The sequence below is a fragment of the Stenotrophomonas sp. YJH_SMC_54 genome, from assembly GCF_059368435.1.
In genome coordinates, this window is record NZ_JCAFRS010000002.1 from 1 (window position 1) to 53,916 (window position 53,916).

Consider the following 53,916-nt stretch of genomic DNA (forward strand, 5'->3'; position numbering starts at 1 on the left):
AACCAACTGTTCGGGCGGTTCAGGGAGAATCCGGCGTGGGGACCCAAGCTACTTCTCGGTCGCAAGACCTGGATCCACACGGTCGCCCACGCCGGGCTCTCGGCACCCAAGGTGCCAGATTGGCAAGAGATAAGATCCACGTCACGCGTGGATGCTTTTGCCGTTGAACTTGACTTCCAGTCCGCCTTGAGCGAGCCGAGCATCGCAGGGGAATCAGGGGCGGAGAGGCGCCGGTGTTTGAGCGCAGCGAGTTCGGCGCCGCCCCCTGATTCACCGAGAAGCGCAGGGTACCGGCGCGTAGCGACGGCTCGCGACCGGCGGAGCGTTTCTTTGGTTACTTTCTTTGCGCGCAAAGAAAGTGACACCCCTCCGCGGTCGCGGAAATGATCCTAGGCATCGCCTGGCGCCACCAATGCGTGCGCGCGCAAAACAAAAACGCCCGGCGCGAGGCCAGGCGTTCCTGCACTGCTTTACAAGTGAAAGCTCACGCCACCGTAGACGCCCGCAGCGCGGCGATGCGCTCTTCCAGCGGCGGATGGCTCATGAACAGCTTCTTCGCCGTCGAACCAGCAATACCGAAAGCGGCAATCTGGGTCGGCAGCGTGCTCTGGCCGTGGTTCAGCTGCAGCCGCTCCAACGCGGCGATCATCTTCTGGCGGCCGGCCAGCGAGGCACCGCCGGCGTCGGCGCGGAACTCGCGGTGGCGCGAGAACCACATCGAGATCATGGTGGCGAACAGGCCGAACACCATCTCCAGCACGAACACGATGATGTAATAGGCGAAGCCACGGCCGCCGCCTTCGCGGTTGCCCGACAGCGCGCTGTCGATGATGCCGCCGACCACGCGGGCCAGCACGATCACGAAGGTGTTCAGCACGCCCTGCAGCAGCGCCATGGTGATCATGTCACCGTTGGCGACGTGGGCGATCTCGTGGCCCAGCACCGCTTCGGCCTCGTCTTCGCTCATGTTGTGCAGCAGGCCGGTGGACACCGCCACCAGCGCGTTGTTGCGGTTGGCACCAGTGGCGAAGGCGTTGATCTCCGGGCCTTCGTACACCGCTACTTCGGGCATGCCGATACCGGCCGCCTTGGCCTGGCGCTCGACGGTGGCCAGCAGCCAGCGCTCGGTCTGGTTGCGCGGCTCGGTGATCACCACCGCACCGGTGGAGCGCTTGGCCATCCACTTGGAGAGCAGCAGCGAGATGAAGGAGCCACCGAAGCCGAAGATCGCGGCCATGACCAGCAGGCCGCTCATCTGGCTTGGATTGACCCCGAGCAACGACATCACGATGCTGGCGAGAATCAGGACCGCGAAGTTGGTCGCCAGGAACAGGGCAATGCGGGTAAACATGGGAAAATCCGGCTCGGAAGGGGTCGATACCGGTCAATTTGCGGTGTGGTCAGCTTGAATTCAAGCGCCAACCTGACCGACGATTCAGCCAGCATGACCTCCCCCATTCCCTGCGGTCGTTTCGCGCCCTCGCCGACCGGCCTGCTCCATCCCGGATCCCTGCTCGCCGCCTTCGGCAGCTGGCTGCTCGCGCGACATAACGGCGGCTTGTGGCGGCTGCGCATCGAAGACGTCGATCCACCACGCACCGTGCCCGGCGCCGCCGAGTCACAGCTGCGGGCGCTGGCCGCGTTCGGCCTGGTCCACGATGGCCCGATCCTCTGGCAGAGCACCCGCGGCGAGGCCTACCAGGCCGCGCTGGACGTGCTGCTGGCCAGCGACCAGGCCTTTGTCTGCCACTGCAGCCGCAGCGACCTGGCCGCCAACGGCGGCATCCACCCTCGTTGCGTCGCCCGGCAACCTCGACCGGACCCTGCCGTCCGCTTCCGCGTGCCACCGGGCAGCATCGTGCACTTCGACGATGGCCTGCGCGGCCCGCAGCAGCAGGACGTGCACGCCGAAGTCGGCGACTTCGTGCTGCGCCGCGCCGATGGCTGCTGGGCCTACCAGTTGGCCGTGGTGGTCGATGACGCCGCACAAGGAGTGACCGAAGTGGTGCGCGGCGCCGACCTGCTCGACTCCACCGCGCGGCAGATCCTGCTGCAGCAGGCATTGGGGCTGGCGGTGCCGCGCTACTGGCACCTGCCGCTGCTGCTGGATGCGCCGGGCCACAAACTGTCCAAGTCGCTGGCGGCGCTGCCGGTGGACAGTTCGCACCCGCTGCCCGTGCTGCGCCAGCTCTGGAAGCTGCTCGGCCAGGCACCCGGGGCGCTGGAACCTGCGCACGACCTGGATACGCTGCTGGCCACCGCTCGGCAGGCCTTCGACCCGGCACGACTGCCGCGGACCGACATCCTATTGCCAGCCGGCGCACTTTCCGCGCCGATGTTGCAGAATCCCCCTTCCCCCACCCGACACCCGGACAACACTCCATGACATCTCGCGTCGCACTGGTCACCGGCGGAACCGGCGGCATCGGCACCGCCATCTGCCAACGCCTGGCCGACCAGGGCCACCGGGTCGCCACCAACTACCGCGACGAGGCCAAGGCCCGCGCCTGGCAGCAGGCAATGACCGAACGCGGCTACAGCGTGTCGATCTTCCCGGGCGATGTCTCCGATCCAGGCAGCGCCGAAGCGCTGGTGCGCGCCGTCGAGGCCGAGCTGGGCCCGGTCGAGATCCTGGTCAACAACGCGGGCATCACCCGCGACACCACGTTCCATCGCATGCGCGCGGACCAGTGGCACGATGTGATCAACACCAACCTCAATTCGGTGTTCAACGTCACCCGCCCGGTCATCGAGGGCATGCGCCGCCGCGGCTGGGGCCGGGTCATCCAGATCAGTTCGATCAACGGCCTGAAGGGCCAGTACGGCCAGGCCAACTACGCGGCGGCCAAGGCCGGCATGCACGGCTTCACCATCTCGCTGGCACGCGAGAACGCCGGCTTCGGCATTACCGTCAACACCATTTCGCCCGGCTACGTCGCGACCGACATGGTGATGGCGGTGCCGGAAGAAGTGCGCGCCAAGATCGTCGCCGACATTCCCACCGGGCGCCTCGGCAAGCCGGAGGAAATCGCTTACGGGGTGTCCTTCCTGGTGGCGGAGGAAGCCTCGTGGATCACCGGAAGCAACCTGGACATCAATGGCGGCCACCATATGGGTTGGTAAGCCGCGCCGGCCTCGGCGGCGCACACCCGCCGCCCCTGCCGATGGTCATGCTGCGCAGCACGCAAACCCTTGTTGCGCAACATGATCCCCTGTGAAAGCCAAGCCTGGCGGGGGCTGAGGCGGTTGCAACGGCTGCTGCACTGCGCCATGCTTCGCATCTACTGTGACGAGTGACCGCTTCAATGGCTGCGACCCGCATCATCAAGAAGTATCCGAACCGCCGTCTCTACGACACCGAGATCTCCAGCTACATCACCATCGAGGACGTGCGCCAGCTGATCCTGGACGGTGAAGACTTCGAAGTCCGTGACGCCAAGAGCGGCGACGACCTCACCCGTTCGGTCCTGCTGCAGATCATCGCCGACCAGGAACAGGACGGCGAACCGATGCTGTCCACCCAGCTGCTGAGCCAGCTGATCCGCTTCTACGGCGATTCCCTGCAGGGCTTCATGGGCAACTACCTGGAGCGCAGCATGCAGGTCTTCCTCGACCAGCAGCAGCAGTTCCGCCAGCAGATGGGCAACCTGCTGGGCCAGACCCCGTGGGCGATGATGAACCAGTTGACCGAGCGCAACCTGGAGCTGTGGCAGGAATTCCAGCGAAGCATGGGCACCGGTTTCGGTGGTCCGCGACCGGGTGGCACGGGTACCGGCACCGGTACCGGCAACAAGCCCAACGAACCCGGTACCGGCACCGGCGGCAAGACCCGCCGCTGAGCCGATGTATCGGCAGATACGAAAACGGCGCGCCCAATGGCGCGCCGCTTTGTTTTGTGCCCCGGGGGAGCATCAACGTTTCGATTTGCACCCCGTGCATACGCGTTCGACCTTGTAGCCCTTCGCCTTCAGCTTCTCGACCACGCCGTCACCGCCCAGAAGGTGCAGCGTACCGACCACCACCAGCGTGCCACCCTGCCCGGCCTGCAGGTACGGCAGCAGCTTCGGTACCCACGCATCGTTGCGCCCGGTGTTGATGCGCTGGTAAAGCTGCGGGTACTGCTGGCGCATTTCCGCGGCCATCTTCGTCCACAACACGCGCTCATCGCCTCGCCGCCAGGCATCATGCAGCTGGCGCGCCTGCTCATCGCCCTTGCCCGCCTGATCCAGCGCCTCGGACAGCATCTGTCGCTGCTCCTGCACGGTCATGCCGTCGAGCATGCCGATCTGGGTATCGATGTCTTCCAACCCAGCGGTCCTGCGGCCGGTCTTCTGCGCGCGCTCCATGAAATGACGGTCCAGGCCCAGCGCCGGGTCCAGGCCCATCTTCTGCATCTGCCCGACCGAAATGCTCAGGCCGACGAACCAGGGCTTCATGCCCTGCATCTGTGCCAACGGAAGCTTGTTCTCGGATGCGAACGCCTGCAGCTTCTGCCAGGTGGCCGCGTCGAGATCGCGCTTGAGCTCGCTGCCATCGGTGCGCACTGCAGCCTGCACCATGCGGCTGGCCAGCTGCGGCGACTGCATGTCCTCCGGCGACAGTTCGAACACGACCCGCTGCGAGGCCTCGAAGGCCTGCTCGACATCGGGCGACAGCGGGTAGTCCTGCGGTTTCAACAGGTGGAATGATCCAAGCAGGTATACGCGTGAATCACCCGGGCCGGTCACCTTCCACAGCAGCGGCACCGGCGGCTTGGCCGCCGCCGTGGCCGCGGCGTCGGTGGCCGGTGCATTGCGCGCCGGTGCCAGCGGTGCGATTGCAAACGCTGCCATCAGCAGCGTTGCACGGAACAGTCCCTTCAACGGCATCTCAGCCCTCTCCTTCAGACAGGTGGTAGGCCTTCTCGCCCGCTTCCATGCGCAGGTCCAGCCGGTTTTCCGGCGGCGCCAGCGGGCACGTGGCATAGGCGGTGAATGCACACGGCGGGTTGTAGGCATGATTGAAATCGATGCGTAGCGTGCCGTCGGCTGCCGGCGCATCGGTATCCAGGTAGCGCCCGGCCGGATAACTGCCGCGGCCACTGGTGCGGTCGGCAAAGATCAGGAACAGCGGCTGCCCGGTGGCTCCGATCGCCTCCAGCCGCCATGTGCGGCCGTCGCGTTCGAATTCGACCGCACCCGCATTGGGCATCTCGGTGGTCAGGCCGGTGATGTCGACAATGGGCAGGGTCTTGCCCGCCGGATGCGGGATGAAGCGTGCCTGCACCTGCCAGTCCGGGCCACCCGGCCAGTACTCCAGCCCGGCGAAATCACGGCGCGCCGGCGCATCGGCATGCTTGACCCGCAGCGCATCGCGCGGCCCGCGCCGGATGATGCTGAGCTGGCCCTTGCCACCGTCGAAGGCCAACAGGGTTGGCTGCGGATCCTTGTCGGTGTCGATGCGGATACGGCCGCGCACCGGCTGGCCATCATGGCTGACATCCACACCGGCTTCGGGCGTGAACCACCACTGGCTGCCCTCGCGACGCAGCAGGCCCAGCTTGTCCGGGCCAACCGTCAGGCGGATGCCGTTGGTGGCACCACTGCCGACGAAGTGTGATTTGTTCTGCAGCCAGTGCAGGCCGACCAGGGCCGTCCAGCCATCGGGCCGGGTCAGGTCCTGGTAGCGGGCCACCCGCCATTGCTGCTGCGCGGCCGCATAGGCCGGATCTTCGGTAACCTTCGGCGCCGGCGGTGTTGCCGGACTGCACGCGGCCAACAGCAAGGCGGCCAGCAGGCCGCCCATTCCCCGATAACGCATCGATGCTCCCCTCAACGTCCGCGCAGGAACCAGCGGTCGATCTCCGCCAGCGAAAAACGGGCCCAGGTCGGCCGGCCGTGGTTGCACTGGCCAGACCGTTCGGTGATTTCCATGTCGCGCAGCAGCGCGTTCATTTCCGGCACGGTCAGGCGCCGGTTGGCACGCACCGCACCGTGACAGGCCATTGTCGACAGCAGTTCGTCACGTGCGCTGGCCACGCGGCGGCTCTGGCCGTGCTCGCGCAGGTCGGTCAGCACATCGCGCAGCAGCCCCTCCGGTTCGGCATGCGCCAACAGCGCTGGAATACTGCGCACGTGCAGCGATCCGGGACCGGCACGGGTCACCTCGAAGCCGAGCGCCGCCAACGTTTCGGCTTCACTTTCGGCGGTGTCGGCTTCGCGCTCGCCCACGGCGAGTGTGATCGGCACCAGCAGCGGCTGCGACTGCAGGCCGATACCATCGTGCGCGTTCTTCAGGCGCTCGTAGCCGATGCGCTCGTGCGCGGCATGCATGTCGACCACGATCAGGCCTTCTGCGTTCTCGGCCAGGATGTAGATGCCGTGCAGCTGCGCGATCGCGTAGCCCAGCGGCGGTACGCCGGCGTCGGCACTGGTCACCGGCAGTCCGTTCTCGGCCGGCATCGGCGGCAGCGCAGCACCGCGTTCGGCACCGGCCGGTGCGGCATACAGCGCGGCATAGGCCGCCGGTGCATCGGCCACCTGCAGTCCAAGGGGCTGCTGCGGGCGCCAGCCGGAAAAACCACCACCACCGCCACCCGAGCCGGCACCGGGCGCAGGTCCACGCGCCAGCCCGAAACCCGATGCGCCCGCGCTCGATGTCATCGGTGCAGCAGCGGCGTCCACCGGATGCACCGGACCCGCACCGATCTCCTGCGCCGACATGCCGGCGCGGGTATCAGCCAGCGCGTCCTTCAGCGTGCGGTAGACGAAATCGTGCACCAGCCGCGAATCACGGAAGCGAACCTCGTGCTTGGCCGGGTGCACGTTGACGTCAACGCGGGTCGGGTCGAGCTCGAGGAACAGCACATAGGCTGGCTGGCGGCCGTGGTACAGCACATCGCCGTAAGCCATCTTCACCGCATGGGCGACGCTGCGGTCGCGCACCGAACGGCCGTTGACGTACAGGTACTGCTGGTCGGCGCTGGCGCGCGAATAATGCGGCTGCGCGATCCAGCCGTGCAGGCGCAGGCCGGCACCACTGTGGTCGACGCGCACGGCCTGGTTGGCGAAATCCTCGCCCAGCGTTTCGGCCAGGCGCGCATCGGAATACAGATCGCCCGGCTTGTAGCGGCGCGAGGCCTTGCCGTTGTGCGACACCCGCAGCTCGACATCCGGCCGCGCCAGCGCCAGCGAACGCAACCATTCTTCGATATGGCCCAGCTCGGTGCGCTCGGCGCGCAGGAACTTGCGCCGCGCCGGTACGTTGTAGAACAGCTCGCGCACTTCCACCGTAGTGCCCGGCGCGTGCGCGCGCGGCGTCACTTCGCCGATCTTGCCGCCTTCGATCTGCAGCGCCGAACCGTGTTCGTCATGTGCGCGACGCGAGGACAGGGTGAAACGGCTGACCGAGGCGATCGACGGTAATGCTTCGCCACGGAAACCGAGCGTAGCCACCGATTCAAGATCGTCCAGATCGGCGATCTTGCTGGTGGCATGGCGCGAGACCGCCAGCGGCAGCTGTTCCGGCGCGATGCCACTGCCGTTGTCGCGGATGCGGATGAGGCGGACACCGCCCTCTTCAAGATCGATATCAACGCGGCTGGCACCGGCATCGATCGCGTTCTCGACCAGCTCCTTGACCACTGACGCAGGACGTTCGACCACTTCGCCGGCGGCGATCTGGTTGATCAGGATTTCCGGCAACGGCCGGATCGGGCGCGGTCCGGGCGCGCTCATGGGAGAGGATGGGCAGCAGACTTCATGGGTTGATGATAGCGGAGCCGCCCCGTGTAGAGTCGACTGTCAGTCGACTGCCCTCCGCCGGGCGGCGAAAACCCCGCGCTGCGCGCGTAGTCGACTGACAGTCGACGCTACAGAAAGCAGCAACCTGCCTTCGGCGGGTTACTTGCTGCCGCCGGCCATGGTCCCGGCAGCGTCGATCTCGGCCTGGGCACGGGCTGCGTACAGCGTGCCCGGCGGTGGCTGGCGGCTGAAGAAGGTGTGCACGCCATCGAGCACGGCGCCGGCGATCTTGCGCTGGTAGGCCGGGTCGATCAGGCGGCGCTCTTCGTCCGGGTTGGAGATGAACGCGGTTTCCACCAGCATCGCCGGCATGTCCGAGGTGCGCAGCACGGCGAAGTTCGCACGTTCGATGTTCGGCTTGTGGTTGTTGCCGATCCGCTTCAGGCCGCCCAGCACGTGGCCGGCGGCATCTTCAGACGCCTTCATGTAACCGCTCTGGGCAAGGTCCAGCAGCACGTTGGCAAGCGTGCCTTCGGTCTGCTGCAGGCGCACGCCACCCACCAGGTCGGCCGCGTTTTCCTTGTCCGCCAGCCAGCGGGCGCGCTGCGAAGAGGCGCCCTTGGTCGACAGCACGTATACCGACGAACCAGTGGCCGAACGGTTTTCGGCCGCGTCGGCATGGATCGAAATGAAGATGTCGGCCTTGTTTGCACGTGCCTTCTGCGCACGCATCGGCAGCGGGATGAACACGTCGCTGTCGCGGGTCAGATAGGCCTTCAGGCCCGGCGTCGCATTGACCTGGCGGGCCAGCTCACGCGCCACCGCCAGGGTGACATCCTTTTCGCGCTTGCCGGTCGGGCCGATCGCGCCGGGATCCTGGCCACCATGGCCGGGATCGATGGCGACCACCAGATGACGCATGCCGGCCTGCATGCGGATGCGCGAGGCATCGCTGGGCATGGCCGGGCGCGGCGGTTCCACCGGCGTCGGCGCCGGTGCAGGCACGGTAGCCGGCGGCGTGGTCACCACGGCGGCGGTGCGCTGGCCGGCCAGGATCGCGGCCGGCGAGGAAGAAGGTGAGCTGCTGGCCACGGTACCGGCCGCCGCAACCTGGGCCGGCGCGGTGGACGGCGCCGGGGTCGGCGTGGCCGGTGCGGCGGCAGTGGCACTGGCCTGCTGCCGCACCTGCGCGGTCAGCAGTGCGGTCGCACGTGCGGCATCGGAACGCGACTGTGCGCTTTCAGCCGGGGTCGGCCCGGGCGTCGCCACCGGTGCCTGCGGCTGCACCGCCGGTGTCGCTGCCGGACGGCTGGCGGCCACGGCCGGGCCATCGCCCGGCCATTCGATCACCAGCTTGGATTCATTGCCCTCCCGCTGCATCTGCGGGCGGAACGGCGCCACCGATTCAGCGAGGTCGAAAACGACACGGAAGGTCCCCGGCACCGGCTGTCCGGTACGCACCGCCGTGACCACGCCCTGCGCAGCCGGCATCTTCAGGTTGCGTATGGCGCTGGAGTCAGGGAAGTCGACGACCAGACGGTTCGGACCGGCCAGAGAAAGCGTCTTGTAGCCGCCACTGCCGACCAGCGAGATCTCGGCACGGGTGCCGGTGGCGCCGGTATTCAGCAGGACCTGGCGGACTTCACCGGCCCACGCGCTGACGCTCGCCAGACCCAGTCCGACGGCGGCACAGATAGCGATGAGACGGTTCCCCGGGCGCATGGCTCAGGATTCAATCACCGCGCTGAACGGAATGCAACACCTTTTTCCTTAATAATCCGTAACCTGCCGGTCTTTGTTCTCGTCAGCCGACAGAAATGGCCTGCAAGTCGCCCCCTTGCGGAAGCCGCTTCAGCCACTCATGTCCGACGTCGCTGGCTCCGGTGAGACGGGCGCGACGCCCCTGCCCCTCGATCTCCAACGCCACCACCAGGTCGGTCGGCGGCAGCGCGCCAGCGCCGCGTTCCGGCCATTCCACCAGCCACAACACCGCGCTGCCCTCGTCCAGGCCCAGGAAATCGAGTTCGCCGGCCTGGCCGATCCGGTACAGGTCCAGGTGCCAGGCCTCGCCACCGCTGGCCAGCGGATAGCGCTCGACCAGGGTGTAAGTGGGGCTGCGGATCGCGCCCTGCACGCCCAGCGCGCGCAGCAGTGCGCGTGCGGTGGTGGATTTGCCGGCGCCCAGGTCGCCGCGCAGTTCGATCAGCGCCTGCGGCGGTCGGGTCGCCGCCAGCCATTGCCCGAGCAGTTCGGTGGCATCGCTGTCGGCAAGGAAGAATTCAGTCATGAAGAGCGTTCCGGGTTGGCCAGTTGCCGCAGCGGCACCAGCAGATCAGTGGGAAGCATGCCGCGCGCGCCGTCGGCGGCCGCAGCGTCGCCGGCGAGCGCGTGCAGCAGTGCGCCAGCGGCGGCAGCGTCGAAGGCGGCCAGGCCCTGCGCGCGCAGGCTGGCAATGATGCCGGTGAGCAGGTCGCCCATGCCCCCCACGGCCATGCCGGGGTTGCCTGCAGCAATCAGCCGTGGCACCTGCCCGGGCGCCGTCACGACGCTGCCCGCGCCCTTCAGCACCACCACGGCGTGGAAGCGCTCGGCCAACGCCTGCGCACAGCGGTAGCGATCGGCCTGGATGTCAGTGGTACTGCAGTCGAGCAGACGCGCGGCCTCGCCCGGATGTGGCGTAAGGATCGCCTCCGGCAGCGCGCGCGGATCCTGCGCCAGCAGATTCAGTGCATCGGCATCAACCACCAGCGGTTTGTCGCTGTCCAGCACCTGCGCAAACATTGCGCGTGCCCATTCGTCCTGGCCCAGGCCGGGGCCGATCGCCACCACCCTGGCCTTGTCCAGCAACGCCGGCAGCACATCGCCATCTTCAAGCGCATGGGTCATCGCCTCGGGAAGCCGAGCCAGCAACGGGCCGACGTGATCGCGCCGGGTGGCCAGGCTCAACAGTCCCGCGCCGGCACGCAGTGCCGCTTCGGCCGCCATCGCGATGGCCCCGCCGCTGCCATGGTTGCCGCCGACGCACAGCACATGCCCGGATTCGCCCTTGTGGGTATTAGCACGACGCGGCGGCAGCAGTGCCGGCAAGCGAGCCTGGGTCCAGTGCTCTGCGGCGGGTGACACGCCCTGCCATGCGGCCGTGGGTAGCTGCAGCGGCGCCAACGCCTTCCGCCCGCAATGATCCAGCGCATCGCCGGTATACAGCCCGCGATGCGGCACGATGAACTGCAGGGTCAAAGCAGCCTTCACCGCCTCGCCCGGTACGGCGCCCTGGTCGGCATCGACGCCACTGGGGACGTCCAGCGCCAGAACCGGTGCCGTCTGCGCGTTGAGGGCGGCGATCAGCGCCTGCGCCGCGCCTTCCGGCGCGCGATCGAAGCCCAGACCGAACAGGGCATCAACCCAGATATCGGCCTCGGGCAGCGCGCCGTCGAAATCAGTGATGGTGCCGCCGTCGGACGTGAATTCCGATGCTGCACGCTGTGCCAGCGACGTCGCCGGTGGCTTGCCCGGCAAGGCGATCACCGTCACCGCGCGCCCGGCCTTCCGTGCATGGCGGGCCAGCACCAGGCCGTCGCCACCGTTGTTGCCTGCTCCGACCACCACGCCGATCCGCTGCGCCTGCGGCCAATGCTGCAGCAGGCACTGCCAGGCGGCCTGGCCGGCCTGCGCCATCAGACCCCAACCACCCTCGGCGGCCAGCGCCGAGGCCTGCGCATCAAGCGCACGCGCGGCAGCGGAATCGAAAAGATCGGCAAGGTTGGCCATGCGGGGATTTTATACTGGTGCACATGTCCCCCGCCCCCGTCCCTGTCGATCCGGCCCAGGCCGTGCAGCGCATCCGCGAACTGGCGCGTGCGCATGGCTTCCAGCGCTGCGGTATCGCCGGCATCGAGCTGGGCGAGGATGAGGCGCACCTGGCCGACTGGCTGGGCCAGGGCCTGTACGGCACGATGGACTGGATGGCGCGCCACGGCACCCTGCGCGCGCGCCCGGCCGAGCTGCTGCCCGGCACCGTACGGGTGATCTCGGTGGGCATGGACTACAGCCACAAGGACGACACCGAAGCCTGGGCAACCCTGGCCGACCCGGGCCGCGCCTACGTGGCCCGTTACGCCTTGGGCCGCGACTACCACAAGCTGATGCGCAACCGCCTGCAGAAGCTGGCCACGCAGATCAACAATGAAGTGGCACCGCTGGGCTACCGCGTGTTCGTCGATTCGGCGCCCGTGCTGGAACGCGCACTGGCGCGCAATGCCGGCCTGGGCTGGATCGGCAAGCACACCTGCCTGATCGACCGCCATGGCGGCTCCTGGTTCTTCATCGGCGAGATCTACATCGATATCCCGCTGCCGATCGATGCACCGGCCACGGCACACTGCGGCACCTGCACGCGCTGCATCGATGTCTGCCCGACCCAGGCCATCACCGGCCCGCAGCGGCTGGACGCGCGGCGCTGTATTTCCTACCTGACCATCGAGCACGACGGTGCCATCCCCGAAGACATGCGGCCGTTGATCGGCAACCGCATCTACGGCTGTGACGACTGCCAGCTGGTCTGCCCCTGGAACAAGTTCGCCAAGCGTACCGACGAAGCCGATTTCCGCGCGCGCAACAACCTCGACACTGCCCGTCTGGACCAGCTGTTTGCCTGGGACGAAGCTGAATTCCTGCGGCGTACCGAAGGCAGCCCGATCCGGCGCAGCGGCCATGAACGCTGGCTGCGCAACATCGCCGTGGCACTGGGCAATGCACCGTCCTCGGCCGAAGCGTTGGCCGCGTTGCATACCCGCGTCGATGATCCCTCGCCGCTGGTGTGTGAACACGTGCAGTGGGCGCTGGGCCAGCACACGGTGCGCTGACGTGCGATCCTGAGCCCCCGTTCCGCCCGCAGCACGCCGTTCCCATGCAGCCACGCAACAACGACATCCTCACCCCCAGCCAGCTCAACACCCTGGCCCGCGACCTGCTGGAAGGCAGCTTCCCGGCGATCTGGGTCGAGGCCGAACTGGGCAGCGTGGCGCGTCCCGCCTCCGGGCATCTGTATTTCACCCTGAAGGATGCGCGTGCGCAGCTGCGCGCGGCAATGTTCCGGATGAAGGCGCAGTACCTGAAGTTCGTGCCGCGCGAAGGCATGCGCGTGCTGGTGCGCGGCAAGGTGACCCTGTACGACGCCCGTGGCGAGTACCAGATGGTGCTGGACCACATGGAGGAAGCCGGCGAAGGCGCGCTGCGCCGCGCGTTCGAAGAGCTGAAGGCACGCCTGGAGGCCGAAGGCCTGTTCGACCCGGCACGCAAACGGCCGCTGCCGACGCACGTGCAGCGCCTGGCGGTGATCACCTCGCCCACCGGCGCCGCCGTGCGCGACGTGCTGAGCGTGCTCGGCCGCCGCTTCCCGCTGCTGGAAGTGGACCTGCTGCCGACCCTGGTGCAGGGCAGCAGCGCCGCTGCACAGATCACCCGCCTGCTGCAGGCCGCCGATGCCAGTGGCCGCTACGACGTGATCCTGCTGACCCGTGGCGGCGGTTCACTGGAAGACCTGTGGGCCTTCAACGATGAAGCACTGGCCCGCGCGATCGCCGCCAGCCGCACCCCGGTAGTGTCGGCGGTGGGCCATGAAACCGACTTCAGCCTCAGCGATTTTGCCGCCGACCTGCGCGCACCAACGCCGTCGGTGGCAGCCGAGCTGCTGGTACCGGACCAGCGCGAACTGGCCCTGCGCCTGCGCCGTACGGCCGCGCGCATGGTGCAGCTGCAACGGCATGCGATGCAGCAGGCGATGCAGCGTGCCGACCGCGCCCTGCTGCGCCTGAACGCACAGAGCCCGCAGGCGCGGCTGGACCTGTTGCGCCGCCGTCAGCTCGATCTGGGCCGGCGCCTGCATGCGGTCTTCAACCAGCAGCAGGAGCGCCGTGCCGCACGCCTGCGCCATGCGGCCGCGGTACTGCGCGGGCGCCATCCGCAACGCCAGCTCGACGCGATGCAGCGCCGCCTGGCTGCCCTGCGCGGGCGGCCGCAGGCAGCGATGCAGCGTCTGCTGGAGCGCGATGCACTGCGACTGCGCGGACTGGCGCGTTCACTGGAAGCGGTGAGCCCGTTGGCCACCGTGGCCCGTGGCTACAGCATCCTGACCCGCACTGACGATGGCACGCTGGTACGAAAGGTCGACCAGGTGCAGCCCGGTGACGCGCTGCAGGCCCGCGTTGGCGACGGCGTGATCGACGTGCAGGTCAAGTAGAGGGGTGTTCGGCAGGGCTGCGCCCTGCACCTGCAGAGGCTTCAAGCAACGGCCGAAGCAACAGCCAAAGCGGCTCTGGATTGCTGATGGTTTGGCGGGGCGGTGTGGCTGTGCAGGACACGCCGTAAACCCCGCTCCGCGGTCCGGCCCAGCCGCTGGCGGCTGTGCGTTCGGGCGCTTGCGAAGCAGTGCTTCGCAAACGAAGCGCCCTCACCCCTGGGGGCTCGATGGCGCCATCCATGGCGCCAACGGTCCTGCACAGCCACACCGCCCCACCCTCGACAGTTTCCCGATGACGGTCGGTAGATCCACGCCATGCGTGGATGAATCTCTGTCAGATATCGAATCAATTCGGGGTCAGATCCGTTTTCCGTAGGAAAACGGATCTGACCCCACGCCATTCCGACAGATCGCGAGAATCTGTCGAAGGAGGGGTGGGTCCGGTTGCGGGGGTGTCCGCGGGATGGGGGGCGCGGCCAAGTCTACACGGACGAACATGCGGCGCCTCCCGCAACCGGACCCACCCCGCCATCCCACGGAATGCACGCTGTTGCTGTTGCTGCTGCCGGCCAGCGGCCGGCACTACCGCGGGTGCAGGGCTGCAAGCCCTGCCGCCCCCCTTACTTTGCCTGCTCGCAGAATTTCTGCCGGTACTCGAGCGCCTTCGGCATCAGCGCCTGCAGGTTCTGGATGCGGGTGCCCGGGTTCGGGTGGGTGGAGGCAAACTCCGGTGGCGACTGGCCGCCGCTGGCCTGGCCCATGCGCTGCCACAGCGGCACCGCCTCGCGGGGATCGAAGCACGCCGCTGCGGCCAGCATCAGCCCCACTTCATCCGCCTGTGTCTCGTGGCTGCGCGCATACGGCAGCAGGTAGCCATAGCCCATCGCCGACATCATCATCTGTTGCTGCTGCGCATCCATGCCGCTGGCGGCGCCGGCCACCTGCCCGATCTGAGTCAGCTTCTGCTGGGCCATGCGCTGTGCACCATGGCGCAGCAGCGCATGGGCGATCTCATGCCCCATCACCACCGCCATCGCATCGCGGGTGCGTGCTACCGGCACCAGCCCGGTATAGACCGCCATCTTGCCGCCCGGCAGGCAGAACGCATTGGCCTGGTCGGACGGGATCACATTCACTTCCCACTGGAAATCCCGCGCGAAATGCGCCGGCTGCACGCCGTGCTCCTGGGCCAGCGCGGTCTCCACCACATCGACCTTGGCAATCAGGCGCTGGGCGATGTCACGCACATCGCGCGCGATCGGTGCATTGGGGTCCATCGGCCGTTCCTGCGACAGGATCTGCTGGTAGGCCTGCAGCCCCAGCGCGGTTTCCTGGCGCGCGTCCAGGCTGCTGTCGATCATCACCTTCTCGCCGGTGTACGGATCGACCGTGCGGTTGGAGAACCAGTAGAACAGCGCATAGGCGGCGGCCAGCAGCAGCACCCACCAGCGGATGTTGCCGAACAGGCCACGCCGCTGTGGGCCTTGCGACGAGCGGGAGAAGGGATCGTTGCGCATCGGGGGACTTCCTGCTGGCCCCGCCGGCTGGCGGGCACGGCGCAATCTTAGTGCGCCTCTGCCCGCAGCGGGTGAAGCCGGGTGCCGCTCAGATGCCGCGCACCAGGCGGAAGCCGATGCGGGCGTTGGTGGTATCCGAATCCTGGGATTGCCGCCAGGCCGCGCGGGTCTGCTCGGGGGCATTGGCCCAGTTGCCACCGCGGATCACCCGCGACCGGCAGCCCGGATTGAACCAGGCGACGCCATCGGACGGTGCGCGGCGGTAGCTGGCATGCCAGCAGTCGGCCACCCATTCGCTGAGGTTGCCGCCCATATCGTGCAGACCGAAGGCATTGGCCTGGAAGCTGGCCACCGGCGCCGGCCCCCACCAGCCATCGCCGTACCCGATAAACGCGTTGTGCCAGTGCCGTCCCGAAGGCGAAACGTCCTTGCTGCCGGTGAAGTTGCCGCTGCCTGGCGGCGGCACGCCGGCATCGCCCCACGGATAGCGGCCACTGCTGCCAGCGCGCAGCGCGTACTCGAACTCGGCTTCGCTGGGCAGCCGGTAGCTGCGGCCAGTCTGCTCGGACAGCCACGCCGCATAATTCTCGGCATCACGCACACTGACGTGCATCACCGGCGAGTTGCCCAGCGCGCGACCGCCGTCGTAGTCGGAACGCCAGTCCACGCCGCTGCGGCGGATGAAATTGCCGCTGCGTTCGTCGTAGACCACCGAATGGCCACGCCGGGTCGCGCGCGGGCGCGCATTGGAGGCTTTCACGTAGCGCTCGAAATCGCTGACGGTGATCTCGGTGATCGCCATGGCAAAGCCGCGATCGAAGCGCACGTAGTGCGACGGACGCTCGGCATCACTCGAGCCCGGCTCGGCATCGCCTGCACCCATCTGGAAGCCACCGTGGGGCACCACCACCATCTGCGGTCCGCGCCCCCCATCGCGCATCGCATCACTGAACACCTGTCCCGGCCGGAAGCTCCCGTAATGGGTGGCCAGGTCGATGCGCTCGCGAAGCTGGCCCACCACTGCATCACCCGGCAGAGCGATGCGAAGCGCCTCGGCCAGCTTCTCGCGCGCCGGCTTCAGGCCTTGTGGCGTGGCAAGGTCACGCAGTCCGTCATCACGCAGCTGCAGCAGCGTGGCGGCGCGGATCTGCTCGATGCGTTCGAAGGCGTCGGCGATCGTCGGTGACGAATCGCGCACTTTGCTGGCTTCGGCCAGCCAGGTGCCGGCGCTCGCGAAATCGCGCGTGCGTGCAGCGTCCTCGGCACGGCGGATCAGCCCGCTTTCGGCTGCGGCCAGTCCCTGCCGTGCACGACTGTTGTCCTCATCCAGTGCCAGCGCCTCACGGAAGTTGCTGATGGCCCCATCCCCGTCTTCACCGATCCGGTCCGAGCGCAGGTCCTCTTCGCCGGCGCGGTTGTAAGCCACCACACGCTGGGCAAGCTCCACCCGTCCCTGCAGCGCACGCACCTTTTCGTCCTTTGACGCCAGCGTCAGCAACACCAGCGCCTGGCGGCTGGCCTCTGCCAGCGCCTCACGCTGCTTCAGCGGCCGCACCAGCAGGGCGTCGGCCTGCTGCTGCAGGCGCTGGCGGGCACGCTGCAGGCCCAGCCGGGCCTGGCGGTCATCCGGGTCTTCTTCCTGCACCGCCAGCCACAGCGGAATGGCGGCATCCGCATCTTCATAGAGCCGGCCTTCAGCGAACGCCTGCTCGGCGGCGCGCCGCAACTGGGCAAGGCTGCGGCCCTGGCGGTCCACCCGTGGCGGCGTCCACTGCTGTACGTCCTCGGCGGCATCTTCACCGGCGATGGTCACGCTGCCCTGCCCGGCCTGCGAACTGGCATTGGCGCCGGTGTCGGCGCCCTCGGCCGCGCGCGCCTCTTCGCTGGCGGCCCGTTCCGCCGGCGCGGACGGCGACGGCGTGCAGCCGGCCAGGGCCACGGCCAGGGCGGTGCACAGCACGGGCGACAACGGAAAACGCAAGCAGAGCCTCCTTCGGCACAGACGCGGACCGACGTTAGGCTATTCTCCCCTGCCTGAGCAAACCCGAGTAGTAGGCCCTGACCCGTGGCAACCTGGATCACCACCCCCGCCGAGCTGGATGCGTACTTCCAGCAGCGCCCGACCCGCATCGGCCTGGACACCGAATTCATCCGTGAACGCACCTTCTGGCCGCAGCTGGCCCTGGTGCAGATGGCGGTCGGGCAGGACATCCTGCTGATCGACCCGCTGATTCCGGGCATGACCGAGGCGCTGGCGCCGTGGCTGGCCGATGAATCCATCACCAAGGTAATGCACAGCGCCAGCGAAGACCTGGTTGCCTTCAGGTGGGCCTGCGGCGTGCTGCCGCGACCGCTGTTCGACACCCAGATCGGGGCGTCGCTGGCCGGCATCGGCGGCGGCATGGGCTACCAGAAGCTGGTCGCGGAGATCACCGGAGTGGCACTGGCCAAGGGCGAGACCCGCTCGGACTGGATGCGCCGCCCGCTGTCCGAATCGCAGCTGCAGTACGCCGCCGACGATGTCGAGCACCTGTTCGCGCTGCACGACGCCATTGATGCCAGGCTGCAGGCGTTGGGCCGCCAGCAGTGGTTGCACGACGATGGCGAGCGCCTGCTGGCCAGCGTCGCCAACGATGAAGATCGCTGGCCGCACCTGGCGATGCGCTCGGCACAGTTCCTTGATGCCTCCGCGCAGCACCGCCTGTTGCGCCTGCTGCGCTGGCGTGATGTGCAGGCACGCAGCAGCGACCGCCCGCGAAGCTGGATCCTGGACAACGAACTGGCCGCCACTCTGGCGCGCACGCCTCCGGCCGACGAGGCAGCGCTGGGCAAGCTGTTCGAGCAGTTCCCAAAGGCACCGCGCAAACTGGCCGGCGCCGTGTGGCAGGCGCTGTCCACGCCGCTGGCCGACGAAGCCGACGCGCCGCTGGCGCTGCCGGCCAACGACAGCAACAAGCAGGCGCTGAAGAAGCTGCAGGATGCCGTGGCCGAACGCAGCCGCGAACTGGGACTGCCAGATGGCATCCTTGCCTCGCGCAAGCACCTGGAAAGCTATCTGGAACGTCGCCAATGGCCCGCCGCACTGGCCGGCTGGCGCCAGCAGGAACTGGAGTCGCGCCTGCAGGCGCTGCTGCCGGCGAACTAGCAACCCGCATCGGCCGCCTCACGGGGCGGCCCTGCCAATGCTGGACAAGGACATTGCTGCATGCCTGCATGGCCCTCTTCCGGCATATTGCGATGGACGATCGTCACGCTGCTGGCCGGCGACACTCCTGCATGGATCGCAGCGGCCAGCTCAACGCCTACGCGGCGCTGACGGGCAGGCTGGACCTGGCCCGTTCGGTTCACTACCTCGCGCTTTCGGCACGCCTGATCGAACAGGCCCCCGCTGCCAGCGAGCAGGACAAGCTCGAACCCTGGCTGCATCCGCACGCCCTGATGCACGGCTATTTCCCGGAATCGAGGCGTAGAGACAGGGCCAGGGCACACTCGCCTACCGGCCCGAGCTGCTGCTTGCCTTTCCGCTGCACATGGACGATCCGCAACGCGAACGCCTGTCCCGGGTGACGGGATTCACCTTCAAGCCTCCTGCTGAATGCCACCGACACGGCAGCCGCATGTCCTGCTTGCCGCCGCTAACGACCGCGCTTCTAATGTCCAGCCTCGTACTCGCTGGATTGCAGCAATGACAAACGGATTTGCAAAAGACGGGCTTTCCCCCGAAGACCTTGCCTGGCGCGTGCAGGCGCGCACTGCGCTGCAGGAACGGCGCTATGCCGAACTGGATGCGTTGCTTGCTCCACATGAGCTGGCCTGGCTGCAGGGAGAGAATGCGCTGCCCGGCATCCGCTGGCGGCTGCGCAACCTGCACGACGCCACGCTGACGCTGGAAGCCCGCCTGCAACAGGCCCAGCAGTGGGCCTCGGCCGCCCCCGGCAGCTACTACGCCTGGCTTTGCCTGGGCGCCTGCTGGCAGGACGCTGCCGGCGAACTGCGCAGCGCCGATGTTGCCGCACTGGTCGAAGACAGCCAGTGGCTGGCGGCGCAGCTGGCCCGCGACCATGCCGTGCACGCCTACCTGCAGGCGATGCCGCTGTCGCCACGACCTGCGTTGGCGCTGGATGGCATCAAGCGCATCACCAGCTACCTGCGCGAACCGAACTGGCTGCGTGCGCTGCAGGCCGGGGAACCCGCCGCATCCGATGACGCCACGCTGGCCGAGCACTACCCTCAAGCCTGGCCAAAGGCATTGCAGCTGCTGTCGCGCTTCGGCACGCCGTTGCAGACGCTGCCGGATACGCTGCCCCCGTTGCTGCGCGAGCGCAGCCAGGACGATTTCGACGCACCACTGGCGTACTGGATGCGCCTGGTGCTGGAGCAGCGCCCGGACGATCTGGCCACGCTGGAAGACACCCTGTACTTCCTGTACCCGCGCTGGGGCGGCAGCCATGAGGCGATGGAGAACTTCATCGAGGGTGGCTGGTGCCGTGGCCTGGAACTGGCGCAGAGCAACGCGCTGCGGTGGCACAAGGAGCAGGACTGGATGGGCGATCTGCCCCACCGTGAGGATGCTGAGGCCGTGGCCGCGCACGAGCGCGCCTACACGCAGATCCTCGACTGGCACCTGGACCGCCACCTGCGCGCGCAGGTGCTGGCCCAGCGCGCCGGGCTGCGCTACCGGCTTGGCCGCGTTGAAGACAGCGAAGGCGTCGTGCAGTGGGATCCGGACCACATGCAGGCGGTGCTTGAAGATCTGCAGCAGGCATGGACCTTGGACCGCGATGTGGTCCTGCATGAGGGGCTCGGCAACCTGGAGGCCTGCACCTGGTTCGCCCATGTCGACGGTGCCGAAGCACTGTTCGCACAGGTGGTGGACTATGCCGCGCGCGAAGGCGATTCGGCGATCGGCCTGCTCTGGGCCGCCACCGCCATCGAGCATGGCCTGCTCGGCCAGGCCAGCGACCCGACACGCGCCAGTGTCCTGCTGCAGCGCGCGTTGAAGCTTGCGCAGCAGGACGACACCTCGGCGGTGACGTTCGCCGCCAATCTGTTCTGTGATGTTTCGCAAGCCGCAGGCCTGTCGCTGCTGCAGCGCATGGCGGACGATGGCGACGCCGGCGCGATGTCGGCGCTGTGCGACCTGTACAAGGGCCGCCTCGGTGGCCGCGACCAACCGCAGTTCGCCGATGTGGAAAAGGCCGCCTACTGGCAGGAGCGTGCGGTGGAAGGCGGCGACCTGATCGCCACCTACAACCTGGCCGTCCGTCTCGTCGCCGCAGGCGGCGCGGAGAATGAAGCGCGTGCGCGCGAGCTGTACCTGCGCTGCCTGGATGAGGCCGAGGCCGGCGAGCGCGTGTGGGGCCCAACCTGCCGCAACCTGGCCTGCCTGGCATTCGATGGCCGGAACGACGCGCACAAGCGCGAAGCGGTCGAACGCGCCTTGATTCCACTGTGGTGGCGCGGCGACGACGACGACAAGCTGTGGGCCGCAGGCTATCTGGCCGACATCTACCACTTCGGTAACGGCGTCCCGGCCAATGCATTCCTCGCTCTGACCTGGCTGCAGCGTGCCAGCGAGATCGATCCGGAGTATGTGGACGTGGTACGCATGGCACCGCTGATCAACGGCGAAGGCCGCTGGTTCGGTGCCAGCCGCGCACGCAAGCAGCAGGAACAGGACCGGCAGCAGGTGGACAGCGCCACTTGGGCCCTGACCTTCGGCCAGCGCAGCCAGGACAGCAACCTCACTGCAGTCTGAAGCAACGAAAAGGGCGGCCCGGATCACCGGGCCGCCCTTTGCATTCCAGCAGTGCGATGGCGGGATGCCCCGCCATCGCGACAGCGCATTACCAGTTCATGTTCAGCGAGACACCCACGGTGCGCGGCTCGTTGTAGACCGCGGCCATGTAGTTCTCGATCACACCCTTGAGGTTCTTCTCGTTGGTGATGTTGCGCGCGAACAGCGCCACTTCGTAGGCACCGTAGTTGCCCGAGTAGCCGATCTTCAGGCCACCCTCGAAGTCACCCTTGGAGTTGAACTCCTTGCTGTCGTACAGCACGAAGCTGGTGTAACCCTGCTTGTTCCAGTCGGTGGACACGAACATGGTGCCCGCGTCGCTGACCGGGAAGTCGTAGCGGGCGGCCAGGTTGACGTTGTACTTCGGCGCGTTCGGCAGCGGGTTGCCGTCGATCTGGGCGAAGGTGTTGGCACCGACCTTGATGGTCGGGTCATTCACCGTGCACACCACCTGGCCGTTGAGGCCGCAGACCTGCGCATACACGCGCTTGTCCTTGATCTCGCTGTGCAGCAGGCTCAGGCCGGCGCTCAGGGTCAGGTTCGGGATCGGGCGCAGCTCCATGTCCGCTTCGAAACCGTAGGCCTTGGCCTTGTCGGCGTTGAACAGCACGCCATTGCCGTCCGAATCGTTGCCGTTGAGCTGGATGTCGTTGACGGTGTAGGTGAACGCGGTGGCGTTCAGGCGCAGGCGGTTGTCCCACAGGCTGCTCTTCACGCCCGCTTCCCAGGACAGGATCGTCTCGGAATCGGCGGTGGTGAAATCGGCATTGAACACCGCCGAACGGCCCTGGATGGTCGGGCCACGGAAGCCACGCGCGACCTTGGCGTAGACGCTCACGTCCGGCGTGATCTGGTACATCGCGCTCAGATCCCAGCTCGGGGTGGTGTCGGACATCCTGACGTCGGTGCGGCCCTTGTAGGTAACCACGCCGGCAGCGGTATCCGCGGTCTTCAGCAGGCGGGTGTGCTTCTCGTCCTTGGTCTGGCGCAGGCCGGCGGTGACGGTGAACTTGTCGGTGAAGGCGTAGCTCAGCTGGCCGAAACCGGCCCACGAGGTGTTCTTGTTGCGCAGGCGCACCCAGTTGTTCGGGTTGCGGGCCGCGCCCTGCAGGAACCACGCGCGCTGGTAGAAGTCGGTGGTGTCGCTGCCGTTGAAGTAGAACGCACCGGCCTGCCACTGCAGGGCGCTGTCATCATGGCTGGCCAGGCGGAATTCCTGGGTCCACTGGTCCAGGTCACGGATGCGGCCCATCGACTGGCCGTAGCCGTTCGGCACGCCGTTGACCGGGAAGTTCACCGCGGCGCCGCCGTCGGTGTCGCCGCGGCTGTAGCCGGAGGTGGTTTCGTAGGCGGTGATCGAGGTGAAGTCGATCGCGCCGAAGTCATAACGCGCCTTCACCGAACCGCCGTAGGTCTTGTAGGCCTGCGGGTTGTTGTCGGCTTCGTCGTAGGCGACCTTGTCACGCGGCACGTCGGTCTTGTTCGAGCCCTTGGTCAGCGCACCGCGCAGGAACAGGGTCGAGGTGCCCTCGTAATCACGGGCGTGGGCCGAGGCCAGGATCGAGAACTGGTCGCTCGGGGTCAGCAGCAGCTGCGCGCGTACGTTGCGGTCATCGAAGCCGCCCATGGCGTTCTTCTTTGGGCTGACCGTGCCGTCGGCGCTCGGGCCGCGGTAGGTGTTGTCGACGTAGTCGTCGCGGTGCTGGTACAGGGCCGACACGCGGAACGAGGCGATGTCGTTGATCGGGCCGCCGAAGCCGCCGTCGATCGACACGCTGTTATAGGTCGCATAGCTGGCACTGACGCGGCCGGTGTAATCCTGGGTCGGCTTCAGGGTGTCGAACTTGACGATGCCGGCGGTGGTGTTGCGGCCGAACAGCGAACCCTGCGGGCCGCGCAGCACTTCCACCTGGTCGACGTCATAGACCGGGTTGGACTTCAGCACCACGTGCTCCAGCACCACGTCGTCCTGGATGATCGACACCGGCTGCGAGGCACCCAGGTAGAAGTCGATGTTGCCCAGGCCACGGATGTAGAAGCGCGGGAAGATGCGGCCGGTGGTGGTTTCCGCATACAGGCTCGGCACGCGGCCGGACAGCGCCAGCAGGGTGTCATCGCCGCCGGCGGTGAAGTCGCGCATGCGCTCGCCCTGCACCACGCCCACCGAGACCGGCACTTCCTGCAGGTTCTGCTCGCGGTGTTCGGCGGTCACGGTGATCGTGTCCAGCCCGGTCGGGGTCGGCGCGCTGTCCTGCGCGGCGGCACCGAAGCTGCCGACCAGGGCCAGGCCGGCACAGGCCAAGGCCAGCGGGTGGCGGCGGAAGGAAACAAGGGAAGACGACAGACCCGACAGGCGGCGGGAATCGGTATGGGAGGGCATGCAATGCTCTGAGGAGGCGTCCGTGCGGCCTGCGCGGGCCGGGCGGCAAAAAGGGGGAAAACTGCGCAAGCGGCCATTATCCCCCAAATTGTTACGATTTCGTTGCGCGACCCCCAAACCCGGCGAAACAAGCGGTTTCGGCACAGTCGCCGGGCATTCCGCACGCCCTGAAGGCTTGACTCAGGGCAGCGGCCCCAACGCCACATCGACCATCGCCAGCAGTCGCTCGCGGCTGATCCCGTCACGGGCCTGCACCGAAATGCCGTGCAGCACCGTAGCGAAGTGATCGCCCAGTGCCTGCACCGCCACATCGCCGGCCAGCTCCCCTTCGGACTGCGCCTGCTGCAGGCGCGCGATGATCGCCGCCGTGCGCTGGCGACGATGGCTGGCCAACCAGTCCCGCACGCCCTCGCCGTCAGGCGAAACGCTGCTGGCCGAGGACACCACCAGGCAGCCATGCGGACGCCCACGACGGGTGTAGGTCAGCACCGCCTCGCGCAGCATGGACCCGATCGCCTCGCGCAGCGTGGCCTGCTCCAGCGCGCGCGGCGCGAAACCACCCTCACCCTCTTCGTACAGCGCAACGGCTTCGCGGAACAGCTGCTCCTTGCTGCCGAACGCGGCGTAGATGCGTGCAGAGGCAATGCCCAGCGTTTCGACCAGTGCCGACATCGACGTGCCTTCGTAGCCGTGCTGCCAGAACAGCAGCATCGCCTTGCGCAACGCCTGGTCCCTGTCGAATTCGCGCGGTCGCCCTGCCATCTGCCTGCCTGCTCCAGTGAGGCGCGCAGTGTAACGCGGGTGTTGACCATCGCGAGGGTCGCGCCTATTCTTTGTCGATCGACAAACAATTGGAGCAACACATGCAGACCCTCAAGGGCCCCAGCCTGCACCTGGCGCAGTTCGCCGGCGACCAGGCCCCGTTCAACTCACTTGCCAGCATTGCCGAGTGGGCCGCTGGCCACGGTTTCAAGACACTGCAGATCCCGGCCTGGGATGCACGCTTGTTCGACCTGGCCACTGCCGCCGACAGCCAGGACTACTGCGACGACATCCGCGGCACCCTGGCCGAGCACGGCCTGCAGGTCAGCGAGCTCACCACCCACATCCTCGGCCAGCTGGTGGCGGTGCATCCGGCCTACGATGAACTCTGCGATGGCTTCGCGCCGGAAGCACTGCGCGGCAACCCGAAGGCGCGCAGCGAATGGGCGCAGCAGCAACTGCACCTGGCCGCCCGTGCCTCCCGCCGGCTGGGCCTGCAGGACATGGGTACCTTCTCCGGCTCGTTCGCCTGGCCCTACCTCTTCCCGTTCCCGCAGCGCCCGCCGGGCCTGATCGATGCCGCCTTCGACGAACTGGCGCGCCGCTGGCGGCCGATCCTCGATACCTGCGAGGACAACGGCATCAACCTCTGTTACGAGATCCATCCCAGCGAAGACCTGCATGACGGCACCAGCTTCGAGCGCTTCTTCGAACGCGTCGGCCAGCACCAGCGCTGCCGCATCCTGTTCGATCCCAGCCACTTCGTGCTGCAGCAGCTGGACTACCTGGAGTACCTGGACATCTATCACCCGCTGATCCGCATGTTCCATGTCAAGGATGCGGAGTTCCGTCCCAGCGGCCGCCAGGGCATCTATGGCGGCTACGCCGACTGGACCGAACGGGCCGGTCGCTTCCGCTCGCTGGGCGATGGCCAGGTCGACTTCAAGTCGATCTTCTCCAAGCTGGCCCAGTACGACTACCAGGGGTGGGCGACGCTGGAGTGGGAGTGCTGCCTGAAGGACCAGGAAGCCGGTGCACGCGAAGGCGCTGCATTCATCCGCGACCACATCATTCCGGTCACCGACAAGATCTTCGACGACTTCGCCGGTGCACCGATCAGCACCGCGCAGATGCAGCACATGCTCGGCATCGCCTGAGCCCCCACGGAGCACTCCCCCATGACGACTTCCCTTCCCGCTGGCGCTGCCGGCGACGACGCCCTGCGCCACCACTACCTGCGCATCGATGGCCAGCGCGTGCATTGCGTCTCCGCCGGCCGCGGTGAGCCGGTGCTGCTGATTCCCGGCTGGCCGCAGACCTGGTATGCCTGGCGCCACGTACTCCACGCCCTGGCCGAGGCCGGTTTCGAAGCCATCGCGGTCGATCCGCCGGGCATCGGCGAATCCGATCGCCCCAGCCACGGCTACGACACCGGCAGTGCCGCCGCCGTGCTGCACCAGACCATGCGGGCGCTGGGCCACGAGCGCTACCAGGTGGTTGGCCATGACATCGGCATGTGGATCGCCTATGCACTGGCCAGCGACCAGCCACAGGCCGTGCGCCAGTTGGCCGTGACCGAAGCGGTGATTCCAGGTCTGGCGCCGGAACCGGGCATCTTCGCCGCACCGGCCGACAACATCTTCCTCTGGCATTTCATGTTCAACCAGGTGGCCGACCTGCCCGAGGCACTCATCAGCGGTCGCGAGCGCGCCTACCTGGAATTCATGTTCGACCGCTGGTCGTATCGCCGCGATGCAGTGGCCGCCGACACCTACATCGCCGCCTACAGCCGCCCCGGCGCGCTGCGGGCCGGCTTTGCCTGGTACCGCGCGATTCCGGAAACCATCCGCCAGAACAAGCAGCGTGCGCAACGCCGGCTGGCGATGCCGGTGCTGGCCATCGGCGCCGAGCACGCCACCGCCGATGCGCCGATGCTGACCCTGCAACCGCATGCCGACAACGTGCGCGGCAGCATCGTGCCGGGCTGCGGCCACTTCATCATGGAAGAAGCGCCGCAGGCGTTCCTGGCGCAGCTGCTGCCGTTCCTGCAGGAGGCGCGCCATGCAGCTTGAACCCGCGCTGCAGCAGTTCGTCGATGCCGTTGCGGCCCATCCGCTGCCGGAGGACCTGCGCGAGCTGCGTGCGATCAGCGAGAGCGCGCTGCCTCAGCTGCAGGGCGCGCCGCAGCCGGTTGCGCATGTGATCGAGCATGCGGTGATCGCACGCGACGGCCACGCGTTGGAAGTGCGCCTTTACACACCGGAAGGGCTGCCCGATGGACCGGCACCGGCGTTGTTGTTCGCGCATGGCGGCGGATGGTTCCAGTGTTCGCTGGCGGTCTATGACGGCCCCTGCCGCGCGCTGGCCAATGCCAGCGGCTGCGTGATTGTCGCCGTGGGCTACCGGCTGGCGCCGGAACACCCGTTCCCGCTGCCGCTGCACGACGTTGCCGACGCCTGGTCGTGGCTGCAGGCCAACGCCGAACGCTTTGGCTTGGACCCGCAAAGGTTGGCGATCGGCGGCGACAGCGCGGGTGGCAATCTGGCCGCCGCGTGCTGCCTGCTGCTGCGCGATCTCGGCCTGCCGCAACCGTGCCACCAGTTGCTGCTGTACCCGGCACTCGACGCCAGGATGGGCAGCGATTCCTACCGCGACTACGCCACTGGCTACTACCTCAGCGCCGAACTGATGCAGCGTTGCTGGCAGGCCTATCTCGGTCATCCGGCCACACCGCCGGCATTGGCCTCGCCTGCCCATGCAACGGATCTGCATGGGCTGGCGCCGGCCTCCGTGCTCAGCTGCGAGCACGACCCGCTGCGTGATGAGGCCGAACAATACGCACGGCTGCTGCAGGCGGCAGGTGTCGACTGCACGCTCGAGCGGTTGCCCGGGATGATCCACGCCTGCATCCACCTGCACGCGGTCAGTGCCAGCACCGACGTGGCAGCACGTCGTGCCGGCGCGCTGCTGCGCCGGGCCCTGTCCTGAACCGGTCAGGGGCGGTAGCCGACGCGGCGCGACCACCGTCCCGGCCCGGCGCTTGGCAAGCCCGGCAGGCAGCGCTACACTGAAACCCTGCCGTGGGGCCATAGCTCAGCTGGGAGAGCGCGTCGTTCGCAATGACGAGGTCAGGAGTTCGATCCTCCTTGGCTCCACCACTTCATAAGCAAACAAAAAGCCCCGAGGGTCTCCTCGGGGCTTTTTGTTTGGCGTCGGGCTCGTGATAATGCCGTGAAATGCCACCACGACGTCTCATCGCTACCGTAGGAGCACTCATGAAGGGATTTTTTGCAGCTGCCGCCGTCGTCGCATTGCTCGCTGGTTGTTCGGCCACCCGCCCCATCGCGACAGAGGTGGCAAAGCCCGTCCCGGCCAGTCAGATCTTCGCCTACGCCCAGCCCGACACTGACACCGGAACGGTCATCGTGACCCGGGATGTTGGCTTGGCCGGATCAAAGTGTCCTGTCGCCTTCTACGTCGATGGCAAAGTGGCAGCACACGTGGACAATGGGCAGACCATGACGGTGTACATCCCTTCGGGCAAGCACATCCTGGGTGCCGGCCCAGCGGGCACCGGTGTGTGCGGCATCGTGAGCCGTACCGCGCATATGCGCGAAGCGGCTTTCGACGTTGTCGCTGGAGACCGTCTCAAGCTGCGGCTCGGCTTCACCCGTGATGGGACGTACCAGATCACACCGACCGCACTCTGAGCCGCCTTCATGTGCCGCACGCTGGGCGCGGCACTGGGCCGCAAGCTGGCGGGTGGCCGCGCGCGGTTCGACTGGGGCGAAGCCTGGGCCCGGTTCGATCCGAAGGGCTTCGTGGCCAGCAGCGGCCTCCGCTACGTACCACGCTCGTAACCCCACTCAGGTCCGCGTGATCGACACCCCACCCTCCACGCGCATCGCGGTACCGGTAACGAAACTGCTTTCATCGCTGGCCAGGAACAGCGCCGCGTTGGCGATCTCCTCCGGCTCGGCCATGCGCTTCAGTGCGTGCAGCGAGCGCACGAAGTCGCGGGCATCGCCGGTCGGTGCGGCCTGCCGGCCCATTTCGGTATCGGTGCCACCAGGCAACAACACGTTGCTGCGTACGCCGCGCGCGCCATACTCGGCGGCGATCACCTGGCTCAGGCCGATCAGCCCGGCCTTGCTCGACGCATAGGCCGCCATGCCCGGGAATCCCACGGTGTGGCCAACGAACGTGCCAACGAACACCAGCGAGCCGCCGCCGCGCGCCAGCAGTGCCGGCAACTGCGCGCGTGCAGCATGGAAGGCGGCATCCAGATTGGTCGCCATCACCTCGCGCCAGGCGTCCACCGGGAACTCCGCCGCCGGCACGCCCGGGCCGAGCATGCCGGCATTGTTGAGAGCGATGTCCAGGCCGCCGAATGAGTGCTGGGCCAGATCGACCAGCGCCTGCGCCGTGCCCGGGTCGGCGACGTCGGCGGCATGCACCACGGCGTCGCCACCGGCAGCGCGAATCTGCTCGGCCAGCGCCTGCAGCGGCTCCGGCCGCCGTGCGTTGAGCACCAGCTTTGCCCCTTCGGCAGCGAAGCGCAGCGCGCTGGCGCGGCCGATGCCGGCGCTGGCTCCGGTGATGAGTGCGATCTTGTTGTTCAGGCGCATGGTCGTGGCATCCGTTGTGAAGTGGCCGCAACGATGCCCTGCCTCTGGACTGCCAACACTCCGTTTCCGGGCCTCGCTGGCAAGTGCAGGAAACGGAGTTTTCGTGGCTGCGGCACGTGCCAGAATCCGCCCATGGACAGCACCGCCTCCCCCACCACCGACGCCCGCGTCGAACGGGTCTGCCGCCACCTGCAGGCCAGCCTCGACGAACCCTCGCTGCAGGAACTGGCCGACATCGCAGGCTGCAGCCCGACCCGCCTGCATCGCCTGTTCAAGCAGGCAACCGGGCTGACCCCGAAGCAGTACGCTGCGGCACTGCGCGCCGACCGCCTGCGCACTGGGCTGCAACAGCAGGAACGCATCACCGATGCCTTCCACGATGCCGGCTTCGGTTCCAGCGGGCGCTTCTACGAGAACGCACCGAAATTGCTGGGCATGACCCCGAAGCAATGGCGCGCAGGGGGGCGCGGCGAAGTCATCCACTTCGCGCTTGCCGAAAGCTCACTGGGCAGCGTGCTGGTGGCCAGCAGTGCCACCGGCGTGGTCGCGATCCTGCTCGGCGACGATCCGGAAGCGCTGCTGCAATCGCTGCAGCACCGCTTCCGCCAGGCCAAGCTGGTCGGTGCCGACAGCGGTTATGAACAACTGGTGGCACAGGTGGTAGGTCTGGTCGAGGACCCGACGCGGGGCGCCACGTTGCCGCTGGATATCCGCGGCACCGCCTTCCAGCAGCGCGTGTGGCAGGCGTTGCAGCAGATCCCACGTGGCCAGACCGCCTCGTATGCCGACATCGCCACGCGCATCGGCGCCCCGCGATCAAGCCGTGCGGTGGCTCGCGCCTGCGCCAGCAATCCACTGGCGGTGGCCGTCCCTTGCCACCGCGTCGTACGCCGCGACGGCGACCTGTCCGGCTACGCCTGGGGCGTGGCGCGCAAGCGCGAACTGCTGCGCCGGGAAAAGGCCTCGACTGCCTGAAGTGGGTGCCGACCTTGGTCGGCACGCCCGGCGGTAGCGCCGGGCCATGCCCGGCGGACACTCAATCCAGCTTCACCACCAGCTTGCCGAAGTTCTGCCCCTTCAGCAGCCCGAAGAACGCCTCCGGCGCATTCTCCAACCCTTCCACCACATCCTCGCGGTACTGGATGCGGCCCTCGCGCAGCCACTGCGGCATCTCGCGCTCGAAGTCCGGCCACAGATGGTTGAAGTCGTGCACGATGAAACCGCGCACGGTCAGGCGCTGGCGCAGGATCTGGCTGAACAGCGCTGGCAGCCGGTCCGGCCCGGGCTGTTCAACGCCGCGTTCGTTGTAGGTGGCGATGGTGCCGCACACCGGAATGCGGGCGAAGTCGTTGAGCAGCGGCAGCACCGCATCCAGCACGTGCCCACCCACGTTCTCGAAATACACGTCGATGCCCGCGGGCACCGCCGCGCGCAGCTGTTCGGCAAAGTCGGCCGCACGATGATCCAGCGCCACGTCCACGCCCAGCGTCTGCAGGTAGGCACGCTTGGCTTCACCACCGGCGATGGCGACCACGCGCGCGCCCTGCAGCTTGGCCAGCTGCGCAACAGTTGCGCCCACCGGACCGGTCGCGGCCGCGACCACCAGCGTCTCGCCCGGCTTCAGGCGGGCGATCTCATGCAGGCTGGAATACGCAGTGAATCCGGGCATGCCATACACGCCCAGCGCCGTGCTCAGTGGCAGCCCGGCCGGATCGAGGCGACGCCCCAGTGCCTTGCCCGGCAGTACCGCATGGGTCTGCCATCCGCCTGGCGCCAGTACCAGGTCACCCACCGACACGCCGTCTGCCTTCGACTGCAGCACCTCGGCCACGGTCTGGCCTTCCATCACCGCATTGATGGCCACCGGCGCGGCATACGAGGGGCCCTCGTCCATGCGTCCACGCATGTACGGGTCCAGCGACAGGTAGCGGTTGCGCAGCAGCACCTCACCCTTCGCCAAGGCCGGCAGTGTCGCCTGTTCAAGGCGGAAGTCGGCTGCCGTGGGCGCGCCCTGCGGACGCGAGGCCAGCAAACGATCGCCGGAAACGGCCACGAAAACAGCGTTCCATCGCCCGCCCAGACGCGGCACCGACACAGGCCTTGCCGTTGCGGCATTGCCGATCACCGCGGCCTGCTGATTTCCGCCACAGGGGATGATCAGGATCGCGCCGGGGCGCCCGGATCGATTCCAGGCCCTTCCCGCCCTGCACCTCGACGGCGGATCAAGTACTTGCAGGCGCGCAGACGGCAATGTGAAGAATTCTTGGCAAAACGCTTGCCGAAGACTGCCGACCTCCGTAATATACGCCTCCTTGGCAGCGACCTCGCTGCTACGAAACATGTGGCCGAGTAGCTCAGTTGGTAGAGCAGGGGATTGAAAATCCCCGTGTCGGCGGTTCGATTCCGTCTTCGGCCACCACTTTCGAAGGCCTGCAGAAATGCGGGTCTTTTTTTTCCGGAAACCGCATTCACCGCGGTCGCCACACAATTTGGCCGAGTAGCTCAGTTGGTAGAGCAGGGGATTGAAAATCCCCGTGTCGGCGGTTCGATTCCGTCTTCGGCCACCATCTTCAGAGACCTGCAGAAATGCAGGTCTTTTTTTTGCCTGCGACCTGCCATCCACGCATGGCGTGGATCTACCTGGCGCTGGCCCCTTCCACGGCGTCGATCCATGCCAGGCCACCGCCGTTTGGTTGACGAAACATTTACACCGGTAGCCGGCGCGGCACCTACGCTGCAGATTCCTGCCGGAGCCTGCCGATGCAACTGCGCCCCACCCTGCTCGCCTGCCTGCTGTTGGCCGCCGCCCCGGTGATCGCCGCCGAGCCATTGCGGGCGGTCGACAGTCTGGACATCGATCGCTACGCAGGCCAATGGCACGAGATCGCGCACCTGCCGGTGTCGTTCCAGAAGCAATGCGTCGGCGAGATCACCGCCAACTACGGGCTGCGCCGCGATGGCCGCATCAGTGTCACCAATGCCTGCCGCAACGCTGACGGCGAACGCGTGGTCGCTGAAGGCGTGGCACGCCCGGTGGCCGGCCATCCAGGCCAGTTGCAGGTGCGCTTCGTTCCGGACTGGCTGAGCTGGGTGCCACTGGTCTGGGCGGACTACTGGGTGCTGGCACTGGACCCGGACTACCAGTGGGCGCTGGTCGGTGAACCGGACCGGAAATACCTGTGGATTCTCTCGCGCCTGCCGGAAATGGAGCGCGCCCGGTTCGAACAGTTGAAAGAAAAAGCCGAAGCCATGGGCTACGACCTGGCCCCGTTGCGCCTGATGGCCCCGCTTCGCGATACGCCTGCCGATTGAACTGCAATTCAATCCGCACGCGCACCGAGCGCCCGAAGATCCAGCGCTGCGCACGCCCAGCCGCCATCTTCACGCGCTACCCTCTGCGACGGGTCGCCACAGGCGATCCAAACGACCATACGCCGTAGTATGCTTATTCCAACGCACCGCCTCCAGAGGACCTGCGCCCATGCTCCACCGTTTCCGTATCGCCTTGATCGTCCTGAGTACCCTCGCCCTTGCCGCCTGTGGCAACGGCATCGTCAAGCGTGTTTCGGAACCGGCGGCCAGCCTGCAGCAGCTGACCGTGCGCGCCGACGGCAACTGGACCGTGGCCCTGCGCCTGCAGAACTTCAGCTCGATGCCGATGACCTTCGACGATGTCTCGCTGGCGCTGACCGTTGGCGACAGCGACGCCGGCACCCTGCAGGCCAAGCCGGGCATTTCCATCGGCGGCACCTCGGCCGACGTCATCAACGTCGACCTGGTACCCAGTTCGGCCGCACGCCTGGTGGTGGCCGATGCACTGGCCGGCAACCGCACCCTGGCCTATGGCCTGAAGGGAACAGTCGCGGCCACGCCGCAGGAAAAGAAGCAGCGCAGCTTCGATATCAGCAGCCGCAGCACCCTCAACCAGGCCCCGGGCCTGCCGGGCGTGCTGCGCTGATTCCCACCTTCCGTCGCGGCGCCTGGCGCCGCTCTCCCCTGCCCTGATCAAATCGAGACGTACCGATGAGCAGCTACACCGCCCCGCTTTCCGACCTCCGTTTCGCCCTGCACGACGTGCTCAAGGTCGAACCCCTGTTCGCCCGCCTGGGCTTCACCGACGCCACCGCCGACGTGGTCGATGCCGTGCTGGAAGAAGCTGGCCGTTTCAGCGCCACCGTGCTGGCCCCGCTCAACAGCGTTGGCGATGAGATCGGCTGCGTGCTCGACCAGGCCACCGGTGAAGTGACCACCCCGCCCGGCTTCAAGCAGGCCTACGACCAGTTCGTCGATGGCGGCTGGACCGGCCTGACCGCCTCGCCGGAACTGGGTGGCCAGGGCCTGCCGCACACTCTGGGCGTGCCGCTCAACGAAATGATCAACGCCGCCAACCTGGCGTGGGGCAACTTCCCGCTGCTCTCGCACGGCGCCATCGAAGCGCTGAAGCAGCACGGCGAGGCCTGGCAGCACGAGGCCTTCCTGAAACCGCTGATCGAGGGCCGCTGGACCGGCACCATGTGCCTGACCGAGCCGCACTGCGGTACCGACCTGGGCCTGCTGAAGACCAAGGCCGAGCCGAACGCCGACGGCAGCTACTCGATCACCGGCACCAAGATCTTCATCACCGCCGGCGAGCACGACCTGACCGAAAACATCGTGCACCTGGTGCTGGCCAAGCTGCCCGACGCCCCTCCGGGCGCCAAGGGCATCTCGCTGTTCGTCACGCCCAAGTTCAAGGTCGACCGCGAGGGCAATGTCGGCGAGCGCAACGCGCTGCGCTGCGGTTCGATCGAGCACAAGATGGGCATCAAGGGCTCGGTCACCTGCGTGATGAACTTCGATGGTGCGCAGGGCTACCTGGTGGGCCAGCCGCACAAGGGCCTGCAGGCGATGTTCACCATGATGAACACCGCGCGCCTGGGTGTCGGCCTGCAGGGCATCGGCCTGTCCGAGCGTGCCTACCAGAACGCGCTGAAGTACAGCCGTGAGCGCCTGCAGTCACGCGCCCTCAGCGGCGCCAAGTTCCCGGACAAGCCGGCCGACCCGATCCTGGTCCACCCGGATGTGCGCCGCATGCTGCTGACGGTGAAGTCACTGGTCGAGGGCAGCCGCCTGCTGGCCCTGCACGCCGCCACCCTGATCGACGTCGCCCACCACGCCGAGGACGCCGCCGAGCGCGAGCGCGCCGACACCCTGGTCAGCTTCCTCACCCCGATTTCCAAGGCCTGCCAGACCGAATGGGGCATCGAGAACACCTACAACGCGCTGCAGTGCTTCGGTGGCCACGGCTATATCCGCGAACACGGCATGGAGCAGCTGGCCCGCGATGCACGCATCACCACGCTGTATGAAGGCACCACCGGCATCCAGGCGCTGGACCTGATCGGCCGCAAGACCGCCTCCAGCCAGGGCGCCGGCCTGAAGCTGATGCTGGCCGAGATCGAAGCCTTCGCCAAGGAACACGAGGGCAACGAAGCGCTGGCCGAGTTCATCGGCCCGCTGCGCGCCAAGGCCGCCGAATGGGGCAAGCTGACCCTGGACGTGCTGCAGCGCGCGGCCGGCAATCCGGACGAACTGGGCGCAGCCAGCTACGACTACCTGTTCTATTCGGGCTACGTGGTGCTGGCCTACTGGTGGGCCCGCAGCGTGGCCGCCGCCGACGCCAGCGCGCACGGCGCCGCCTTCGCCCAGGGCAAGCGCGAGACCGCGCGGTTCTACTTCGCCCGCGTGCTGCCGCGCACCCTCAGCCACGCCGCCGCCATCCAGGCCGGCGCCGCCCCGCTGATGGCGATGGACGACGAGCGCTTCGGCGCCTGAGCCGGGCTGCTGGCCGGCAACCGCAATAGCTGGCTTCCTGCGGGATGGCGAGGTGGGTCCAATTGCGGGGGACGGCGCAAATACGTTCCTTTAGCCTCGATCGCGCCATCCATGGCGCTCACGCCCCCGCAACCGGACCCACCCCGCCTTCGACAGATTTCCGCTGCTGCAGATCCACGCCACGCGTGGATGAGAACCCCCTAAATCCCTCTGGAGAAGAGCCCCCTTTTGTTAAAGGGGGCGCGCCGACAGGCGCGGGGATTAGGAAGAATGCGCGGGCAACCCAGCGCGCCAACGGCGGGCTGGGTTGCTAAAGGGGGCGCACCGACAGGTGCGGGGGATTAGGAAGAATGCGCGGGCAACCCAGCGCGCCAACGGCGGGCTGGGTTGCTAAAGGGGGCGCACCGACAGGTGCGGGGGATTAGGAGGAATGCGCGGACCTGAATCGTTGCGATTTGCGTATCGCCGACAGGCGATACACAAATCGTCAACATTCAGGTATAAGCTGTTCTCCCGATGGAGACAGACACTACACGCTTGGGTCTGATCGAAGCCGGAGCTCCGTTTTCTGCTCCGGGCGCCGAAGCATCGCCCAACGCCACGACGCTGCATCGCCCCGGTTCGGTCCGGCTGCTCTCGCTTGATGCCCACGGACGCGTACTGGACTGGATCACCTGGCAGGATGCGGCGTGCCTCTACGCCCGCGAAGCGGTGGCCTGGACGCTGGGCGATCCCTGCCTGCACATCCACGGCGGCACCAATCGCTTCAGCGGCCTGCAGAGCGGCATGGACCTGCACCCGATCATCGCCGCGCGTGGCCATGCCCGCTCCCGCGCGATCGACCCCACGCCGAACCTGACCAACCCGGCCCTGTTCGCCCGCGACGCCCACCTGTGCATGTACTGCGGCCAGCAGTTCAACCGCCCCACGCTCACCCGCGACCACGTCGTGCCACTGTCCAAGGGCGGCCTGGACTGCTGGGAAAACGTGGTCACCGCCTGTTTCCACTGCAACTCGCGCAAGAGCGACCGCACCCCGCAGCAGGCCGGAATGCCGCTGCTGGCCGTGCCCTACCGGCCCAGCTGGATCGAGCACCTGATCCTGTCCAACCGCAACATCCTGGCCGACCAGATGGCCTTCCTGAAGGCGCAATTGCCCAAGCGATCGAAACTGAGCACCTGAACGCCTGAAAATGCAACCCTCACCGTCCTGTCACGGACGGCGGCGTTTGCTTGCCCCACCCCCGTTTGAGGGCGAAAATGGGCATTCAGAAAAAGTGCGAACATGATGATCGACTCTGCCCGCTATCCCCGCCTCGCGCGCATCCAAACGCCGGATGACCTGCGCACGTTCGACGAATCCGAACTGAGGGCGGTTGCCGACGAACTGCGCGCCTACCTCATCGAATCGGTGGGCAAGAGCGGTGGCCACTTCGCCGCCGGCCTGGGCGTGATCGAACTCACCGTGGCCCTGCACTACCTGTACCAGACTCCGGTCGACCAGCTGGTCTGGGACGTCGGTCACCAGACCTACCCGCACAAGATCCTGACCGGGCGCCGCGACCAGATCCACACCGTCAAGCAGAAGGACGGCGTCGCGCCATTCCCGAAGCGCGAGGAGAGCGAATACGACACCTTTGGCGTCGGCCACTCCTCCACCTCGATCTCGGCGGCACTCGGCATGGCCATTGCCCGCCAGTCCGAAGGCGACGACCGCAAGATCGTGGCGGTGATCGGTGACGGTGCGATGACCGCCGGCATGGCCTTCGAAGCGCTGATGCACGCCGGCGGCATGGACCCGGAACCGAACCTGCTGGTGGTCCTCAACGACAACAACATGTCGATCTCCGAGGCGGTCGGCGGCCTGACCAAGATGCTCGGCCGTGCCACCGGCAGCCGCACGCTCAATGCGCTGCGCGAAGGCGGCAAGAAGATCCTCGGTGACAAGAAGAACAACCCGGCGCGTTTCGTGAAGCGCTGGGAAGAACACTGGAAGGGCATGTTCGTGCCGTCCACGATGTTCGAGGAGATGGGCTTCCACTACACCGGCCCGATCGACGGCCACGACATGCCCGCCCTGCTGTCCACGCTGAAGACGCTGCGCGCCTCCAAGGGCCCGAAGCTGCTGCACGTGATGACCACCAAGGGCAAGGGCTACGAGCCGGCCGAAGGCGACCAGATCGGTTACCACGCCGTGGGCCCGTTCGATCCGGACAAGGGCCTGGTGGCCAAGGCCGGTGCCAAGAAGCCGACCTATACCGATGTGTTCAGCGACTGGCTGTGCGATGCCGCCGCCGCCGAGCCCCGCCTGTACGGCATCACCCCGGCGATGCGCGAAGGCTCCGGCCTGGTGCGTTTCAGCAAGGAATACCCGCAGCGCTATTTCGACGTGGCGATTGCCGAACAGCATGCGGTCACCCTCGCCGCCGGCATGGCCACCCAGGGTGGCAAGCCGGTGGTGGCGATCTACTCGACCTTCCTGCAGCGCGCGTACGACCAGCTGGTACATGACGTGGCGATCCAGGACCTGGACGTGCTGTTCGCGATCGATCGCGCCGGCGTGGTCGGCCCGGACGGTGCGACCCATGCCGGCAACCTCGACCTGAGCTTCCTGCGCTGCGTGCCCAACCTGGTGGTGATGGCACCGTCCAACGAAGCCGAGTGCCGGCAGATGCTCAGCACCGGCCTGCAGCACCCGGGCCCGGCCGCCGTGCGCTACCCGCGCGGCACCGGCACCGGCGTTGCAGCCGGCACCGACCTGTCCACCCTGCCGATCGGCAAGGGCGAACTGCGCCTGCAGGGCAGCCGCATTGCCCTGCTCGCCTTCGGCAGCACCGTGGCCGCCGCCGAGCAGGTCGGCCGCGAACTCGGCCTGAGCGTGGTCAACATGCGTTTCATCAAGCCGCTGGACCGCGAGCTGGTGCTGGCTGTCGCCGCCCAGCACGAGGGCCTGGTGACGATCGAAGACAACGTGGTGGCCGGTGGCGCCGGTTCAGGCGTCGGCGAGCTGCTCAATGCCGAAGGCGTGCTGCGCCCGATCCTGCACCTGGGCCTGCCCGACAGCTACCAGCACCATGCCAGCCGCGAGGACCTGCTGGCCGAAGCAGGTATCGACGCCGCGGGCATCCGTGCGGCCGTGCTCAAGCGTTGGCCGCAGCTGGCCACAGGTACCCCGCCGCTGAGCGCGGCGGGCTGAGACCGATTGCCACCCAGTGGATCCGCGCATGGCGTGGATAGCGGGGCCAGGAAACAGGATCTGGCCTGACACCCCCGCCCTCAGCCGTAGCTGACCGCTTCAACGAAGGCGCCGCTGGCTTCCACGCGCACCGCGGCGCGCTGCCCGGTATCGACAAAGTGCAGGCGCGCCAGGGTTTCAGCGAAGTCGAAGGCGCGGGCACCGTCGCGGAAATCGATCGGCTCCGGCCGGTCCGGATGCAGCACGCGCCATTGGCGCTGTTCGCATTGCAGGCGGATCAACATGCGGCTCACTCCTTGAGGCAGCGTATCGACGGTAGCGGGACATTCCTGCCGATCACGGCAGGCATCGTCGCAACAGATCAGGGACACACAGAGATGCCCTGATCGCAGAAGATACGGCAATTCAAAATGTGAGCTGTATCAGATTTTTCTGATTTTAGAGGGGCACGCTCAGTTCACCTGGAACTGTGCCCGGCAGCCGTCGCTGACCCAGATGCCACGACGATCCCAGCCCCAGGTCTGGCCCTCGATGCAGGCACTGCGCGAATCCTGGCGAACCAGGCGCACGCCGCGGCGGATGCGGGCGTCGCAGTACTCCTGGCGATGCCCATTGGAATGACAGGTGATCACCTCACCGCCGCCCCAACCGTTGCCGTTGCCGTTGCCCCAGCCCCCCCCATTGCCCCAGCCACCGCCACGACGGTACTCGCCGACGAACTCGGCGCGGCAGCCCTGGGTCACCCAGACGCCATAGCGCGACTGGCCCCAGGTCTCACCTTCCACGCACGGCGAGCCGGACAACTGGCGGATCATCCGCGCGCGGCCCTCCAGACGGCACTCGTTGCTACGGTTCTTGATCGACTCGCAGCGCACGATGCCGCTGCCTTCGCGGCCACCGTAGCGGTCGTCGTCATAGCCGTAGCCATAGCTCTGCGCCTGGGCGCTACCCGCCGCCAGCATCGGCAGCAGGGTGCAGGCCAGGGTACGCCAGGTGAGTGCCTTGCCCATCGAGATCTCCAGATGAATACGATGGCGCAAGCATCCGGGATTCGCGGCACGGCGCACAGGGGGGCGCGTGACGCCGGTTTTTCCCCATTCAAACAACGCAACCGTAGCTGACTGCACCGCAATGACCGGCGTCAGTCTCCTACGTGCAGGGCATCCACCGCGCTGCCGAGCGCCTCGACCCGCACCGTGCTGCGCTGGCCGGTGCGACGGTGGTGCTCGAGGGCCCGCGCCGCGGCGACATCGAAAGCCTCGGCGCCCCGCGCATATCGGGTTGCGTCATGCACCTGCGGATCCAGCACGGACCAGTGCCGGGCGTTGCGTTGAACGGTAATGACCATGAGGGGCTCCTGCGGATGGAAGGATGCGACGGCAGGCGGACGGTCCACGTGCCGGTACACCTTCAGGCTAGCGATCACCTCAGGGGTGGCCCATCAGATTTGTACGAAAATGCCGCGCCCTCCGGTCAGCCCTTGCCTGCCCTCACATCCCTGAGTCCATTTAGCCTGTTCATTCCGTGATTCTTGTCACGGAGTCAGCCGGGCTTCACACTACCGTCATCAACAGGGGCCCCTTCCACATGCGCACCTTCTTCTCGCAGCAGCGTTGGACGCTGCTGAAGTTCTATTTCGTGGCCAGCTACCTCGTGCTGATCGAGGAACTGATCCGCGCCGCCATGCACTGAGCGCTTGCTGCAGGGCTATTTGCGACAGACACTGTCGCTTTAGGCACGGAGCCCGCCCGATGAAAGCGCTTCTTCTGATTCCAGCCCTGCTGGTGCTGTCCGCCTGTGCCAACCAGCATCAGGCCGCTGCGCGTGCCGATACGGCGGCCACTTCACCCGCCACGCCGAAGGTCGGTGGCGACCGCGATGCCCACGGTTGCATCGGTTCGGCCGGCTACCAGTGGTGCGAGCTCAGCCAGCGTTGCGAACGTCCGTGGGAACTGGCGCAGGCACAGGGCCTGGCCAACACCGCCGAAGCCATCGATGCCTACTGCGCGAAGCCGGCCAGCCCGGCGCGCAAGTGAGTCGCGCCGCCCATGGCTGAGCTGAGTCCGCTCCCCACCCTGGCCACAGGCCGCTACCGCCACTTCAAGGGTGGCGAGTACGAAGTGCTCGACATCGTCCGCAGCAGCGAGACCCTGCAGCCGATGGTGCTGTACCGCGCGCTGTATGGCGAAGGTGGCCTGTGGGTACGCCCGTACGCCATGTTCGTCGAGCAGGTGCCCGGCGAGCACGGACCGCAACCGCGTTTCGCCCGCGTCGACGCATGAGGGTTCCGCTGCCGGCCATGGCCGGCAGCGCGCGGTAACGCGGCGGGCCTGCGTTACAATCGTACCGTCCAGTCGGTTTCTTCCCGCCATGTCCGCATCCCCCTCCCGTTCGCGCCGCAAGGCGCCCGACAGCGTGCGCCAGTCACTGCTGCAGGCCACCATTGAAGTGATCGGCCGTAACGGCCTGGCCGCGCTGACCGTGCAGGACGTCGCGCAGGCCGCCGGTGTCAGCAAGGGTGCGTTGTTCCATCATTTCAGCAGCAAGCAGGTGCTGGTGGATGAAGCCATCGGAGCGCTGATTGGAGAATTCGAAGCGCGCGTGCGCGCCCTGCTGCAGGAAAACCCCGAAGGCCATGGCCGTTTCAGCCGCGCCTATGTGCAGGCCAACTTCGAGCATCTGCTGCAGCAGGAGCAGGACAACGACATCGGCCTGACCTTGGGCAACCTGATGGAACCGGGCCTGCTTGCGCACTGGCGCAACTGGAAGCGCGCGATGCTGGCCGAGTTCCCTGGCGAAGCCGGCGACCCACGGCTGTACGCGGCGCGCTGCGCTGCCGATGGCTACTGGGCCACGGCCTATGGGCGTCCGCTGGACGAGGAAGAACGTGCCAATGCATTGGCCATGGCCGAACAGGCCCTGAAACTGTGCGACCCGCAGTGAGCTGGAGCGCTCGATGAATCCCTACTTCTACCTTGCCGCTGCCATCGTGCTGGAAGTGATTGCCACATCACTGCTGAAGGCATCCGACGGCATGAGCCGGCTGGCGCCGACACTGGGCGCACTGGTCGGCTACGGGCTGTGCTTCTACCTGCTGTCGATGACCATGAAGTCGATCCCGACCGGCATCGCCTACGCAATCTGGTCCGGCGTCGGCATCGTGCTGATCTCACTGATCGGGCTGGTGGTGTTCAAGCAGCGCCTGGATGCACCGGCGTTGACCGGCATCGGCCTGATCTGCGCCGGCGTACTGGTGATCAACCTGTTCTCGCGCAGCAGCGCGCACTGAGCACACTGCTGCGCGATCAACGCTAGCTGACCTTCTTCGCTACGGTCATGCCGAGCAGGAACAGCACCACGGCGATGATGATGCCGGCCCAGAACAGGAACTTGGCGATACCGACCGCGGCACCGGCAATGCCACCGAAGCCGAGCACGCCTGCGATCACACCGATGACGGCGAAGATGATGGCCCACTTGATCATGTCAAACCTTTCCCTGCGGGGACTGCGTACTGGACGATCAGGCTAGGCCGTGGCCGATGTGGCAATCGTGAACAGGCCGCGTGCGCGGCGTGAATCAGCGCGGACGGAAGCGCAGCAGCGCGACGGCAAACGCCAGGAACACGCTGCCCACCAGGCGCTCGAACCAGCGTCGCGCAAACGGCTTGGCCAACCAGCGGCGAAGGCCATGGCCACCGGCCGCATACATCACGTACCAGAACAGTTCGCACGCGGCGAAGGTGGCCACCAGCACGCTGTACTGCAGCGCCTGGTCGCGTGATGGGTCGACGAACTGCGGCAGGAACGCCGCCGCGAACAGCAGCAGCTTGGGATTGCTCAGGCCCACCAGAAGGCCACCACGGAACACCTTCCACGCGCCCAGCGAGGCCGCAACCGGCGGCGTAGCATCGACCGTCACCGGCGGTGCCGGCCGGCAACTGTCACGCCATGCCTTCAGGCCCAGCCAGGCCAGATAGGCCACGCCCAGATAGCGCAGCACCTCGAACAGCATCGGCGAGGAATGCAGCAGCGCACTCAGGCCTGCTGCGGAGGCCGCCAGCACCAGCAGCATCGCCAGCAGGCAGCCGGCCATCGCCGGCACACTGCCACGGAACCCCAGCCCGACGCTGCGACCGAGGATATGCAGCATGTTCGGCCCCGGCGTACCACACAGAACGAACACCGTGGCGAGGAACCACCACCAGGTATGCAGGGCCATAGCGCACATCCACTTCAGAAGATCCAACCAGCATAGAGTGCGCCGGGCCTGCCGCGGCACACACAGCGCAGCATGGATGTGGTGGTTACAGATCGCCGCCATCGGCAACCGGGCACCATCTGTGCTGCAATGAGGGCTCCTGGCACGGAGCGGCGCATGAAGACCCTTGGCCTGATTGGTGGCATGAGCTGGGAAAGCTCGGCCCAGTACTACCGGCTCATCAACGAGGAGGTACGGCGGCGGCTCGGCGGTGCACACTCGGCACAGCTGCTGCTGTGGTCGGTGGATTTCGCCGGCATCAAGCAGCTGCAGCACGAGGGCGACTGGGACACCCTGGGTGACCACATGGTCGATGGCGCGCGGCGCCTGCAGGCGGGCGGCGCCGACCTGCTGCTGATCTGCACCAATACATGCACAAGCTGACCGATCGCATCGAGGCGGCCTGCACGCTGCCGCTGCTGCATATCACCGACCCCACCGCCCAGGCCATCGTGCAGGCAGGCGCACGCAAGGTGGGCCTGCTCGGCACCGCCTTCACCATGGAACAGGACTTCTACCGCGGCCGGCTGCAGGATCGCTTCGGACTGGAGGTGCTGGTACCCGAAGCCGATGATCGTCGCAGCGTGCACGACATCATCTACCAGGAGTTGATCGCTGGTGTGGTCAGCGAGCACTCACGACAGGTCTATGCCGGCGTGATCGCGCGACTGGTGGCGCGCGGTGCCGAAGCAATCATTCTTGGCTGCACCGAGATCATGCTGCTGGTACGCCCGGAGGACAGTGCAGTGCCGCTGTTCGATACCACCGCCCTGCATGCGCGGGCCGCCGTGGACACGGCCCTGGCTTGAATCAATGCGCGCCGGAGCGCGGAATCAGTCCGCGCCCTGCACTTCCAGCGCGGTGATCAGCCACTCGACCACCGCCGGTGAATCGCACAGGAAGAAGATGGCGTCACCAGAGCGTGCGTCGGTAAGCAGCCGATAGACCGTGATCGCCACCGCCGACTGGTTGGCGATGAACACTTCCGGGCTGCGCGGCCCTTCACTATGCCCGGCAACGGCATGCAATGCCTTGCGCGCAGCCACAGTGGCAGCCGGGTCCGCGCTGCGGGTCAGTTCCGGCCCGCGCAGCCCCCAGGCAACGAACACATGCTTGCCCTTGAACGTAGTGTCCAGGACCCGCACCTCGGCGCCACCTGCGTCGGCCGAGCGATGAATGACGGTACTGCTGATCAACGCAACCCCCTGTGGTCGTCGTGGTCCGCGCATCCTCCCCCGCAGGCCGCCCGCACACCAGTGACGGCAGCCACAGGCTGCGCCGACAGGCGTGGAAGACATGTAAGAAGGTGTAAACCGATGCGATCGGATGTGCAGCGATGATACGGGATGTAAGCCTCTGCATGGGCTGGTGCGCACTACTAAATCCCTCCTGAGCCGCTTCCGGAACGATGCGTTCCGACGGCCCCGTGCTGGGTCATTCTTGCCGCCCGAATCCCCGCCCGAGGCCCCCCCCATGACCCTTCGCCCGCTGCTGCCGATCACCGGCGCCGCCCTTGCCCTGCTGCTGGCCGCCACCGCCGTGGCCGCCCAGGACTACGACACTGATCACATTCCAGCGCTGCGCTGCGAATCCCAGTTCAACAAGACCGAGCAATGCCCCATCGAGGGACCGATGCGCCTGGCCAGGCAGCTGTCGGTGACCCGTTGCGTGGAAAACCAGAACTGGGGCCAGAGCCGTCGCATGCTGTGGGTGACCGACGGCTGCCGCGCCGAGTTCGTTGCCGACGAACACGGCCGCTGGCCGGGACGTGGCCGCAGCCGTGATCGCGACAACGAGGGCGAACGCCTGGTCTGCGAGTCCTACGAGAACAAGGACAAGGAGTGCCGGATTCGCGTGCGCCATGAGGTACGGCTGGTCAGGCAGAAATCGGTGACAGCCTGCATCGAGGACCGCAACTGGGGCTGGGACCGCCGTGGGGTGTGGGTCAGCGACGGCTGCCGTGCCGAGTTTCGTGTGTATTGACTGCCGGCCGCGCGCTGGCTGCATCGAGCAGGCGTGCGTGCCAGGCGGAGTCGATAGACTATGGCCTGCACGGCAGGGAGCACGACATGGAACGATGGTATCTGGCGACGCTGCTGGCGTTGATCCTGCATCAGATCGACGCTGCATTCTGGCAGGAATGGGCCATGTTCCATGTCCCCGGTGGCATCCAGGGCTTCCTGCTGTTCAACCTGTTCGCAGTCGGCGCCGTGCTTTGGGGTTATCGCCAGATCGTGCTGGGCACATCCACGGCGCGCAGCTATGCACTGGCTTGCGGGGGGCTGGGCATTAGCACGGCACTGATCCATCTGGCCTTTGCCCTGTTCGGTCGCAGTGAATTCCACCTGCCGCTGTCGATTGCCGTCCTGCTCGCCTGCTTTGTGTCGGGTGGCGGCCTGTTGCTGAAGCTGCGCCCGCGATGAACCGGACGTCCTCTTCTCCGCACCTGCGCGACGGCATTCCGCAGGACGCAGATGCCTTGATCGCGCTCGACAGCGTGGCAGCCACTGACCCACGGCGGATCATGCAGATTGCCGACTGGCTGGCGCACGGCGTCGTGCAGGTCGCCGAGCAGGACGGCAAGATCGTCGGCTACCTGGTCATCCATCACCACTTCTTTGGCGAAGCCTTCATTGAAATGTTGATGGTGGCGCGCGAACAGCGCAGCCAGGGCATCGGCGCCATCCTGCTGGGGCACGCGATCACGTGGCGCGGTGGCGGCAAGCTGTTCACCTCGACCAATGCCTCCAACACGGGCATGCAACGCCTGCTCGCTGCCGCCGGCTTCGTGGGCAGCGGCATCGTGCATGGCCTGGATGAAGGCGATCCGGAACTCATCTACCGCTTCGCGGAAGACTGATCAGCATCTGCAGAGCGCACAAAAAAGCCCGCGCATTGCTGCGCAGGCTCCTTGATTCATCACAGTGGTCGGGACGGCCGGATTCGAACCGACGACCCTCTGCCCCCCAGGCAGATGCGCTACCAGGCTGCGCTACGCCCCGACTGATGCTGCGATGTGCCCGCCAGTGCGGCGGGCCGTGAAGTATAGCGGATTACGATGGAAATGGGATCAGCGGCGCAACAACTGCAGCACTTCTTCCAGCTCCATGCGCACCTGCTTGATGATCTGGTTGCTCAGCGCCGATTCCTCGCGGGCATCGGGGCCATCCAGGCGCAGGCGGGCACCACCGATGGTGTAGCCCTGTTCGTACAGCAGGCTGCGGATCTGCCGCACCATCAGCACGTCATGGCGCTGGTAGTAGCGGCGGTTGCCTCGGCGCTTGGCCGGCTCAAGGCTGGGAAACTCGGTTTCCCAGTAGCGCAGGACGTGCGGCTTGACGTCGCACAGCTCGCTGACCTCACCAATTGTGAAGTAGCGCTTGGCCGGGATCGGCGGTAGTTCGCGGTTACTGCCCGGATCCAGCATAAGCCTCCACCCTCTCCTTGAGCTTCTGGCCCGGACGGAAGGTGACCACCGTACGGGCGGAAATCGGAATTTCCTCGCCGGTCTTGGGGTTGCGACCCGGGCGCTGGTTCTTGCGCCGCAGATCGAAATTACCGAAGCCCGACAGCTTCACCTGACGTCCCTGTTCCAATGCTTCACGCAGCACATCGAAAAACGCGTCGACGAATTCCTTGGCTTCACGCTTGTTCAGACCGACTTCGTCGAACAGCTTTTCCGCCATCTCCGCCTTGGTCAATGCCATTGCCTGCTACCCCCGAGTGCTGCCCGCTCAGCCGCGGATCCGGGCGTGGTGTTCACGCTCGATGGCAGTGACCGCCTCGGCCACCACCGCATCCACGTCGCGGTCCGTCAGAGTGCGCGACTTGTCCTGCAAAATCAAGCCCATAGCGAGACTCTTGAAGCCCGGCTCGACGCCCTGGCCAACATAGCGGTCGAACAGGTTCAGGTCGCGCAGCAGCGGGCCGGCGGCCTGGCGGACGGTCGCCGCCAGGTCGGCCCAGGCCACCTGCTCAGGCACCAGGAACGCCAGGTCGCGGCGCACTGCCGGGAAGCGCGACAGCTCGCCTGCACGCGGCAGGCGACGGGCGGTCAGCGGTTCCAGGTCCAGTTCGAAGGCGTACACGTCGGCTTCGATGTCCATCGCCCTGGCCAGGCGCGGGTGGATCTGGCCGATCCAGCCAATCGCCACGCCATCGCGGAACACCTCGGCCGAACGCGCCGGGTGGCCATAGGGACGGGCCGAGGGGCGGAACTCCAGCTGCGCGCCACTGGCAGCAGCCAGCGATTCCAGGTCGCCCTTCAGGTCGTGGAAGTCGACCTTGCGGGTCGGCAGGCCCCACTGCACCGCCTGCGCATCACCACAGACGGCGGCGGCCACGCGCGGGGTTTCCAGCGGTGCGGGCCGGCTTTCGCCGAGCGACGCGTCCCCGGCCTGCTGGGCGAACACACGCCCGATCTCGAACAGGCGCACGCGACCCAACTGGCGAGCGGCGTTGCGGCCCAGCGTGGCGACCAGGCCCGGCAGCAGCGACGGGCGCATCACCGCCAGTTCGGCCGACAGCGGGTTGGCCAGCGGTACCAGGCCGTCGCGCAGCTGCCACTGGGTCAGCAGCGCGTCGTCGACGAAGGCAAAGTTGACGGTTTCCTGCTGGTCGCGGGCGATCAGCTGGCGACGCACGCTCAGCGCGTCCAGCTGGGTCTCGCTCGGCATCGCCACGCGCGAGGCACCGCCCGGCAGCGTGGTCGGGATCTGCTCGTAACCGTGGATGCGGGCCAGTTCCTCGATCAGGTCTTCTTCGATGGCGATGTCGAAGCGGCGGCTCGGCGCGGCGACCTGCCAGCCCTCGGCCGTGGCAGCCACGTCCATGCCCAGCGCGCGCAGGATGCGCTCGACTTCGGCGTCGTCGATGGTGATGCCCAGCACGCGGCTGATGCGTGCGCGGCGCAGTACGATCGTCGCCGGCTGCGGCAGGTCATCGGCGCGCACGGCCTCGGTGACCGGCGCCGGCGTACCGCCGGCCAGGTCAAGCACCAGGCGGGTGGCGTATTCGATGGCGGTGCGCGGCAGTGCCGGATCGACGCCACGCTCGAAGCGGTGACCGGCATCGGTGTGCAGGCCCAGCTTGCGGCCACGGCCCATGATCGCGGCCGGCGCGAAGTGCGCGGCCTCCAGGAACACCGCAGTGGTGTCATCGGTGACGCGGGTGTCGAAGCCCCCCATCAGGCCGGCCAGGCCGACCGCACGGTCGGCATCGGTGACCACCAGGAAACTGTCGTCCAGCGCGGCATCGCGGCCGTCCAGCAGCTTCAGGCTCTCGCCCGCACGCGAACGGCGCACGGCGATGCTGCCCTGCAGGGTGCCGAGGTCGTAGGCATGCATCGGCTGGCCCAGCTCCAGCATCACGTACTGGGTGATGTCGACCAGCAGCGAGACCGGACGCACGCCGCTGCGGCGCAGGCGCTCGGCCATCCACAGCGGGGTCTTGGCGGCGGCGTTGACGCCTTCGATGACGCGGCCCAGGTAACGCGGCGCTTCGGCGCCAGCGTCGAGCTGGATCGACAGTTCACGGCTGCCGACCGGCGCAATGGCATCGGCGGCGAAATCCAGCACTTCGCTGCGGGTAGCCGCGGCGACGTCGTAGGCGATGCCGCGAAGGCTGAAGCAGTCGGCGCGGTTCGGGGTCAGCTTGATCTCGATGCTGGCGTCCGGCAGCCCCAGATACTCGACCAGGGACTGGCCGACCGGTGCGTCGTCCGGCAGTTCCAGCAGGCCGGAGGCATCGTTGTCCAGGCCCAGCTCCTTGGCAGAGCACAGCATGCCGTTGGACTCGACGCCGCGCAGCTTGGCCGGCTTGATCTTCAGCTCGCCGATCTGCGCGCCGACCATCGCCAGCGGCGCGACCAGGCCCGGGCGCGCGTTCGGCGCGCCACACACGATCTGCAGCAGCTCGCCCTGCCCGGCATCGACCTTGCACACCTGCAGGCGATCGGCTTCGGGATGGCGCACGGCATCGACGATGCGTGCCACGACCACGTGGTCGAGGCCTTCGCCAAGTGCGGTCACCTCTTCCACTTCCAGGCCGATGGCGGTCAGCACCGCGCTCAGTTCATCGCGCGAGGCGGAGGTCGGGACGTGGCTGCGCAGCCAGTTTTCGGAGAATTTCATGGTGTCACCCTGGTGGGCCCGGCGCATGCGCCTGGGCCTGCGTTGTTGAGTCCGCCGGGCATGGCCCGGCGCTACCTAGTGCGTTACGCGAACTGCTTCAGGAACCGCACATCGTTCTCGAAGAACGCGCGCAGGTCATTGACGCCGTAGCGCAGCATCGCGAAACGCTCCACGCCCATGCCGAAGGCAAAGCCGGTGTAGCGCTCCGGATCGATGCCGACGTTGCGCAGCACGTTCGGATGCACCATGCCGCAGCCAAGCACTTCCAGCCAGCGGGTGCTGCCATCGGGCTGCTGCCAGGCGATGTCCACTTCCGCGCCCGGTTCAACGAACGGGAAGTAGCTGGGACGGAAACGCATCTCGAAATCGCGCTCGAAGAACGCGCGCACGAACTCGGCCAGCGTGCCCTTCAGGTCGGCGAAGGTCGAATGCTCGTCGACCAGCAGGCCTTCGACCTGGTGGAACATCGGCGAGTGGGTCTGGTCGCTGTCGCTGCGGTACACCTTGCCGGCGGCGATCATGCGCAGCGGCGGCGCGTGGTCGCCCATGTAGCGCACCTGCACACCGGAGGTATGCGTACGCAGCAGGCGGCCGTCGCCGAAGTAGAAGGTGTCGTGCATGGCGCGCGCCGGGTGGTGCGGCGGGAAGTTCAGCGCCTCGAAGTTGTGCCAGTCGTCCTCGATCTCCGGCCCTTCCGACAGTTCGTAGCCCAGCCGGCCGAAGATGCCGGTGATGCGCTCCAGGGTGCGGGTGATCGGGTGCAGGCCGGCACGGTCGCCATTGCGGCCCGGCAGGGTGATGTCGATGGCTTCGGCGGCCAGGCGCGCATCCAGTGCCGCATCTTCCAGCAGCGCCTTGCGCTCGCCCAGCGCGCGGGTCAGCACGTCGCGGGCCTGGTTGATCGCTTCACCGGCGGCCTTGCGCTCGTCGGCCGGCAGGGCACCGAGCTGCTTGAGCTGCGAGGTGATGCTGCCGCTCTTGCCAAGCAGGGCCACGCGCAGCTGCTCCAGCACGTCGGGGCTCTGTGCGGCGGCCACATCGGCCAGCGCCTGGGTGGTGAGGGATTGGATGTCGCTCATGGGGGGCTGGAACTCCAGTCGATCTGCCATCGCGATGCGCGAAGGGCCGACCCCTGTCGCCACCGCCGTCCCCGCGCTGCCGTCGTGGCCTCGCCGGGACCCAAAAAAGAATGGGGAAGGACTTGCGCCCTTCCCCATGCATTGCCTTGACCTGACACCGTCCGAGTGAACGGTTACGGCATCGGGAAGGACTTATGCCGCCAGCGCGCCCTTGGCCTTTTCGGCCAGCGCAGCAAAACCGGCTGCGTCGTGCACGGCGATGTCAGCCAGGACCTTGCGATCCAGGGTGATGCCGGCCTTCAGCAGACCGTTCATGAAGCGGCTGTAGCTCAGGCCGTTGATGCGGGCAGCCGCATTGATACGGGTGATCCACAGCGAACGGAAGTTGCGCTTCTTCTGCTTACGGCCGATGTAGGCGTACTGCTGTGCCTTGATGACCGCCTGCTTGGCGACGCGGAAGACCTTGCGGCGGGCGTTGTAATAGCCCTTGGCGAGATCCAGGATTTTCTTGTGGCGGCGACGCGCCTGTACGCCACGCTTAACTCGTGCCATTTTTCAGTTCCTCAGAGGTAAGGGAGCATGCGGTCCAGACGGCCTGCGTCTTCTGCACGGACATGGCCCGTCTGACGCAGATTACGCTTACGCTTGGTCGCTTTCTTCGTGAGGATGTGGCTACGGTTGGCGTGGCCGCACTTGTACTTGCCCGAGGCGGTCTTGCGGAAACGCTTGGCCGCTGCCCGGTTGGTCTTGATCTTGGGCATTGCAATGTCCTTGATGGGATATGACCCTGGTTTCTGACTGATCTGGCGGCGGCCTGGGCCGCTCTTTCCGTCCTGCCATGATCGGCGTACGACCCGTCCTGGGTGGGTCGAGCCGGGCATGATACAGGCAAAACCGCCCTGCCACCAGCCCCTGCAACCCTTTACCGGCGATTCACCGGCGTCCTGCAAAAGCAAAGGGACGCCAGCGGCGTCCCCTCACCCTGAACCCTTCAGCCAGGCGCCCCGGAAGGCGGCCCGTCAGGCCTCAGGTCTTCTTCTTCGGCGCGATCATCATGACCATCTGACGCCCTTCCAGGCGCGGACGGGATTCAATGACGATGTCCTCGCCCAGATCGGTCTCGATCCGGTTGGCCATTTCGCGACCCAGTTCCTGGTGGCTCATTTCACGGCCACGGAAACGGATGTTGACCTTGATCTTGTCACCATCTTCGAGGAACCCGCGCATCTTGCGCAGCTTGATCTGGTAGTCGCCCTCGTCCGTGACCGGACGGAACTTCACTTCCTTGATCTCGACCTGCTTGGTCTTCTTCTTGGCCTCGCTGGCCTTCTTCTGCGCTTCGAACTTGAACTTGCCGAAGTCCATGATCTTGCAGACCGGCGGATCGGCCTGCGGCTGGATCTCGACCAGGTCCAGGCCTTCATCTTCGGCCATGGACAGCGCTTCGTCGCGCGACAACACGCCGATCATTTCTCCGTCACTGCCGATCACGCGGACGCGCGGCACACGGATTTCCTGATTCTTGCGGTTCTGTTTGTTGTCAGGGGTGCTGATATTACGTTCTCCCAAGGGTATCGAACCGGTCCGGGTGCCTGTGCGCCCGGACCGGACCTTTGCTTACGCGCCCTCGGCGTGGAGCCGCTCGATGAAGGCCTGCAGGCTCATGCTGCCCAGGTCTTCGCCAGAACGCGTACGCACCGCCACAGCCCCATTTTCCTTCTCGCGGTCACCGATGACCAGCAGGTAGGGCACGCGCTGCAACGTATGCTCGCGGATTTTATAGCCGATCTTCTCGTTACGCAAATCCGAGCTGACGCGGAAGCCTTGCTCCGCAAGGGTTTTGGTCACGCCCGAGACGTAGTCGGCCTGGGCGTCGGTGATGTTGGCCACCACCACCTGGGTCGGCGCCAGCCAGGCCGGGAACTGGCCGGCGTGGTGCTCGATCAGGATGCCCAGGAAGCGCTCCATCGAGCCGACGATGGCGCGGTGCAGCATGACCGGGTGCTTCTTCTGGCTGTTCTCGTCCACGTACTCGGCGCCCAGGCGGCCCGGCATCATGAAGTCCACCTGCATGGTGCCCAGCTGCCAGGTACGGCCGATGGCATCCTTCAGGTGGTACTCGATCTTCGGGCCGTAGAAGGCGCCCTCGCCCGGCAGCTCCTGCCATTCCACGCCACAGGCGGTCAGCGCCGAGCGCAGCGCGCCTTCGGCCTTGTCCCAGGTGGCGTCGTCACCCAGGCGCGATTCCGGGCGCAGCGCGATCTTGATCTGGATCTCGTCGAAACCGAAGTGCTGGTAGACCGCCAGCGCCTGCTGGTGGAAGGCCGTCACTTCCGACTCGATCTGGTTTTCCGTGCAGAACACGTGGCCGTCGTCCTGGGTGAAGCCACGCACGCGCAGGATGCCGTGCAGCGCGCCGGACGGCTCGTTGCGATGGCAGGAACCGAACTCACCATAGCGGATCGGCAGGTCGCGGTAGCTGTGCAGGCCCTGGTTGAACACCTGGATGTGGCCCGGGCAGTTCATCGGCTTGACCGCGTACGTGCGCTTCTCCGATTCGGTGAAGAACATGTTGTCCTGGTAGTTGTCCCAGTGACCGGACTTCTTCCACAGGCTCACGTCCAGGATCTGCGGGCAGCGCACTTCGCCATAGCCGCTGTTGCGGTAGACCTTGCGCATGTACTGCTCGACCACCTGCCACAGCGCCCAGCCCTTCGGGTGCCAGAACACCAGGCCCGGTGCTTCTTCCTGCAGGTGGAACAGGTCCTGCTGCTTGCCGATGCGGCGGTGGTCGCGCATTTCAGCTTCTTCGATGCGCTTGATGTACGCCTCGAGCTGCTTCTTGTCGGCCCAGGCGGTGCCGTAGATGCGCTGCAGCTGCTCGTTCTGCGCGTCGCCGCGCCAGTAGGCGCCGGAGATGCGGGTCAGCTTGAAGGCCTTCAGGAAGCGCGTGTTCGGCACGTGCGGGCCACGGCACATGTCCACGTATTCCTGGTGGTAGTACATGCCCATCGCCTGGATGTCCTCGGACATGTCCTCGATCAGGCGCAGCTTGTAGTCCTCGCCACGGGCCTTGAAGATCTCGATCACTTCGGCGCGCGGGGTCATCTTCTTGATGACGTCGTAGTCCTGGGCGATCAGCTCGCCCATGCGCTTCTCGATCGCGGCCATGTCGTCCGGGGTGAACGGGCGCTCGGAGTAGATGTCGTAATAGAAGCCTTCGGCGATCACCGGGCCGATCACCATCTTCACGTCCGGGTAGAGCTGCTTGACGGCGTGGCCGACCAGGTGGGCGCAGGAGTGGCGGATGATCTCCACGCCCTCCTCGTCCTTGGCGGTGATGATGCGCAGGCTGGCATCGTGGTCGATGACGTCGCTGGCATCGACCAGCACGCCATCCACGGCACCGGCGATGGTGGCCTTGGCCAGGCCGGCGCCGATCGACTGGGCGACCTCCATGACGCTGACGGGGTTTTCAAATTCGCGGCGGCTGCCGTCGGGAAGAGTAATGTTGATCATCGCAGTGGCTTCGTGCGGGGCCCGCTGGGCGGGCTGGAAAGCGTTCCCGGGGCGGCGCCCGGGCAATAAAAAAGCGCCGCGAGGGCGCCTGGAACACAGGGCCTTCGGGGGCAGGTCAACAGTGGGCGGTGGTAGTGCTCATGTCGCACGCTCGGCCGGCGCTGGGCGCGGGCCACCTTGTTCCAGTCAGGGTTCTACGATGATCTTAAACCAGCGCACCGGAAAGCCCAAGGACTACCGTACGGTCGGCTGAATGTGCCTCGCTGGCGGCGTGAAATTGCAATGATTACCATGTCGGCGCAGGCCGCTCCGTGCCAGCCTGCCCGCTTTCCCCCAGGACCCCGTGATGCGCCACCCGCTCCGACCGGCTTCCGCCGGCCCCGCCCGTGCCCCGCGTTCGCCGGCCCGCTGCCGCGCCGGCCGCCCGCAATGATCACCGTCGGCCTTTCCACGCTCGGCTTCTGCAGCCTGGGCATGCTGGCAGCGATGTTCTCGGCGCTGGCCTTCTATGCCGCTTCGCCGCATTGCCGCTGGCCGCGCCTGCGCCGCGCCGGCCGCCTGGGCCGCCAGATCGGCCTGGTCGCCGCTGCCGCCGCGCTGTGGCTGTGGATGGCCGAGCTCGGCTTTGCCGCCGGCCTGGTGGCGATGTTGTGCACCTGGATGCTGGCCGCGATGCTGTTGCCGGCGCTGGCCGCCTGGCACCGTCCCGGCACGGAGTCGCCCTGATGTGGCCGCGCGCCTTCGCTGGCGTCGTGGCCGGCTTCTTCCTGGCCGCAGCCGCGACCGGCCTGCTGGCATGGGTACCGCCCGGCCCCTGGCAGCGGGCGCTGGTGCCGACCCTGATCGCTTTCATCCCGCTGTGGATGCTGGCCGCC

The 53,916-nt window shown here is 67.0% G+C and carries 55 protein-coding genes, 4 tRNA genes and 1 pseudogene (1 of these 60 only partly in view); 32 read left to right on the forward strand and 28 right to left on the reverse strand.

Annotated elements, in window-relative coordinates; genetic code table 11:
• Positions 1–484 precede the first annotated feature (484 nt).
• The gene (htpX, locus tag AC5P5S_RS02315) at positions 485–1,351 is read right to left on the reverse strand and encodes a protease HtpX (RefSeq protein WP_005410387.1); all 867 of its coding nucleotides are present in this window, start codon (positions 1,349–1,351) and stop codon (positions 485–487) included.
• A gap of 93 nt (positions 1,352–1,444) precedes the next feature.
• Between htpX and gluQRS the strand changes: the two genes are divergently transcribed.
• The 3 genes from gluQRS (at position 1,445) to phaR (ending at position 3,839) form a co-directional block, all read left to right on the forward strand.
• Positions 1,445–2,386 carry a tRNA glutamyl-Q(34) synthetase GluQRS gene (gene gluQRS, locus AC5P5S_RS02320; RefSeq protein WP_062606515.1) on the forward strand — a complete coding sequence of 314 codons (942 nt, stop codon included), beginning with the start codon at positions 1,445–1,447 and terminating at the stop codon, positions 2,384–2,386.
• Positions 2,383–3,123 (forward strand): acetoacetyl-CoA reductase, encoded by a 741-nt coding sequence (gene phbB / locus AC5P5S_RS02325; protein ID WP_005410389.1) that lies wholly within the window; start codon positions 2,383–2,385, stop codon positions 3,121–3,123. Before gluQRS ends, phbB begins: the two co-directional genes overlap by 4 nt.
• Before the next feature lie 182 nt (positions 3,124–3,305).
• Positions 3,306–3,839, forward strand: coding sequence for a polyhydroxyalkanoate synthesis repressor PhaR (gene phaR / locus AC5P5S_RS02330; RefSeq protein ID WP_049451648.1), 534 nt, complete (start codon positions 3,306–3,308; stop codon positions 3,837–3,839).
• A gap of 72 nt (positions 3,840–3,911) precedes the next feature.
• Here phaR and AC5P5S_RS02335 read toward each other — a convergent pair whose 3' ends face one another.
• From AC5P5S_RS02335 to AC5P5S_RS02360, 6 genes are all read right to left on the reverse strand, one after another.
• Positions 3,912–4,868, reverse strand: a complete 957-nt coding sequence (locus tag AC5P5S_RS02335; RefSeq protein WP_062606513.1) for a TraB/GumN family protein — start codon at positions 4,866–4,868, stop codon at positions 3,912–3,914.
• 1 nt (position 4,869) lies between these two features.
• Positions 4,870–5,799, reverse strand: a complete 930-nt coding sequence (locus AC5P5S_RS02340; RefSeq protein ID WP_005410393.1) for a DUF1684 domain-containing protein — start codon at positions 5,797–5,799, stop codon at positions 4,870–4,872.
• A gap of 11 nt (positions 5,800–5,810) precedes the next feature.
• Positions 5,811–7,715 carry a DNA mismatch repair endonuclease MutL gene (gene mutL / locus AC5P5S_RS02345; protein WP_062606511.1) on the reverse strand — a complete coding sequence of 635 codons (1,905 nt, stop codon included), beginning with the start codon at positions 7,713–7,715 and terminating at the stop codon, positions 5,811–5,813.
• Positions 7,716–7,880: 165 nt separating this feature from the next.
• Positions 7,881–9,443 carry an N-acetylmuramoyl-L-alanine amidase gene (locus AC5P5S_RS02350; RefSeq protein WP_049441585.1) on the reverse strand — a complete coding sequence of 521 codons (1,563 nt, stop codon included), beginning with the start codon at positions 9,441–9,443 and terminating at the stop codon, positions 7,881–7,883.
• Between the two features lie 82 nt (positions 9,444–9,525).
• On the reverse strand, positions 9,526–10,008 hold the full coding sequence (tsaE, locus tag AC5P5S_RS02355) for a tRNA (adenosine(37)-N6)-threonylcarbamoyltransferase complex ATPase subunit type 1 TsaE (RefSeq protein WP_005410396.1): 483 nt from the start codon (positions 10,006–10,008) through the stop codon (positions 9,526–9,528).
• Positions 10,005–11,489 carry a bifunctional ADP-dependent NAD(P)H-hydrate dehydratase/NAD(P)H-hydrate epimerase gene (locus AC5P5S_RS02360; RefSeq protein WP_062606509.1) on the reverse strand — a complete coding sequence of 495 codons (1,485 nt, stop codon included), beginning with the start codon at positions 11,487–11,489 and terminating at the stop codon, positions 10,005–10,007. Before AC5P5S_RS02360 ends, tsaE begins: the two co-directional genes overlap by 4 nt.
• A 23-nt stretch (positions 11,490–11,512) precedes the next feature.
• Between AC5P5S_RS02360 and queG the strand changes: the two genes are divergently transcribed.
• Both queG and xseA read left to right on the forward strand, forming a co-directional pair.
• A complete protein-coding gene (gene queG, locus AC5P5S_RS02365) occupies positions 11,513–12,583 on the forward strand; it encodes a tRNA epoxyqueuosine(34) reductase QueG (protein WP_062606507.1) in 1,071 nt (356 codons plus the stop codon).
• A gap of 44 nt (positions 12,584–12,627) precedes the next feature.
• Entirely contained in the window at positions 12,628–13,959 is a 1,332-nt protein-coding gene (xseA, locus tag AC5P5S_RS02370) for an exodeoxyribonuclease VII large subunit (RefSeq protein WP_062606505.1), read from the forward strand.
• Between the two features lie 620 nt (positions 13,960–14,579).
• Here the strand turns inward: xseA and AC5P5S_RS02375 are convergent.
• Positions 14,580–15,476 (reverse strand): M48 family metallopeptidase, encoded by an 897-nt coding sequence (locus tag AC5P5S_RS02375; protein ID WP_005410400.1) that lies wholly within the window; start codon positions 15,474–15,476, stop codon positions 14,580–14,582.
• An 88-nt stretch (positions 15,477–15,564) separates the two neighbouring features.
• Positions 15,565–17,457, reverse strand: coding sequence for a formylglycine-generating enzyme family protein (locus AC5P5S_RS02380; RefSeq protein WP_062606503.1), 1,893 nt, complete (start codon positions 17,455–17,457; stop codon positions 15,565–15,567).
• Between the two features lie 84 nt (positions 17,458–17,541).
• Between AC5P5S_RS02380 and rnd the strand changes: the two genes are divergently transcribed.
• The 3 genes from rnd to AC5P5S_RS02395 all read left to right on the forward strand — a co-directional run bounded on the left by rnd (position 17,542) and on the right by AC5P5S_RS02395 (position 21,234).
• Positions 17,542–18,621 (forward strand): ribonuclease D, encoded by a 1,080-nt coding sequence (rnd, locus tag AC5P5S_RS02385; protein WP_062606501.1) that lies wholly within the window; start codon positions 17,542–17,544, stop codon positions 18,619–18,621.
• A gap of 68 nt (positions 18,622–18,689) precedes the next feature.
• The gene (locus AC5P5S_RS02390) at positions 18,690–19,043 is read left to right on the forward strand and encodes a hypothetical protein (RefSeq protein WP_052504367.1); all 354 of its coding nucleotides are present in this window, start codon (positions 18,690–18,692) and stop codon (positions 19,041–19,043) included.
• Between the two features lie 118 nt (positions 19,044–19,161).
• Positions 19,162–21,234, forward strand: coding sequence for a DUF4034 domain-containing protein (locus AC5P5S_RS02395; protein WP_043035607.1), 2,073 nt, complete (start codon positions 19,162–19,164; stop codon positions 21,232–21,234).
• Between the two features lie 88 nt (positions 21,235–21,322).
• Here the strand turns inward: AC5P5S_RS02395 and AC5P5S_RS02400 are convergent, their stop codons facing one another.
• Entirely contained in the window at positions 21,323–23,653 is a 2,331-nt protein-coding gene (locus AC5P5S_RS02400; protein WP_062606499.1) for a TonB-dependent receptor, read from the reverse strand.
• A 180-nt stretch (positions 23,654–23,833) separates the two neighbouring features.
• Positions 23,834–24,415: a TetR/AcrR family transcriptional regulator gene (locus tag AC5P5S_RS02405; RefSeq protein WP_062606498.1), complete on the reverse strand. Its 582-nt coding sequence runs from the start codon at positions 24,413–24,415 to the stop codon at positions 23,834–23,836.
• A 101-nt stretch (positions 24,416–24,516) separates the two neighbouring features.
• On the opposite strand from AC5P5S_RS02405, the gene AC5P5S_RS02410 reads away from it, so the two are divergent.
• From AC5P5S_RS02410 to AC5P5S_RS02435, 6 genes are all read left to right on the forward strand, one after another.
• Complete coding sequence (locus AC5P5S_RS02410; protein ID WP_062606496.1) at positions 24,517–25,572, forward strand: sugar phosphate isomerase/epimerase family protein; 1,056 nt, start codon at positions 24,517–24,519, stop codon at positions 25,570–25,572.
• 21 nt (positions 25,573–25,593) lie between these two features.
• Entirely contained in the window at positions 25,594–26,487 is an 894-nt protein-coding gene (locus AC5P5S_RS02415; RefSeq protein WP_062606494.1) for an alpha/beta fold hydrolase, read from the forward strand.
• Entirely contained in the window at positions 26,477–27,403 is a 927-nt protein-coding gene (locus AC5P5S_RS02420; protein WP_062606492.1) for an alpha/beta hydrolase, read from the forward strand. The genes AC5P5S_RS02415 and AC5P5S_RS02420 overlap by 11 nt, the downstream gene beginning before the upstream one ends.
• Before the next feature lie 94 nt (positions 27,404–27,497).
• Positions 27,498–27,573, forward strand: a tRNA-Ala gene (locus AC5P5S_RS02425).
• A 117-nt stretch (positions 27,574–27,690) separates the two neighbouring features.
• The gene (locus AC5P5S_RS02430; RefSeq protein WP_062606489.1) at positions 27,691–28,125 is read left to right on the forward strand and encodes a hypothetical protein; all 435 of its coding nucleotides are present in this window, start codon (positions 27,691–27,693) and stop codon (positions 28,123–28,125) included.
• 9 nt (positions 28,126–28,134) lie between these two features.
• Entirely contained in the window at positions 28,135–28,275 is a 141-nt protein-coding gene (locus AC5P5S_RS02435; protein ID WP_176394336.1) for a hypothetical protein, read from the forward strand.
• 6 nt (positions 28,276–28,281) lie between these two features.
• On the opposite strand, the gene AC5P5S_RS02440 is transcribed toward AC5P5S_RS02435, so the two are convergent.
• Positions 28,282–29,043 (reverse strand): SDR family oxidoreductase, encoded by a 762-nt coding sequence (locus AC5P5S_RS02440; protein ID WP_062606487.1) that lies wholly within the window; start codon positions 29,041–29,043, stop codon positions 28,282–28,284.
• A gap of 132 nt (positions 29,044–29,175) precedes the next feature.
• Here AC5P5S_RS02440 and AC5P5S_RS02445 point away from each other — a divergent pair, with 132 nt between their 5' ends.
• Positions 29,176–30,018: a bifunctional transcriptional activator/DNA repair enzyme AdaA gene (locus tag AC5P5S_RS02445; RefSeq protein WP_062606486.1), complete on the forward strand. Its 843-nt coding sequence runs from the start codon at positions 29,176–29,178 to the stop codon at positions 30,016–30,018.
• A 61-nt stretch (positions 30,019–30,079) separates the two neighbouring features.
• Here the strand turns inward: AC5P5S_RS02445 and curA are convergent, their stop codons facing one another.
• Positions 30,080–31,096 carry an NADPH-dependent curcumin/dihydrocurcumin reductase gene (gene curA / locus AC5P5S_RS02450; RefSeq protein ID WP_062606483.1) on the reverse strand — a complete coding sequence of 339 codons (1,017 nt, stop codon included), beginning with the start codon at positions 31,094–31,096 and terminating at the stop codon, positions 30,080–30,082.
• A 290-nt stretch (positions 31,097–31,386) separates the two neighbouring features.
• On the opposite strand from curA, the gene AC5P5S_RS02455 reads away from it, so the two are divergent.
• The 7 genes from AC5P5S_RS02455 to dxs all read left to right on the forward strand — a co-directional run bounded on the left by AC5P5S_RS02455 (position 31,387) and on the right by dxs (position 38,052).
• A tRNA-Phe gene (locus tag AC5P5S_RS02455) sits at positions 31,387–31,462 on the forward strand.
• 72 nt (positions 31,463–31,534) lie between these two features.
• A tRNA-Phe gene (locus AC5P5S_RS02460) sits at positions 31,535–31,610 on the forward strand.
• 193 nt (positions 31,611–31,803) lie between these two features.
• Entirely contained in the window at positions 31,804–32,355 is a 552-nt protein-coding gene (locus AC5P5S_RS02465) for a lipocalin family protein (protein ID WP_062606481.1), read from the forward strand.
• 169 nt (positions 32,356–32,524) lie between these two features.
• On the forward strand, positions 32,525–33,001 hold the full coding sequence (locus tag AC5P5S_RS02470; RefSeq protein ID WP_049430351.1) for an LEA/WHy family protein: 477 nt from the start codon (positions 32,525–32,527) through the stop codon (positions 32,999–33,001).
• Between the two features lie 65 nt (positions 33,002–33,066).
• Positions 33,067–34,857 (forward strand): acyl-CoA dehydrogenase C-terminal domain-containing protein, encoded by a 1,791-nt coding sequence (locus AC5P5S_RS02475; protein ID WP_087803667.1) that lies wholly within the window; start codon positions 33,067–33,069, stop codon positions 34,855–34,857.
• Positions 34,858–35,373: 516 nt separating this feature from the next.
• Positions 35,374–36,039, forward strand: a complete 666-nt coding sequence (locus AC5P5S_RS02480; protein ID WP_005410414.1) for an HNH endonuclease — start codon at positions 35,374–35,376, stop codon at positions 36,037–36,039.
• Between the two features lie 105 nt (positions 36,040–36,144).
• The gene (gene dxs, locus AC5P5S_RS02485) at positions 36,145–38,052 is read left to right on the forward strand and encodes a 1-deoxy-D-xylulose-5-phosphate synthase (RefSeq protein ID WP_062606519.1); all 1,908 of its coding nucleotides are present in this window, start codon (positions 36,145–36,147) and stop codon (positions 38,050–38,052) included.
• An 80-nt stretch (positions 38,053–38,132) separates the two neighbouring features.
• On the opposite strand, the gene AC5P5S_RS02490 is transcribed toward dxs, so the two are convergent.
• The 3 genes from AC5P5S_RS02490 to AC5P5S_RS02500 all read right to left on the reverse strand — a co-directional run bounded on the left by AC5P5S_RS02490 (position 38,133) and on the right by AC5P5S_RS02500 (position 39,400).
• Positions 38,133–38,336 (reverse strand): hypothetical protein, encoded by a 204-nt coding sequence (locus AC5P5S_RS02490; protein WP_005410416.1) that lies wholly within the window; start codon positions 38,334–38,336, stop codon positions 38,133–38,135.
• A gap of 168 nt (positions 38,337–38,504) precedes the next feature.
• On the reverse strand, positions 38,505–39,062 hold the full coding sequence (locus AC5P5S_RS02495) for a DUF3011 domain-containing protein (RefSeq protein ID WP_049397303.1): 558 nt from the start codon (positions 39,060–39,062) through the stop codon (positions 38,505–38,507).
• A 131-nt stretch (positions 39,063–39,193) separates the two neighbouring features.
• The gene (locus tag AC5P5S_RS02500) at positions 39,194–39,400 is read right to left on the reverse strand and encodes a hypothetical protein (RefSeq protein WP_005410418.1); all 207 of its coding nucleotides are present in this window, start codon (positions 39,398–39,400) and stop codon (positions 39,194–39,196) included.
• Positions 39,401–39,803: 403 nt separating this feature from the next.
• Between AC5P5S_RS02500 and AC5P5S_RS02505 the strand changes: the two genes are divergently transcribed.
• From AC5P5S_RS02505 to AC5P5S_RS02520, 4 genes are all read left to right on the forward strand, one after another.
• Positions 39,804–40,088, forward strand: coding sequence for a hypothetical protein (locus AC5P5S_RS02505; RefSeq protein WP_062606478.1), 285 nt, complete (start codon positions 39,804–39,806; stop codon positions 40,086–40,088).
• A 12-nt stretch (positions 40,089–40,100) separates the two neighbouring features.
• On the forward strand, positions 40,101–40,334 hold the full coding sequence (locus AC5P5S_RS02510) for a DUF1653 domain-containing protein (RefSeq protein ID WP_059034964.1): 234 nt from the start codon (positions 40,101–40,103) through the stop codon (positions 40,332–40,334).
• 88 nt (positions 40,335–40,422) lie between these two features.
• Positions 40,423–40,995: a TetR/AcrR family transcriptional regulator gene (locus AC5P5S_RS02515; protein ID WP_012480869.1), complete on the forward strand. Its 573-nt coding sequence runs from the start codon at positions 40,423–40,425 to the stop codon at positions 40,993–40,995.
• A 13-nt stretch (positions 40,996–41,008) separates the two neighbouring features.
• Positions 41,009–41,341 carry an SMR family transporter gene (locus tag AC5P5S_RS02520; RefSeq protein WP_062606476.1) on the forward strand — a complete coding sequence of 111 codons (333 nt, stop codon included), beginning with the start codon at positions 41,009–41,011 and terminating at the stop codon, positions 41,339–41,341.
• 22 nt (positions 41,342–41,363) lie between these two features.
• On the opposite strand, the gene AC5P5S_RS02525 is transcribed toward AC5P5S_RS02520, so the two are convergent.
• Positions 41,364–41,537, reverse strand: a complete 174-nt coding sequence (locus AC5P5S_RS02525; RefSeq protein WP_005410424.1) for a DUF1328 domain-containing protein — start codon at positions 41,535–41,537, stop codon at positions 41,364–41,366.
• 94 nt (positions 41,538–41,631) lie between these two features.
• The gene (locus AC5P5S_RS02530; RefSeq protein WP_062606474.1) at positions 41,632–42,273 is read right to left on the reverse strand and encodes a LysE family translocator; all 642 of its coding nucleotides are present in this window, start codon (positions 42,271–42,273) and stop codon (positions 41,632–41,634) included.
• Positions 42,274–42,429: 156 nt separating this feature from the next.
• Between AC5P5S_RS02530 and AC5P5S_RS02535 the strand changes: the two are divergent.
• Positions 42,430–43,121: pseudogene (locus AC5P5S_RS02535) on the forward strand (aspartate/glutamate racemase family protein).
• A 24-nt stretch (positions 43,122–43,145) separates the two neighbouring features.
• Here AC5P5S_RS02535 and AC5P5S_RS02540 read toward each other — a convergent pair.
• Positions 43,146–43,541, reverse strand: coding sequence for a hypothetical protein (locus AC5P5S_RS02540; RefSeq protein ID WP_032965929.1), 396 nt, complete (start codon positions 43,539–43,541; stop codon positions 43,146–43,148).
• A 244-nt stretch (positions 43,542–43,785) separates the two neighbouring features.
• Between AC5P5S_RS02540 and AC5P5S_RS02545 the strand changes: the two genes are divergently transcribed.
• From AC5P5S_RS02545 to AC5P5S_RS02555, 3 genes are read left to right on the forward strand one after another with little or no spacing between them, the layout of a single operon-like run.
• Positions 43,786–44,295 (forward strand): DUF3011 domain-containing protein, encoded by a 510-nt coding sequence (locus tag AC5P5S_RS02545; protein WP_062606472.1) that lies wholly within the window; start codon positions 43,786–43,788, stop codon positions 44,293–44,295.
• Positions 44,292–44,735, forward strand: a complete 444-nt coding sequence (locus AC5P5S_RS02550) for a DUF6713 family protein (protein WP_495205355.1) — start codon at positions 44,292–44,294, stop codon at positions 44,733–44,735. The genes AC5P5S_RS02545 and AC5P5S_RS02550 overlap by 4 nt, the downstream gene beginning before the upstream one ends.
• A complete protein-coding gene (locus tag AC5P5S_RS02555) occupies positions 44,732–45,172 on the forward strand; it encodes a GNAT family N-acetyltransferase (protein WP_062606471.1) in 441 nt (146 codons plus the stop codon). The genes AC5P5S_RS02550 and AC5P5S_RS02555 overlap by 4 nt, the downstream gene beginning before the upstream one ends.
• 65 nt (positions 45,173–45,237) lie before the next feature.
• On the opposite strand, the gene AC5P5S_RS02560 is transcribed toward AC5P5S_RS02555, so the two are convergent.
• From AC5P5S_RS02560 to thrS, 9 genes are all read right to left on the reverse strand, one after another.
• Positions 45,238–45,314 (reverse strand) — tRNA-Pro (locus AC5P5S_RS02560).
• A gap of 68 nt (positions 45,315–45,382) precedes the next feature.
• Positions 45,383–45,739: a MerR family transcriptional regulator gene (locus tag AC5P5S_RS02565; RefSeq protein ID WP_005410431.1), complete on the reverse strand. Its 357-nt coding sequence runs from the start codon at positions 45,737–45,739 to the stop codon at positions 45,383–45,385.
• On the reverse strand, positions 45,720–46,019 hold the full coding sequence (locus AC5P5S_RS02570; protein ID WP_005410432.1) for an integration host factor subunit alpha: 300 nt from the start codon (positions 46,017–46,019) through the stop codon (positions 45,720–45,722). Before AC5P5S_RS02570 ends, AC5P5S_RS02565 begins: the two co-directional genes overlap by 20 nt.
• A 27-nt stretch (positions 46,020–46,046) precedes the next feature.
• Positions 46,047–48,443, reverse strand: coding sequence for a phenylalanine--tRNA ligase subunit beta (gene pheT / locus AC5P5S_RS02575; protein WP_062606517.1), 2,397 nt, complete (start codon positions 48,441–48,443; stop codon positions 46,047–46,049).
• An 83-nt stretch (positions 48,444–48,526) separates the two neighbouring features.
• Complete coding sequence (locus AC5P5S_RS02580; protein ID WP_005410434.1) at positions 48,527–49,522, reverse strand: phenylalanine--tRNA ligase subunit alpha; 996 nt, start codon at positions 49,520–49,522, stop codon at positions 48,527–48,529.
• A gap of 192 nt (positions 49,523–49,714) precedes the next feature.
• Positions 49,715–50,074 (reverse strand): 50S ribosomal protein L20, encoded by a 360-nt coding sequence (rplT, locus tag AC5P5S_RS02585; protein WP_005410435.1) that lies wholly within the window; start codon positions 50,072–50,074, stop codon positions 49,715–49,717.
• Between the two features lie 11 nt (positions 50,075–50,085).
• Positions 50,086–50,283 (reverse strand): 50S ribosomal protein L35, encoded by a 198-nt coding sequence (rpmI, locus tag AC5P5S_RS02590; RefSeq protein WP_005410436.1) that lies wholly within the window; start codon positions 50,281–50,283, stop codon positions 50,086–50,088.
• 265 nt (positions 50,284–50,548) lie between these two features.
• Complete coding sequence (gene infC, locus AC5P5S_RS02595) at positions 50,549–51,091, reverse strand: translation initiation factor IF-3 (RefSeq protein ID WP_005410437.1); 543 nt, start codon at positions 51,089–51,091, stop codon at positions 50,549–50,551.
• A 48-nt stretch (positions 51,092–51,139) separates the two neighbouring features.
• On the reverse strand, positions 51,140–53,041 hold the full coding sequence (thrS, locus tag AC5P5S_RS02600) for a threonine--tRNA ligase (RefSeq protein ID WP_005414065.1): 1,902 nt from the start codon (positions 53,039–53,041) through the stop codon (positions 51,140–51,142).
• A 429-nt stretch (positions 53,042–53,470) separates the two neighbouring features.
• Here thrS and AC5P5S_RS02605 point away from each other — a divergent pair, with 429 nt between their 5' ends.
• Complete coding sequence (locus AC5P5S_RS02605) at positions 53,471–53,767, forward strand: hypothetical protein (RefSeq protein ID WP_005410439.1); 297 nt, start codon at positions 53,471–53,473, stop codon at positions 53,765–53,767.
• On the forward strand, positions 53,767–53,916 hold the 5' portion of the coding sequence (locus AC5P5S_RS02610) for a hypothetical protein (protein WP_033835141.1). 114 nt of this gene lie beyond the right edge of the window; only the first 150 of its 264 coding nucleotides appear in the window; it begins with the start codon at positions 53,767–53,769; the stop codon falls past the right edge of the window. Before AC5P5S_RS02605 ends, AC5P5S_RS02610 begins: the two co-directional genes overlap by 1 nt.

Excerpts from the sequence above, each read along its gene's own strand:
- htpX (WP_005410387.1), bottom strand. The coding sequence starts at position 1,351 with ATGTTTACCCGCATTGCCCTGTTCCTGGCGACCAACTTCGCGGTCCTG.
- gluQRS (WP_062606515.1), top strand. The coding sequence starts at position 1,445 with ATGACCTCCCCCATTCCCTGCGGTCGTTTCGCGCCCTCGCCGACCGGC.
- phbB (WP_005410389.1), top strand. The coding sequence starts at position 2,383 with ATGACATCTCGCGTCGCACTGGTCACCGGCGGAACCGGCGGCATCGGC.
- phaR (WP_049451648.1), top strand. The coding sequence starts at position 3,306 with ATGGCTGCGACCCGCATCATCAAGAAGTATCCGAACCGCCGTCTCTAC.
- AC5P5S_RS02335 (WP_062606513.1), bottom strand. The coding sequence starts at position 4,868 with ATGCCGTTGAAGGGACTGTTCCGTGCAACGCTGCTGATGGCAGCGTTT.
- AC5P5S_RS02340 (WP_005410393.1), bottom strand. The coding sequence starts at position 5,799 with ATGCGTTATCGGGGAATGGGCGGCCTGCTGGCCGCCTTGCTGTTGGCC.
- mutL (WP_062606511.1), bottom strand. The coding sequence starts at position 7,715 with ATGAGCGCGCCCGGACCGCGCCCGATCCGGCCGTTGCCGGAAATCCTG.
- AC5P5S_RS02350 (WP_049441585.1), bottom strand. The coding sequence starts at position 9,443 with ATGCGCCCGGGGAACCGTCTCATCGCTATCTGTGCCGCCGTCGGACTG.
- tsaE (WP_005410396.1), bottom strand. The coding sequence starts at position 10,008 with ATGACTGAATTCTTCCTTGCCGACAGCGATGCCACCGAACTGCTCGGG.
- AC5P5S_RS02360 (WP_062606509.1), bottom strand. The coding sequence starts at position 11,489 with ATGGCCAACCTTGCCGATCTTTTCGATTCCGCTGCCGCGCGTGCGCTT.
- queG (WP_062606507.1), top strand. The coding sequence starts at position 11,513 with ATGTCCCCCGCCCCCGTCCCTGTCGATCCGGCCCAGGCCGTGCAGCGC.
- xseA (WP_062606505.1), top strand. The coding sequence starts at position 12,628 with ATGCAGCCACGCAACAACGACATCCTCACCCCCAGCCAGCTCAACACC.
- AC5P5S_RS02375 (WP_005410400.1), bottom strand. The coding sequence starts at position 15,476 with ATGCGCAACGATCCCTTCTCCCGCTCGTCGCAAGGCCCACAGCGGCGT.
- AC5P5S_RS02390 (WP_052504367.1), top strand. The coding sequence starts at position 18,690 with ATGGCCCTCTTCCGGCATATTGCGATGGACGATCGTCACGCTGCTGGC.
- AC5P5S_RS02395 (WP_043035607.1), top strand. The coding sequence starts at position 19,162 with ATGACAAACGGATTTGCAAAAGACGGGCTTTCCCCCGAAGACCTTGCC.
- AC5P5S_RS02400 (WP_062606499.1), bottom strand. The coding sequence starts at position 23,653 with ATGCCCTCCCATACCGATTCCCGCCGCCTGTCGGGTCTGTCGTCTTCC.
- AC5P5S_RS02405 (WP_062606498.1), bottom strand. The coding sequence starts at position 24,415 with ATGGCAGGGCGACCGCGCGAATTCGACAGGGACCAGGCGTTGCGCAAG.
- AC5P5S_RS02410 (WP_062606496.1), top strand. The coding sequence starts at position 24,517 with ATGCAGACCCTCAAGGGCCCCAGCCTGCACCTGGCGCAGTTCGCCGGC.
- AC5P5S_RS02415 (WP_062606494.1), top strand. The coding sequence starts at position 25,594 with ATGACGACTTCCCTTCCCGCTGGCGCTGCCGGCGACGACGCCCTGCGC.
- AC5P5S_RS02420 (WP_062606492.1), top strand. The coding sequence starts at position 26,477 with ATGCAGCTTGAACCCGCGCTGCAGCAGTTCGTCGATGCCGTTGCGGCC.
- AC5P5S_RS02430 (WP_062606489.1), top strand. The coding sequence starts at position 27,691 with ATGAAGGGATTTTTTGCAGCTGCCGCCGTCGTCGCATTGCTCGCTGGT.
- AC5P5S_RS02435 (WP_176394336.1), top strand. The coding sequence starts at position 28,135 with ATGTGCCGCACGCTGGGCGCGGCACTGGGCCGCAAGCTGGCGGGTGGC.
- AC5P5S_RS02440 (WP_062606487.1), bottom strand. The coding sequence starts at position 29,043 with ATGCGCCTGAACAACAAGATCGCACTCATCACCGGAGCCAGCGCCGGC.
- AC5P5S_RS02445 (WP_062606486.1), top strand. The coding sequence starts at position 29,176 with ATGGACAGCACCGCCTCCCCCACCACCGACGCCCGCGTCGAACGGGTC.
- AC5P5S_RS02465 (WP_062606481.1), top strand. The coding sequence starts at position 31,804 with ATGCAACTGCGCCCCACCCTGCTCGCCTGCCTGCTGTTGGCCGCCGCC.
- AC5P5S_RS02470 (WP_049430351.1), top strand. The coding sequence starts at position 32,525 with ATGCTCCACCGTTTCCGTATCGCCTTGATCGTCCTGAGTACCCTCGCC.
- AC5P5S_RS02475 (WP_087803667.1), top strand. The coding sequence starts at position 33,067 with ATGAGCAGCTACACCGCCCCGCTTTCCGACCTCCGTTTCGCCCTGCAC.
- AC5P5S_RS02480 (WP_005410414.1), top strand. The coding sequence starts at position 35,374 with ATGGAGACAGACACTACACGCTTGGGTCTGATCGAAGCCGGAGCTCCG.
- dxs (WP_062606519.1), top strand. The coding sequence starts at position 36,145 with ATGATCGACTCTGCCCGCTATCCCCGCCTCGCGCGCATCCAAACGCCG.
- AC5P5S_RS02490 (WP_005410416.1), bottom strand. The coding sequence starts at position 38,336 with ATGTTGATCCGCCTGCAATGCGAACAGCGCCAATGGCGCGTGCTGCAT.
- AC5P5S_RS02495 (WP_049397303.1), bottom strand. The coding sequence starts at position 39,062 with ATGGGCAAGGCACTCACCTGGCGTACCCTGGCCTGCACCCTGCTGCCG.
- AC5P5S_RS02500 (WP_005410418.1), bottom strand. The coding sequence starts at position 39,400 with ATGGTCATTACCGTTCAACGCAACGCCCGGCACTGGTCCGTGCTGGAT.
- AC5P5S_RS02505 (WP_062606478.1), top strand. The coding sequence starts at position 39,804 with ATGAAAGCGCTTCTTCTGATTCCAGCCCTGCTGGTGCTGTCCGCCTGT.
- AC5P5S_RS02510 (WP_059034964.1), top strand. The coding sequence starts at position 40,101 with ATGGCTGAGCTGAGTCCGCTCCCCACCCTGGCCACAGGCCGCTACCGC.
- AC5P5S_RS02515 (WP_012480869.1), top strand. The coding sequence starts at position 40,423 with ATGTCCGCATCCCCCTCCCGTTCGCGCCGCAAGGCGCCCGACAGCGTG.
- AC5P5S_RS02520 (WP_062606476.1), top strand. The coding sequence starts at position 41,009 with ATGAATCCCTACTTCTACCTTGCCGCTGCCATCGTGCTGGAAGTGATT.
- AC5P5S_RS02525 (WP_005410424.1), bottom strand. The coding sequence starts at position 41,537 with ATGATCAAGTGGGCCATCATCTTCGCCGTCATCGGTGTGATCGCAGGC.
- AC5P5S_RS02530 (WP_062606474.1), bottom strand. The coding sequence starts at position 42,273 with ATGGCCCTGCATACCTGGTGGTGGTTCCTCGCCACGGTGTTCGTTCTG.
- AC5P5S_RS02540 (WP_032965929.1), bottom strand. The coding sequence starts at position 43,541 with ATGCGCGGACCACGACGACCACAGGGGGTTGCGTTGATCAGCAGTACC.
- AC5P5S_RS02545 (WP_062606472.1), top strand. The coding sequence starts at position 43,786 with ATGACCCTTCGCCCGCTGCTGCCGATCACCGGCGCCGCCCTTGCCCTG.
- AC5P5S_RS02555 (WP_062606471.1), top strand. The coding sequence starts at position 44,732 with ATGAACCGGACGTCCTCTTCTCCGCACCTGCGCGACGGCATTCCGCAG.
- AC5P5S_RS02565 (WP_005410431.1), bottom strand. The coding sequence starts at position 45,739 with ATGCTGGATCCGGGCAGTAACCGCGAACTACCGCCGATCCCGGCCAAG.
- AC5P5S_RS02570 (WP_005410432.1), bottom strand. The coding sequence starts at position 46,019 with ATGGCATTGACCAAGGCGGAGATGGCGGAAAAGCTGTTCGACGAAGTC.
- pheT (WP_062606517.1), bottom strand. The coding sequence starts at position 48,443 with ATGAAATTCTCCGAAAACTGGCTGCGCAGCCACGTCCCGACCTCCGCC.
- AC5P5S_RS02580 (WP_005410434.1), bottom strand. The coding sequence starts at position 49,522 with ATGAGCGACATCCAATCCCTCACCACCCAGGCGCTGGCCGATGTGGCC.
- rplT (WP_005410435.1), bottom strand. The coding sequence starts at position 50,074 with ATGGCACGAGTTAAGCGTGGCGTACAGGCGCGTCGCCGCCACAAGAAA.
- rpmI (WP_005410436.1), bottom strand. The coding sequence starts at position 50,283 with ATGCCCAAGATCAAGACCAACCGGGCAGCGGCCAAGCGTTTCCGCAAG.
- thrS (WP_005414065.1), bottom strand. The coding sequence starts at position 53,041 with ATGATCAACATTACTCTTCCCGACGGCAGCCGCCGCGAATTTGAAAAC.
- AC5P5S_RS02605 (WP_005410439.1), top strand. The coding sequence starts at position 53,471 with ATGATCACCGTCGGCCTTTCCACGCTCGGCTTCTGCAGCCTGGGCATG.